The 55,305-nt window shown below is 58.5% G+C and carries 58 protein-coding genes, 1 tRNA gene and 2 pseudogenes (1 of these 61 only partly in view); 31 read left to right on the top strand and 30 right to left on the bottom strand.

Annotated elements, in window-relative coordinates; all coding sequences use genetic code 11:
• Positions 1–190 precede the first annotated feature (190 nt).
• Positions 191–433, top strand: a complete 243-nt coding sequence (locus AAIH70_RS16165; protein ID WP_145641752.1) for a DUF2188 domain-containing protein — start codon at positions 191–193, stop codon at positions 431–433.
• A 314-nt stretch (positions 434–747) separates the two neighbouring features.
• Here the strand turns inward: AAIH70_RS16165 and AAIH70_RS16170 are convergent, their stop codons facing one another.
• The 4 genes from AAIH70_RS16170 to AAIH70_RS16185 all read right to left on the bottom strand — a co-directional run bounded on the left by AAIH70_RS16170 (position 748) and on the right by AAIH70_RS16185 (position 5,339).
• Positions 748–930 (bottom strand): hypothetical protein, encoded by a 183-nt coding sequence (locus tag AAIH70_RS16170; RefSeq protein WP_430034733.1) that lies wholly within the window; start codon positions 928–930, stop codon positions 748–750.
• 47 nt (positions 931–977) lie between these two features.
• Positions 978–1,787, bottom strand: a complete 810-nt coding sequence (locus AAIH70_RS16175) for a hypothetical protein (protein ID WP_430034735.1) — start codon at positions 1,785–1,787, stop codon at positions 978–980.
• Positions 1,788–2,119: 332 nt separating this feature from the next.
• Entirely contained in the window at positions 2,120–2,641 is a 522-nt protein-coding gene (locus tag AAIH70_RS16180) for a GlcG/HbpS family heme-binding protein (RefSeq protein ID WP_430034737.1), read from the bottom strand.
• Between the two features lie 154 nt (positions 2,642–2,795).
• Complete coding sequence (locus AAIH70_RS16185; protein WP_430034739.1) at positions 2,796–5,339, bottom strand: MFS transporter; 2,544 nt, start codon at positions 5,337–5,339, stop codon at positions 2,796–2,798.
• A gap of 206 nt (positions 5,340–5,545) precedes the next feature.
• On the opposite strand from AAIH70_RS16185, the gene AAIH70_RS16190 reads away from it, so the two are divergent.
• Both AAIH70_RS16190 and AAIH70_RS16195 read left to right on the top strand, forming a co-directional pair.
• A complete protein-coding gene (locus AAIH70_RS16190; RefSeq protein ID WP_430034741.1) occupies positions 5,546–6,205 on the top strand; it encodes a response regulator transcription factor in 660 nt (219 codons plus the stop codon).
• A gap of 142 nt (positions 6,206–6,347) precedes the next feature.
• Positions 6,348–6,710 (top strand): response regulator, encoded by a 363-nt coding sequence (locus tag AAIH70_RS16195; RefSeq protein ID WP_430034743.1) that lies wholly within the window; start codon positions 6,348–6,350, stop codon positions 6,708–6,710.
• Between the two features lie 281 nt (positions 6,711–6,991).
• On the opposite strand, the gene AAIH70_RS16200 is transcribed toward AAIH70_RS16195, so the two are convergent.
• Both AAIH70_RS16200 and AAIH70_RS16205 read right to left on the bottom strand, forming a co-directional pair.
• Positions 6,992–7,456: a DUF992 domain-containing protein gene (locus AAIH70_RS16200; protein ID WP_430034745.1), complete on the bottom strand. Its 465-nt coding sequence runs from the start codon at positions 7,454–7,456 to the stop codon at positions 6,992–6,994.
• Between the two features lie 175 nt (positions 7,457–7,631).
• Entirely contained in the window at positions 7,632–8,177 is a 546-nt protein-coding gene (locus AAIH70_RS16205; RefSeq protein WP_430034747.1) for a helix-turn-helix domain-containing protein, read from the bottom strand.
• A 299-nt stretch (positions 8,178–8,476) separates the two neighbouring features.
• On the opposite strand from AAIH70_RS16205, the gene AAIH70_RS16210 reads away from it, so the two are divergent.
• Positions 8,477–9,091: a nucleotidyltransferase family protein gene (locus AAIH70_RS16210; protein ID WP_430034749.1), complete on the top strand. Its 615-nt coding sequence runs from the start codon at positions 8,477–8,479 to the stop codon at positions 9,089–9,091.
• 163 nt (positions 9,092–9,254) lie between these two features.
• Here the strand turns inward: AAIH70_RS16210 and AAIH70_RS16215 are convergent, their stop codons facing one another.
• The 3 genes from AAIH70_RS16215 to AAIH70_RS16225 all read right to left on the bottom strand — a co-directional run bounded on the left by AAIH70_RS16215 (position 9,255) and on the right by AAIH70_RS16225 (position 12,798).
• Positions 9,255–11,159, bottom strand: coding sequence for a cation:proton antiporter (locus AAIH70_RS16215; protein ID WP_430034751.1), 1,905 nt, complete (start codon positions 11,157–11,159; stop codon positions 9,255–9,257).
• A 3-nt stretch (positions 11,160–11,162) separates the two neighbouring features.
• Entirely contained in the window at positions 11,163–11,780 is a 618-nt protein-coding gene (locus AAIH70_RS16220; protein WP_430034753.1) for an NAD(P)H-dependent oxidoreductase, read from the bottom strand.
• A gap of 160 nt (positions 11,781–11,940) precedes the next feature.
• Positions 11,941–12,798: an alpha/beta fold hydrolase gene (locus AAIH70_RS16225; RefSeq protein WP_430034755.1), complete on the bottom strand. Its 858-nt coding sequence runs from the start codon at positions 12,796–12,798 to the stop codon at positions 11,941–11,943.
• A gap of 186 nt (positions 12,799–12,984) precedes the next feature.
• Between AAIH70_RS16225 and AAIH70_RS16230 the strand changes: the two genes are divergently transcribed.
• A complete protein-coding gene (locus AAIH70_RS16230; protein ID WP_430034757.1) occupies positions 12,985–13,632 on the top strand; it encodes an OsmC family protein in 648 nt (215 codons plus the stop codon).
• Positions 13,633–14,631: 999 nt separating this feature from the next.
• Here AAIH70_RS16230 and AAIH70_RS16235 read toward each other — a convergent pair.
• The 3 genes from AAIH70_RS16235 to AAIH70_RS16245 are packed head-to-tail and all read right to left on the bottom strand — an operon-like array spanning position 14,632 to position 19,122.
• Positions 14,632–16,278 (bottom strand): FAD-dependent oxidoreductase, encoded by a 1,647-nt coding sequence (locus AAIH70_RS16235; RefSeq protein WP_430034759.1) that lies wholly within the window; start codon positions 16,276–16,278, stop codon positions 14,632–14,634.
• 10 nt (positions 16,279–16,288) lie between these two features.
• Entirely contained in the window at positions 16,289–17,428 is a 1,140-nt protein-coding gene (locus AAIH70_RS16240) for an HlyD family secretion protein (protein WP_430034761.1), read from the bottom strand.
• Complete coding sequence (locus AAIH70_RS16245; protein WP_430034763.1) at positions 17,425–19,122, bottom strand: MFS transporter; 1,698 nt, start codon at positions 19,120–19,122, stop codon at positions 17,425–17,427. The genes AAIH70_RS16240 and AAIH70_RS16245 overlap by 4 nt, the downstream gene beginning before the upstream one ends.
• A gap of 803 nt (positions 19,123–19,925) precedes the next feature.
• On the opposite strand from AAIH70_RS16245, the gene AAIH70_RS16250 reads away from it, so the two are divergent.
• Positions 19,926–20,768 (top strand): alpha/beta fold hydrolase, encoded by an 843-nt coding sequence (locus AAIH70_RS16250; protein ID WP_430034930.1) that lies wholly within the window; start codon positions 19,926–19,928, stop codon positions 20,766–20,768.
• A 71-nt stretch (positions 20,769–20,839) separates the two neighbouring features.
• Here AAIH70_RS16250 and AAIH70_RS16255 read toward each other — a convergent pair whose 3' ends face one another.
• Entirely contained in the window at positions 20,840–21,373 is a 534-nt protein-coding gene (locus AAIH70_RS16255; protein ID WP_430034765.1) for a hypothetical protein, read from the bottom strand.
• 134 nt (positions 21,374–21,507) lie between these two features.
• Positions 21,508–22,371 (bottom strand): MBL fold metallo-hydrolase, encoded by an 864-nt coding sequence (locus AAIH70_RS16260; RefSeq protein ID WP_430034767.1) that lies wholly within the window; start codon positions 22,369–22,371, stop codon positions 21,508–21,510.
• 172 nt (positions 22,372–22,543) lie between these two features.
• Here AAIH70_RS16260 and AAIH70_RS16265 point away from each other — a divergent pair, with 172 nt between their 5' ends.
• From AAIH70_RS16265 to AAIH70_RS16275, 3 genes are all read left to right on the top strand, one after another.
• The gene (locus AAIH70_RS16265) at positions 22,544–25,300 is read left to right on the top strand and encodes an ATP-binding protein (protein ID WP_430034768.1); all 2,757 of its coding nucleotides are present in this window, start codon (positions 22,544–22,546) and stop codon (positions 25,298–25,300) included.
• 124 nt (positions 25,301–25,424) lie between these two features.
• A complete protein-coding gene (locus AAIH70_RS16270) occupies positions 25,425–26,201 on the top strand; it encodes an alpha/beta fold hydrolase (RefSeq protein WP_430034770.1) in 777 nt (258 codons plus the stop codon).
• 450 nt (positions 26,202–26,651) lie between these two features.
• A complete protein-coding gene (locus AAIH70_RS16275; RefSeq protein WP_430034772.1) occupies positions 26,652–27,665 on the top strand; it encodes a zinc-binding alcohol dehydrogenase family protein in 1,014 nt (337 codons plus the stop codon).
• 135 nt (positions 27,666–27,800) lie between these two features.
• On the opposite strand, the gene AAIH70_RS16280 is transcribed toward AAIH70_RS16275, so the two are convergent.
• The 3 genes from AAIH70_RS16280 to AAIH70_RS16290 all read right to left on the bottom strand — a co-directional run bounded on the left by AAIH70_RS16280 (position 27,801) and on the right by AAIH70_RS16290 (position 30,081).
• On the bottom strand, positions 27,801–28,667 hold the full coding sequence (locus tag AAIH70_RS16280; RefSeq protein WP_430034774.1) for an alpha/beta fold hydrolase: 867 nt from the start codon (positions 28,665–28,667) through the stop codon (positions 27,801–27,803).
• 161 nt (positions 28,668–28,828) lie between these two features.
• Positions 28,829–29,710, bottom strand: coding sequence for an NAD(P)H-binding protein (locus tag AAIH70_RS16285; RefSeq protein ID WP_430034776.1), 882 nt, complete (start codon positions 29,708–29,710; stop codon positions 28,829–28,831).
• A gap of 182 nt (positions 29,711–29,892) precedes the next feature.
• The gene (locus AAIH70_RS16290) at positions 29,893–30,081 is read right to left on the bottom strand and encodes a hypothetical protein (protein WP_430034778.1); all 189 of its coding nucleotides are present in this window, start codon (positions 30,079–30,081) and stop codon (positions 29,893–29,895) included.
• A 198-nt stretch (positions 30,082–30,279) separates the two neighbouring features.
• Between AAIH70_RS16290 and AAIH70_RS16295 the strand changes: the two genes are divergently transcribed.
• The 6 genes from AAIH70_RS16295 (at position 30,280) to AAIH70_RS16320 (ending at position 35,029) form a co-directional block, all read left to right on the top strand.
• A complete protein-coding gene (locus AAIH70_RS16295; RefSeq protein WP_430034780.1) occupies positions 30,280–30,633 on the top strand; it encodes an SH3-like domain-containing protein in 354 nt (117 codons plus the stop codon).
• Entirely contained in the window at positions 30,626–31,300 is a 675-nt protein-coding gene (locus AAIH70_RS16300) for a nitrile hydratase subunit alpha (protein ID WP_430034781.1), read from the top strand. Before AAIH70_RS16295 ends, AAIH70_RS16300 begins: the two co-directional genes overlap by 8 nt.
• On the top strand, positions 31,300–31,644 hold the full coding sequence (locus AAIH70_RS16305; protein WP_430034783.1) for a nitrile hydratase: 345 nt from the start codon (positions 31,300–31,302) through the stop codon (positions 31,642–31,644). Before AAIH70_RS16300 ends, AAIH70_RS16305 begins: the two co-directional genes overlap by 1 nt.
• Positions 31,637–32,365, top strand: coding sequence for an aquaporin (locus AAIH70_RS16310; protein ID WP_430034785.1), 729 nt, complete (start codon positions 31,637–31,639; stop codon positions 32,363–32,365). The genes AAIH70_RS16305 and AAIH70_RS16310 overlap by 8 nt, the downstream gene beginning before the upstream one ends.
• Before the next feature lie 138 nt (positions 32,366–32,503).
• Complete coding sequence (locus AAIH70_RS16315) at positions 32,504–33,181, top strand: energy-coupling factor ABC transporter permease (protein WP_430034787.1); 678 nt, start codon at positions 32,504–32,506, stop codon at positions 33,179–33,181.
• A gap of 456 nt (positions 33,182–33,637) precedes the next feature.
• Positions 33,638–35,029 carry a GntP family permease gene (locus AAIH70_RS16320; RefSeq protein WP_430034789.1) on the top strand — a complete coding sequence of 464 codons (1,392 nt, stop codon included), beginning with the start codon at positions 33,638–33,640 and terminating at the stop codon, positions 35,027–35,029.
• A gap of 920 nt (positions 35,030–35,949) precedes the next feature.
• Here the strand turns inward: AAIH70_RS16320 and AAIH70_RS16325 are convergent.
• Positions 35,950–36,026: transfer RNA gene (locus AAIH70_RS16325), tRNA-Ile, on the bottom strand.
• A gap of 333 nt (positions 36,027–36,359) precedes the next feature.
• Between AAIH70_RS16325 and AAIH70_RS16330 the strand changes: the two genes are divergently transcribed.
• Positions 36,360–36,587 carry a hypothetical protein gene (locus AAIH70_RS16330; protein WP_430034791.1) on the top strand — a complete coding sequence of 76 codons (228 nt, stop codon included), beginning with the start codon at positions 36,360–36,362 and terminating at the stop codon, positions 36,585–36,587.
• 121 nt (positions 36,588–36,708) lie between these two features.
• Here the strand turns inward: AAIH70_RS16330 and AAIH70_RS16335 are convergent, their stop codons facing one another.
• The 3 genes and pseudogenes from AAIH70_RS16335 to AAIH70_RS16345 all read right to left on the bottom strand — a co-directional run bounded on the left by AAIH70_RS16335 (position 36,709) and on the right by AAIH70_RS16345 (position 37,888).
• Positions 36,709–36,918 (bottom strand): hypothetical protein, encoded by a 210-nt coding sequence (locus AAIH70_RS16335; protein ID WP_430034793.1) that lies wholly within the window; start codon positions 36,916–36,918, stop codon positions 36,709–36,711.
• Positions 36,915–37,712 (bottom strand): annotated as a pseudogene (xth, locus tag AAIH70_RS16340) (exodeoxyribonuclease III). The gene AAIH70_RS16335 and the pseudogene xth overlap by 4 nt, the downstream one beginning before the upstream one ends.
• The gene (locus tag AAIH70_RS16345) at positions 37,709–37,888 is read right to left on the bottom strand and encodes a hypothetical protein (RefSeq protein WP_430034795.1); all 180 of its coding nucleotides are present in this window, start codon (positions 37,886–37,888) and stop codon (positions 37,709–37,711) included. The pseudogene xth and the gene AAIH70_RS16345 overlap by 4 nt, the downstream one beginning before the upstream one ends.
• A 203-nt stretch (positions 37,889–38,091) precedes the next feature.
• Between AAIH70_RS16345 and AAIH70_RS16350 the strand changes: the two genes are divergently transcribed.
• From AAIH70_RS16350 to AAIH70_RS16365, 4 genes are read left to right on the top strand one after another with little or no spacing between them, the layout of a single operon-like run.
• On the top strand, positions 38,092–38,997 hold the full coding sequence (locus tag AAIH70_RS16350; RefSeq protein ID WP_430034797.1) for a Ku protein: 906 nt from the start codon (positions 38,092–38,094) through the stop codon (positions 38,995–38,997).
• A gap of 11 nt (positions 38,998–39,008) precedes the next feature.
• Complete coding sequence (locus AAIH70_RS16355; protein ID WP_430034799.1) at positions 39,009–39,818, top strand: Ku protein; 810 nt, start codon at positions 39,009–39,011, stop codon at positions 39,816–39,818.
• Complete coding sequence (locus tag AAIH70_RS16360) at positions 39,815–40,150, top strand: hypothetical protein (RefSeq protein ID WP_430034801.1); 336 nt, start codon at positions 39,815–39,817, stop codon at positions 40,148–40,150. The genes AAIH70_RS16355 and AAIH70_RS16360 overlap by 4 nt, the downstream gene beginning before the upstream one ends.
• The gene (locus AAIH70_RS16365; protein ID WP_430034803.1) at positions 40,131–40,337 is read left to right on the top strand and encodes a hypothetical protein; all 207 of its coding nucleotides are present in this window, start codon (positions 40,131–40,133) and stop codon (positions 40,335–40,337) included. The genes AAIH70_RS16360 and AAIH70_RS16365 overlap by 20 nt, the downstream gene beginning before the upstream one ends.
• A gap of 67 nt (positions 40,338–40,404) precedes the next feature.
• Here AAIH70_RS16365 and AAIH70_RS16370 read toward each other — a convergent pair whose 3' ends face one another.
• Both AAIH70_RS16370 and AAIH70_RS16375 read right to left on the bottom strand, forming a co-directional pair.
• Positions 40,405–41,274, bottom strand: coding sequence for a hypothetical protein (locus AAIH70_RS16370; protein WP_430034932.1), 870 nt, complete (start codon positions 41,272–41,274; stop codon positions 40,405–40,407).
• A gap of 35 nt (positions 41,275–41,309) precedes the next feature.
• Positions 41,310–41,933 carry an alpha/beta hydrolase gene (locus tag AAIH70_RS16375; protein WP_430034805.1) on the bottom strand — a complete coding sequence of 208 codons (624 nt, stop codon included), beginning with the start codon at positions 41,931–41,933 and terminating at the stop codon, positions 41,310–41,312.
• Positions 41,934–42,083: 150 nt separating this feature from the next.
• On the opposite strand from AAIH70_RS16375, the gene AAIH70_RS16380 reads away from it, so the two are divergent.
• From AAIH70_RS16380 to AAIH70_RS16405, 6 genes are all read left to right on the top strand, one after another.
• Complete coding sequence (locus AAIH70_RS16380) at positions 42,084–42,359, top strand: hypothetical protein (protein WP_430034807.1); 276 nt, start codon at positions 42,084–42,086, stop codon at positions 42,357–42,359.
• Between the two features lie 64 nt (positions 42,360–42,423).
• The gene (locus AAIH70_RS16385; protein ID WP_430034809.1) at positions 42,424–42,612 is read left to right on the top strand and encodes a hypothetical protein; all 189 of its coding nucleotides are present in this window, start codon (positions 42,424–42,426) and stop codon (positions 42,610–42,612) included.
• 363 nt (positions 42,613–42,975) lie between these two features.
• Positions 42,976–43,203, top strand: a complete 228-nt coding sequence (locus AAIH70_RS16390; RefSeq protein WP_430034811.1) for a hypothetical protein — start codon at positions 42,976–42,978, stop codon at positions 43,201–43,203.
• Between the two features lie 2 nt (positions 43,204–43,205).
• Positions 43,206–43,877 carry an SOS response-associated peptidase gene (locus tag AAIH70_RS16395; protein WP_430034813.1) on the top strand — a complete coding sequence of 224 codons (672 nt, stop codon included), beginning with the start codon at positions 43,206–43,208 and terminating at the stop codon, positions 43,875–43,877.
• A gap of 16 nt (positions 43,878–43,893) precedes the next feature.
• On the top strand, positions 43,894–44,241 hold the full coding sequence (locus AAIH70_RS16400) for a hypothetical protein (protein WP_430034815.1): 348 nt from the start codon (positions 43,894–43,896) through the stop codon (positions 44,239–44,241).
• Positions 44,242–44,275: 34 nt separating this feature from the next.
• Positions 44,276–44,701: a DUF6508 domain-containing protein gene (locus tag AAIH70_RS16405; protein WP_430034817.1), complete on the top strand. Its 426-nt coding sequence runs from the start codon at positions 44,276–44,278 to the stop codon at positions 44,699–44,701.
• Between the two features lie 24 nt (positions 44,702–44,725).
• Here AAIH70_RS16405 and AAIH70_RS16410 read toward each other — a convergent pair whose 3' ends face one another.
• Both AAIH70_RS16410 and AAIH70_RS16415 read right to left on the bottom strand, forming a co-directional pair.
• Positions 44,726–45,580: an alpha/beta fold hydrolase gene (locus AAIH70_RS16410; RefSeq protein ID WP_430034819.1), complete on the bottom strand. Its 855-nt coding sequence runs from the start codon at positions 45,578–45,580 to the stop codon at positions 44,726–44,728.
• 139 nt (positions 45,581–45,719) lie between these two features.
• Positions 45,720–46,514, bottom strand: coding sequence for a DUF429 domain-containing protein (locus AAIH70_RS16415; RefSeq protein WP_430034934.1), 795 nt, complete (start codon positions 46,512–46,514; stop codon positions 45,720–45,722).
• A gap of 168 nt (positions 46,515–46,682) precedes the next feature.
• On the opposite strand from AAIH70_RS16415, the gene AAIH70_RS16420 reads away from it, so the two are divergent.
• A complete protein-coding gene (locus tag AAIH70_RS16420) occupies positions 46,683–46,886 on the top strand; it encodes a hypothetical protein (protein ID WP_430034821.1) in 204 nt (67 codons plus the stop codon).
• A 268-nt stretch (positions 46,887–47,154) separates the two neighbouring features.
• Here the strand turns inward: AAIH70_RS16420 and AAIH70_RS16425 are convergent, their stop codons facing one another.
• A complete protein-coding gene (locus AAIH70_RS16425) occupies positions 47,155–48,435 on the bottom strand; it encodes a diguanylate cyclase domain-containing protein (RefSeq protein ID WP_430034823.1) in 1,281 nt (426 codons plus the stop codon).
• 345 nt (positions 48,436–48,780) lie between these two features.
• Positions 48,781–48,924 (bottom strand): hypothetical protein, encoded by a 144-nt coding sequence (locus AAIH70_RS16430; RefSeq protein ID WP_430034825.1) that lies wholly within the window; start codon positions 48,922–48,924, stop codon positions 48,781–48,783.
• A 120-nt stretch (positions 48,925–49,044) separates the two neighbouring features.
• Here AAIH70_RS16430 and AAIH70_RS16435 point away from each other — a divergent pair, with 120 nt between their 5' ends.
• The 4 genes and pseudogenes from AAIH70_RS16435 to AAIH70_RS16450 form a co-directional block, all read left to right on the top strand.
• Positions 49,045–49,470 carry a VOC family protein gene (locus AAIH70_RS16435; RefSeq protein WP_430034827.1) on the top strand — a complete coding sequence of 142 codons (426 nt, stop codon included), beginning with the start codon at positions 49,045–49,047 and terminating at the stop codon, positions 49,468–49,470.
• Positions 49,471–49,517: 47 nt separating this feature from the next.
• Positions 49,518–49,985 carry a pyridoxamine 5'-phosphate oxidase family protein gene (locus AAIH70_RS16440; protein ID WP_430034829.1) on the top strand — a complete coding sequence of 156 codons (468 nt, stop codon included), beginning with the start codon at positions 49,518–49,520 and terminating at the stop codon, positions 49,983–49,985.
• The gene (locus AAIH70_RS16445; RefSeq protein WP_430034831.1) at positions 49,982–50,323 is read left to right on the top strand and encodes a DUF3140 domain-containing protein; all 342 of its coding nucleotides are present in this window, start codon (positions 49,982–49,984) and stop codon (positions 50,321–50,323) included. Before AAIH70_RS16440 ends, AAIH70_RS16445 begins: the two co-directional genes overlap by 4 nt.
• Positions 50,324–50,510: 187 nt before the next feature.
• Positions 50,511–50,794, top strand: a pseudogene (locus AAIH70_RS16450) (SDR family oxidoreductase); the annotation flags it as partial.
• 129 nt (positions 50,795–50,923) lie between these two features.
• Here AAIH70_RS16450 and AAIH70_RS16455 read toward each other — a convergent pair.
• The 3 genes from AAIH70_RS16455 to AAIH70_RS16465 form a co-directional block, all read right to left on the bottom strand.
• On the bottom strand, positions 50,924–51,568 hold the full coding sequence (locus AAIH70_RS16455; RefSeq protein WP_430034833.1) for a DUF2461 family protein: 645 nt from the start codon (positions 51,566–51,568) through the stop codon (positions 50,924–50,926).
• A 103-nt stretch (positions 51,569–51,671) separates the two neighbouring features.
• Positions 51,672–54,932, bottom strand: a complete 3,261-nt coding sequence (locus tag AAIH70_RS16460) for an error-prone DNA polymerase (protein WP_430034835.1) — start codon at positions 54,930–54,932, stop codon at positions 51,672–51,674.
• Positions 54,929–55,305, bottom strand: partial view of a Y-family DNA polymerase gene (locus AAIH70_RS16465; RefSeq protein WP_430034837.1) — the 3' end only. Its footprint extends 1,135 nt past the window's final position; the window shows 377 of its 1,512 coding nt (coding positions 1,136–1,512); its start codon lies beyond the right edge, outside the window; the stop codon is at positions 54,929–54,931. Before AAIH70_RS16465 ends, AAIH70_RS16460 begins: the two co-directional genes overlap by 4 nt.

The raw sequence follows: 55,305 nt of genomic DNA on the forward strand, positions 1-55,305 counted from the left end.
GCTACTTTGGCGTCCGGTGCATTCGGACGCGTTGGAGTTCGACGTTCGGTGAGCTTGGCGCGGACGTATTGGACAATCCGACAGCGTCGCCGTCGCTTAGATGAGGCTCTACCGGGCGGCGCGCATATGCGGTGCTCATGGTCACAAGCTTAGCCGCGCCACGTCACGCGCATTTCCTGGAGAAATATCATTGAAGATCACCTATCATGTCGGACAACACGACGGCGGTTACGCCTATCGCCTCGACAACGTCTGGTCCGAGCCATTCGCGACCCATCAACAGGCGCTCAAGGCGGCCAAGGCTGCGGCTCAGCGCCAGCATATCGAGGGGCGAGACGCCGAGATCACTTACCAGATCGCGGACGGCACCTGGCGGAGCGAACACGCTCTGGGTGGCGACAGGCCGGAGACCGCAGTCGTGGACGATGGATGAGAGGTCAGCTGTCCTGTCATTGCTCGATGACCAAGGAAGGCAGTTCTTTCCAGAGATTGGAATGGCATCGAAGGCAAGGATGCACCAGAAGCGGCCATCAAGTTTCAGGCTCGAAAGGCCCTCTGACCGCTATCTGACCTTCCACCTATGAAAATTTGTGCACGCTGCAGCCCAGCATAAGCCGCAGCCAAACTCACGCACGTGGTTCAAGCGCAAGCTAGCAACCATCTCGGAGACGACACGGTAGGGATCATGAACGAAACGCCCCACGATGTTCTGCCGAAGGCATTCCACAACATCACGTCTGACAGCTTCTAACCTATTTCGGACTGGGGCTTCAGCTCGAGGACCAGAAGGGTTTCGCCCGTTTCGTCATTTCGGACAGCCTTAACCGTATATCCCGACTCACTGCCAGCGGCGGAAGCGTTGTACACCTCAACGATCGCTATCCACTTCTGCATTTCGTCGGCGTCTTTATTGCTGACCAGTAGTGCCATCCGCAAAACCCTTCGCTTGAGAATATCACACGAAGTAGCAGGCCAATTCACATGCGACCAGGGTGACGTTGGATTTCAGTTCCGGCGGTATCCTTTAGAACGATGTCGTCATAGTCGAGGTGTATGCTCACACCCACCGCGCTCTGCTCATCCAATTGTCTATCGATCTCTTCTAGGCGTTTAGCAATTCGGATGGCTTCAAACGTGTCAGAAGTTTTGGTGCCGCCTAACGTTACACCACCGCCCGGAGGTAAATTAGCTCCACCGCCAGCAGCAGCAGCCTTCGCTTCCAATGCGTCCCACATCATCTTGCTGATTGTGCCATCGTCAAAGCTCGCGTGGTCACCGAGCGCCAGAAAGAATGCTTGATCCGGCGCTATGCCGACGAAAAGCAGGGGCCCACTCCGGGCGACACTGCCATCAGGTTGACGAGCGCCGAGGTGAAGATGATGCACGTCGTAAAGCACACGGACCTTATCCTTGCCACGCCACGCCTTCTTGACCCAATCCTCATTTGTCATGTCAGCGGTTTTAGTGGGAAGGTCACCTGCATATACGTTACGACGCACAAGAGATGAGAGTGCGGCATTCATATCGATTCCGGCTTCGAACTCGGCCTTGAGCCTTTCCACGTCTGCTTTATGAACGGCATAATGAGGTGACGCTGCGACCTCCGGCCAAATGACAACCGTTCTAGGCCGCGCTCGCACCATTCGAGCTTTGTACGTGAGATATTGGATCAAGACCGTCGTAATGTATTCCCCGGCGAGCTTGGTTCTATCTGCAGCCTTTTGGATCGGCATATTTCTCACGAGCTCATCGCGTAGATTCTGAATTCGAGCGGTCATCGGCGGCATGCAAACCCCTATAAGCTGTAAATCTGCCGAGCTGCACGTTGGTCAAGCTCAGGCACATGTCAAGAGAGCAGCCACAGATTGCCGCCCGGTCCTGTCATGCACGACGGACGCGGCGTTTCAAGAAAGTCCGTAAAGTCTGCCACCCCGACATTCCGTTTCTGGCGACCGATTGCTTTTGTAGAGCTTTGCGATGCCAAAAGTCCGCGATTGACCGACCGCAGACTTCACGGAATTGGTCGACTTCCGAGAAAGCCTATCAACATTATGTCGATAGGAAATTCCCGGTGCTTGCGTCTAATTTCAGACCGCCAAAAACGCCTGAGCGATTGCGCCTACTTTGCGAAAGCCGCAGCTCCGGCCTTGGCTACCGCCTCGTCCTGGTCCTTGTTTCCACCGCTCACACCGACAGCGCCGACGACCTTACCGTCGATCTTTAGCGGAATACCGCCCTGCATAACCACGTAACCCGACGACAGCAGAGCCGCCCGGCCACCGTTTGCCGCGTTTTCCAGGTTGCCCGTGCTCTGCCAGAAGGCGGCAGCCGTCTCGGCCTTGCCCTGCGCGATCCTGGCGCTAGCCGGGAAAGCTCCGTCCATGCGTTCGGCGGCGACGACCGCGCCGGAGTTGTCGACGACAAACACGCTCGACGGCGGTCCCTTCTGAGCTTCCGCGAGCGCGGCCGTTATGATCTTTTGCGCGGTGGCGACATCGAGATCGGTCGTCGGCTTTGCCGATTGGGCGTCAGCCTGAGAGACGCAGGCCAAGGCAAGGCTCAGCGATCCCGCGAGAACGGCTGCAAGCCGGCGCGGCTTTGCCAACGCTGTGGAGTCGAGGTTGCCCAGGTATTTTTTCATCGGAATCTCCATGTGGAACGCGGGGCGTCGAGCGCCCCGAAAGCGCCCCACCCTAGTTCTCCGGGTCGGGGCATTCTTGTAACTTCGGGTCACGACTTGATGAGACACCGCGGCAGCGAGGTCCGGTAGTGCGGCGACGCTTTCGAAGCGACTGTTACGCGCCCACCGCCGCACGAGGAGAGGTTACTTCCTCTTCCGCCGTCAACGGCAGAACGATCTCGAAAATCGCGCCACCGTCGTCGTGGTTGCGGGCCGTCAGCGATCCGCCATGCGCCTCAACGATCGTCTTGCAGATCGCCAGGCCTATACCCATGCCTTCATTCTTGGTCGTGAAAAACGGGCTAAAGAGTTTTGCGAGGTTCTCCGGAGCGATGCCCGTACCGCGATCACGGACCTGCAGCCGAACCATATCCAGTTCGGCAGCGGTCAGCGAGATACTCAGGTCACGCTGCTCGGCAGGGACGCTGCCCATCGCGTGCAGGCCATTCGTGATCAGGTTCGCGATCACCTGCTGCATCTCGACTCGATCTGCCAACACCACCGGATCATCGATCGAGAAATCGGTCGTCACCTTTGTGGAGGCCGACATCAGTTCGCGGTCAAGCAGACCGAGGACGTCCGTGACGATGTTCCTCAGATCGACGCTTTCGAGCCGTCTCCTGCTGCCCCGCACCTGCTCGCGGGTGCGCTGGATGATTTCACTCGCCCGCATGCTGTGCTTGATCGCGCGCTCCGCCGCCGTCGAGGCTGCCTTGATGTCCGGCGGGTTCGCCTGAAGCCACCGCATGCAGGCCTGCGCGCTCATGACCACAGCACCGATCGGCTGGTTCACTTCGTGCGCGATCGACGCGGAAATCGCGCCGACGGTCGCGACACGGCCAACCCTCGCGAGTTCGTTTTGCGCCGCCATCAACGCCTCTTTGGCCTGCTCGCGCTGAGTGACGTCGATCATCGCGCACGCGACACGGTCGAAGGCGTCCGTGTCCTGCGGAAAGGCGATGACAAAGATCGCGATGATTTCGTTGCCGGGGCTCCTGAGAAGCCGCGCTTCCATCTCCACCCGGTCGTCACCCGAGCACATACCGAAAATTATGGCCTCCACCAGTTCGCTTCGAGGCGGAAGGAAGCGGTCTATCGAGCCGAGGACCTCCCGCTCGTCCTTGCGGCCAAGGAGCAGCACGGTGGCGTCGTTGACGTCCACGAACCTCACGAGCTTCGAGCATTGGTCGACGAAGTCCGGCGTCGAGTCGAGATATGCTCGCAGCTTGGCCGGAGGATAGGCGCGCACTGCCTCCAGCCGCTTCCACAGGAGGGACAGATCCACCTCGCACAGCGAGACATGGTTCTGGGCGAAAATGGAGCGGTATCTCGTCTCGCTTTGCGCGAGCGCGCCGAGTGCCTTGCGTCTGGCGCTCGCGTCGAACGCGATAAGGCTTAGGCCGCCCGTGATCGCGAGGTAGAAGCCGACAGCCACCAATCCGCTGTACTGGGCAAGGGCCTGGGACACGACTGGGGTCAACGCTCCCCCGATGATGCCGCCTATGTTGAAGGCGACGGACGTGCCGGAATAACGGACCCGGGTCGGGAACAGGCCCGGCAACCACGCTCCGAGTGGCCCGTTCACGAAACCCATCACCCAGAGCGAGAATGCCAGGTAAATAAAAATGACGAGCAGTGACCCGCTTCCCAGCATGGGCGCGAGCACGACGCCCGAGATGATGGTGCCGATGCACCCAAAGATTAGGATGCGCTCGGGATCGATCCTGTCGGAAAGCCAGCTCGCCACCACGATGCCAGCGGCCATAAAGAGGATCGCGCCGAGCTCGACCATCAGAAACGACGACCGCGTGTAGCCGAGCTCGGACGTGCCATATCCAAGGGCGAACGCCGTGACCACGTAATAGAGCGAGAAGCAGGCGACCACGCCGAACGCGCCGGAGATCACCTGGTCCATGTGCAGCCGGAAGATGTCGAGGAGCGGTACGCGGGAAGGTTTCGACTTGGCTATGGCTGCGTGGAAGTCCCGTGTTTCGACGAGGTTGAAGCGGATCCAGATGCCCATCCAGACCAAGGGTGCGCTCAGGAGAAATGGCACCCGCCATCCCCAGTCGGCGAATTGCTCGGGCGACAGCGTTAGCGTCAGCCCCAGAAACAGGCTGTTGGCCAACAGGAAGCCGATCGGCGCGCCAAGAGGCGCGAACATCGCGTAGCGAGCGCGCCAACCCTTCGGGGCGTTTTCGAGAGCGAGAAGCGCCGCGCCCGTCCATTCGCCGCCGAGCGCCAAGCCCTGGCCAAATCTGAGCAGGCACAGAAGAGCCGGAGCGAGCCAACCCGCCACCGCGTAAGTGGGCAGCAGTCCTATTGCCGCGGTGGATGCCCCCATCAACAGCAACGACGCGACCAAGGTCGCCTTCCTCCCTACCCTGTCGCCGAAGTGGCCGAAAACCGCCCCGCCGAGCGGCCGGGCTATGAACGCGATACCGAAGCTGGCGTAAGCCCCAATCAACTCCATCGAGGAAACGGCGGACGGAAAAAAGAGGGGCCCGAATACCAAGCTCGCAGCGGTGGCGTAAATGTAGAAATCGTAGAATTCGACGGATGTTCCAACCAGGCTAGACATCAGGATTCGGAACGTCATTCCGCTCGGCATCGGTTCGTCTCCGACATGAGCGGTATTGTTTTCGGCTCTGGTGTCCATGATTGTCTTCCCCGGGAATACTTAAATTTCGGCCCCTCCCGAACCGAACGAACCCTACAATAATGGCCTGCTGCCAGAACCTATCCTTATGGCTAGGTCGAGATTTGCGCGTGCTCGTTGTAGGTATTCGCATGTAGAAGCGCGCGCATCTATTTTGGTGCGAATGTCGTGCTGCAATTCCAACACTTATTTCGAGGTCTCCGCAGATGTCGGCTGCACTTGGTAATCGCACCCACGACGCCTTGGTAGTCAAAGCGGACGCACCTCTGGTCGTCGTCGTGGACGACGACGACGGAATGCGCGACGGCGTGAGGGACGTTTTAAGCTCGGTCGGCATCGATTCAGTGGGGTTTTCTTCGACGGCGGAACTCCTCGCAGAGCCGTTGCCTGACCGTCCCGGTTGCCTGATCCTCGACGTTCGTCTACCGGGACTGAGCGGCCTCGACCTTCAAGCCAAACTGAACGGCATGGGCAACAAGCTACCGATCGTCTTCATGACCGGGTACGCGGATGTCCCCATGAGCGTGCGCGCGATGAAGGCGGGAGCGACAGATTTTCTGTCCAAGCCTTTCAGGGACCAAGAGATGCTCGACGCGGTCTCGGTCGCGATCGAGCGGGACAGGGCTCGTCGCCTTGAACTAAGCGCCGCCAAAGAGGCGCTCAAAGCCGCCGCCTCCCTTACTCCGCGCGAGCAAGAAGTGATGGAGGCCGTTGTCAAAGGCCTGATGAACAAGCAGGTCGCCCATCTCCTCGACATTTCAGAGGTGACCGTGAAAATTCATCGCGGCAACGTCATGCGGAAAATGAACGTGACGTCGCTCGCCGATCTCGTTCGCAAAGTCGGAATTTTAGATTCTCTGGCCTGAGGTTGTCACCGGGCATCGCCGCGGCAACCGAATGCTTGAGCGACGAATGTCGAGGCTACCCATACAATCGTATTATTACAAATCATCGGCAGTCCGTCTAACTAGATGTCAAAGCCCGTAAGTCGGGCAAAAGGAACATCAAGTGTCTGGCGACAAAAAATCAGTAGCCATCGTCGACGACGACGAAGCGCTCCTCGAGGCGACATCGGCATTTCTCGAGTCTATGGGGTACGACACCCTGCCCTTCAGCTCCGGGCGCGAGTTTCTGGCCTACGACAACCTTGACTTCGTATCGTTGCTGTTGACCGACATCAACATGCCGGAGATGACAGGACTTGAGCTGCTGGAAGTCGTAAGGAAGCGCTGGCCGGACATGCCGATCATCATGATGACGGCCCTTAAGGACGAAGTCATCAGAAGACGGGCAATCGCGGGAGGAGCCCGCGAGCTTCTCCAAAAGCCGATACTCGCAGACGATCTGATCCGGTGCATCGAACAAGCCTGAGCCGAGGCTCCGCTTTACAGAGGTCTAGTGCTCCGCAGATCCCCTTGGCCTCGATGGCGTCCGAACAGATCACGCCACGACTCCCGGCGCACGCGGGGCAAGTCAGTGGTCTCGAGCGGAGCTATCTAGGACCCGGTTACAAAGCAGCAGCTGCCTCTACATATTTCAAAATATACCCTTGAATGAGCAGTTCTTGTAAAAAACGGTTTCATTAACGAATACCAAGACGCCGACAGGTATGCCTGTCGGCGTCTTGGTAAGCCGGGTGGGTGAGTTCGGTGCTACAACGCCTTGAGGCTGAGCCGAGTGACGCCCAACGAGATTTCGAGGCCTTGCTTCCCAATCACGGCGACGGGCTGAAGGGAGAGCGTTCCGTGTGTGCCGCCTGTCAGAAGGACTGCGCCTCCCCCGATGCCCACCGCTGCCGCGGCTTCCAGGCCGCGATAAGTGCCCTCGAGGTCGTAGGAAGCTTGCCTGCTTACAGCATCCACTTCCCAAATCAGCGTAGCCTTCTCCACTTCTCCGATATCGACGCCGAAGTTGTCGATCGAACCGGAGTATCCTACCGGTGGGGCCGACTGGGAAGGATGGAACACACAATCGACGTCCTGTCTGGAACCGAGTATCGCGCCTTTTGAGGGCGACAGATCGCATTCAAGACTACCGGCGACGAAGTGTTCGGATGCTGCAAGAGCAGGCTGAATGACGATCGCGGATAGCGAAAGGGCGATGGTAAATAGGCGCATGAAATTTCCTTTTGGTTCTGTCTTGTTGAATTGGATCGATTGGCCCGAACGTTCTGGGGGATGCTCACGCGCGTACGGGGAAATACACTGGATAGCGGGAGGTCAGGCGAGGACGCTAAGATGATATTCCTAGACCCCACCGGCTTATGTATTTCGGTTCAACTCGCTTCCAAGTTCAGTTGAAGCGCGCTGTGTTGACTTCCTTGCGTGCTGTAGAAGGGAACCGCGCCCCGGATTTGCGCTGGAGGGCCTGGGAGGACCGACGCCATTGATTTGGTGTAGAGCCGAAGACATTCCGAAAGGTCTTGCAGAGGTGGGCCTGGTCGGCCATTCCGCAATCGAGCGCTATTTCGCTCAGTGGAGCATCTGTTTCGGCAATGAGGTCCTTTGCGAGTTGCATGCGCCGGCGTAGGACATAGTTATACGGGCTTTCCTTGAACGCCGACTTGAAAACCCTCGAAAAATAAGTCTTGCTGAGCTTCGTCAGGACCGCAAGCTCCTCGACCTTGATCGTCTCCGTAAGGTGTTCCTCGATGAACTGCATGATCTTTCGGCGCTGCCACGGCAGGAGCAGGTCACGCTGAACAGCCTCTGAAAGGTCAGGAAGCGAGATAGGAGCTTGGTTTGACGCGGGAACAGCGGCGGACAGGTCAACGTCCGAGACGATTACCAGCGATGCTACTTCGATGATCTTGAATTCCTTGGGACGATAGGTGTTCATCGGTGCTCTCCGTGATTTGAATTTCGATGAGCTGATGTTGCCTCTCTCGCACTTCGAAATCTGTTCGGACCACCGTGTGCCAAGATCATACCTTCTGGTTAGATGTGGCAGGCCAAAGCGTGATCTCGATCTAGAATGAGCTGGTTATGGGGCCCTGCAGACCTTCAGGGACTGTTAGTTCGCCGCAGGCGAAGAAACGAAATATCGAGCCGCTGAACGAAGTCTTAGAGGGAATCGGGCTATATGGTTCAAGCGTGGTCATCTTGCTGGGATTTAGGCGGTCTGAACGAATGTGTACGATGGGCGCAAGAGTTGCGATCGCGGTACTAGCAGCGGGACGTTCCGCTCGCATGGGGGACTTCAACAAACTGCTAGCGGTATTCGGGGGAACGCCTTTGGTGCGTTTGTCGGTGCAGAGGGCGGCAGCTTCCGGCGCCTACAAAGTGATCGTGGTGACGGGCCATATGGAATTTGAAATTCAAGAGGCCCTCTCCGGCCTTTCGTTCACGGCGGTACATAACGACGCATTCGCCTTGGGACTCTCATCCTCTATTCGAGCGGCTTTACAGGCGGTTCCAGAAGACTGCGTAGGAGTGCTAATTCACTTGGCAGACATGCCTCTCCTCAATGAACGCCACATGTCCTCGATGATCGACATCTTCAAACGCGCGCAAGGAACGTCCGTCGTACGTGCTACGGCCTTTGGCGAGCCCGGCAATCCGGTCATTCTCCCGAGAACGCTTTTCCGCGCTCTCGGCGAGCTGACGGGTGACAAAGGAGCGCGCCAAGTTATCGCCGCCAGTGGGCTACCCGTTATTGACGTAGAGCTCGGCCTCCCGGCAAGGTGCGACGTCGATAACGTAGAAGCGCTTGAGGCAGCCGGGGGCCTTCCACCGATCGTCGATCCCCGGTGAATTTGATCCGGTGCTAACCAGCGTAAGCTAACTAGACCTGCGGCGCGTCGGCATCTCTTCAAAGAAACGATTTACAGGCTCTCTGGAAAATTGCTCGCAAGTCTTCATAAGTGTTATCGGCGCTCGGGCATTTTCAACAATCGAGGATCCGCGATTACTTCACTCACGAACGATCACCTTTGCCGCCACTTTTCGGCACGTGAATGGACCCTGCATCAGGCGCGTTCCAACCTCGGGCAACCATCTCATCATAGCCGGAACGATAGCCCATCATCGCGTTTTCGATCACTTTTCCGATGTCGTTGAAACCCGCGACGAACTCCGGATTGCTCGCGGCAGGCATTTCTGCGTCGACTAATTTCGCCATCCGGGCTAAGCCCGCCGTATCCTGTTCGACAAATACGGCTTTCCGCTTTTCGACCTCATAAGGGTGCATTCCGAGAGATTCCAGCGCCATGCCTGCAGCCTGGACCGAACCGTCGAACATCTCGCGGACGATAAAATCCGCTCCTGCATCCAACAGCTTGTAATGATGCAAACGATCGTAAGCGCGTGCGATGATCCGTATGCCGGGACTACGTCTACGGGCGTAGGAAACGATCTCGGTCGCTCTGTCGGGGTCGTCTATGGCCACGATAAGCAACGCTGCCCGCGCGAGGCCCGCCGATTCCAGCAAGTCCGGCCGGCCGGCATCCCCAAAAAACGACTTCACGCCGAATTTCCGGACGTTGTCCACCACATCCGCCCTGTAATCCATGACTACCGGCTTGTGTCCGTTCGCCAGAAGCATCCGGTTCACGATCTGTCCAAATCGGCCGACCCCGGCAAGGATAATAGTTCCCTGATCCGGTTGGTCGGCGCTCCGATGATGCCGCCCACGGGTCTCGAGCATCACAACGATCCTGTTGGAGATCGAGAAAAGAAGGGGGGTAAGAACCATGCTGAAAGTGATGATCAGCACCGATACCGACACGGTCGGAGGCGAAAACAGCCCGCGATCACCACCGATCGTCAACAGTACGAAACCGAATTCACCCGCCTGAGCAAGGCCGAGGGTGAAAAGCCACCCTGCCGGCCCTCGGACGCGGAAAAACCATGCCAGGGGTAGAAGCACAAGAGCTTTGATCGCGATCAAAGCGAACGTGGCGACCGCTACCATCAGCCAGTTCGCCGACAGGATTGCGGGGTCAATTTTCGCGCCGATCGTCATGAAAAACAGCCCGAGCAGTAGTCCCTTGAAGGGCTCGATATCGTTCTGCAGCTCATGCTTGAACTCGCTGTTCGCGAGCACCACACCTCCGAGGAAGGCGCCGAGCGCGGGCGAAAGGCCGACAGCCGACATCAGGACGGTTATCCCGACCACCACCAGAAGCCCGGCAGCGGTGAATACTTCCCGAAGTCCAAGAAGAGCTATGGTTCTGAATACCGGGCGCGACAAAAAGTGTGCCGCGGCAACGACCACGCCGACGGCTCCCAGAGTAAGGACAGCAGATACCCATCCGGGAAGGTCGGCGAGCAACTGAGCTCCGCCATGCCCGGAAGGAGATCCGTGCCCACTGCCAGCGATAAGGGGGATACAGGCGAGCATCGGAATGACCGCCAAATCTTGAAACAGGAGCACCGCGAAGCTTGCCTGCCCTCCATCGGACCTTAGAAGGCCCTTCTCTTCTAGGGTCTGGAGAACGATCGCGGTGGATGACAGCGCTGCTACGAAACCGAACAGGAGGCTCTGCTGCCAGCTAAATCCCAATCCGACAGCAGCCGCGGTGACTGCGGCGATCGTGGCAACAACCTGAAGCCCTCCAAGGCCGAGTAGTTTGTCCCTGAGCCGCCAGACCATCCGGGGATCTATCTCCAGACCGATCAGGAACAGCATCATAACAATGCCGAATTCGGAAAACTGTTCGAGGTAACCCGATCCTGCCACTGAGATCTGGAATACGGGCCCGATTAGCACACCTGCCGCGATGTAGCCGACGACCGAACCCAGCCCGATCCGCTGTGAAACTATAACGGCGAGAACCGCCGCAGCAAGATAGCACAGTGCGTAGAATGCCAAACCTTCCAACGGTCAGTCCCTCACTAGATCAGGTAAATTTAAGCTCCCGAAACTCGGCAGCAGGTGCGCGGAGGCGACATCGAATTTATCGTCGCGCAGCGCAGTCAGGAGCCGGGGGTAGGATCGGATATGGAGCTGGGCGTTCTCGTCCGTGAGATGATTGGCAGAGTACAGCACGAACGGAGGAAGATACTTCATGCCGCAGAGCGTCGCAGTCTGTTCGAGAGGATACAGAAACTGGTCGAAGACCCTCCGGTTGCCGCCGTCCTTTGTGTAGTCCGATATGCCCCCGCCTGTAGTGACGCACGCCATCGCATACTTTCCCGCCAGCTTTTTTCCCTCTGGTCCGTAGGCGAAGCCGTACTCGAGAACCAGATCCTGCCACTGCTTGAGAAGAGCCGGGGTCGAATACCAGAACACGGGAAATTGGAAGACGACGACCTCGTGCTCCATGAGCCGACGCTGTTCGCGGTCCACGTCGATGGCAAACCTGGGATACTCGGCGTAGAGATCAACGAAGGTCACGCCTTCCAGCTCTCGGGCGCTTGCCGCCATCGCCGTGTTGATACTCGACTTCCGTTGCGCCGGGTGCGCAAACAGAACCAAAACTCGCATCTGCTTTCTATCCATTTTTCGAGCAGCAACGCTTGTCGCCTAACTGCTTGGCGTGAGTGCGTTGAACGTATCCTCGGTGCGAGGAGCTATTCTTGAAGGATCGTGTCCTAGCGTCACGCGAAAAGAAATCGGCGGGATTTTTAGTATCCCGCGAGTGACGCGGACCTTTACGCCGTTAGACCGGGCTCGGGGTGGAACCGAGCTTCTCGTACTCCCCGCCTATCCAGTTTGCTACTCCAGCACCGTATTCACCCGCGGCGTCTTCCCATATCAGGTGGCCGCCATCCAGAAGGACCTGTCGGCAGCGTCCAATACCCTCCACCAAAAGCTGCCCGTTCGCGGGTGGAACGATCGCGTCCTGACGCCCTGCCAGCACGAGTACAGGGGCTTCGATCCGACTTAAAATTTCATCGAGAAGAGGGAGTTCGTCTGAATAGGACCGGACGAAATTGGTTGCCTGCTCGAACCTTTCTGCCGATGACGAGTGCCAGTAATCCTCCATCACGGATGGCGGTGGAGTATTCGCGGAAGCGGCGGTGACAAAGCCGACAGCGAGATCGCCGCCCTGCTGCCCGGCGAACGCTCCTTTGGGAGACGCGATGAGGTCGACAAGACCGCCGGCCGCCAGCTCGACCTTGGTGGCTCCGCTGCCGACCACGAGGCTTTCGAAGAGATCGGGGCGATCGGCTGCGGCGAAGAGCATCGCGAGAGCGCCGACATCGGGCCCGACTCCATGCATCCTGGTAATTCCGAGTTTCCGGGCGGCTCGCGTAAGAAAACGGGCCATCCCCGTCGGCGACATCAGGTCCGACCGCCCCTGCGACATCCCGAAGCCCGGCAAGTCGATTGCAACGTACGGAGCAACACTGCCGATTGCCGCCAGAATTCCCCTGAAAGCGTAGATGCTTTCAGGCCAGGGACTGGTGATGACCACCGGAATTCCATCGGATCGCCCGCCAGTAGCGATTCGAATGTTCACGTCGTCTATTTCAACGTGGGAAACCTTGCCGATATCTGGGAGTACGCTGTTCATCTCAATACCTCCATCCGCCCGGCAGCAACTTCGAAGGATACATCGCCGGATCTACGCAGTGAGGATTGATCAGAGCACTCTATCTGGATTGTCGGATCGTGCGGTCGCACCGCCGGGACGTGGGGGTGCTATCCTACAATACGCGGGGCCGGGCGGCGCTCATAATCACGCCATACCGGACAGAGAATGTCCATTTCGATCACCGACCGAACTCCGCCAACGATTATCCCAGACGGTTCGGTCCGACAACTGACCCGCATGGCTCGAGCATACACGGAGAAGACGATGCCACAGGATACGCTGCCCACGACTATCACTGCTTACCTTCGCCCGATTGACCGCGACGGTCTTCTTGCCTTCGCCAAGCGAGGGCGCGAAAACCCCGAGCGACAGGGTACTAACGTCGTACAAACCATCTGCGAAGGCCAGTATCGCACACTCAGCTATGTCGGCGATCACGACCCGGTCATCGTTGACGAGCCCCTGCATCTGTTCGGCCAGGATACCGCGCCCGCGCCGGGAGAGATAGCGCTTTCCGGCTTGGGGGGATGCCTTGCTGTGGGAATCACCGCGGTTGCGACCTTCAGGAACGTCAGGCTCTCTCGTCTCGAGCTCCGAATTGAAGGCGATGTCGGCAACTCGGCAGCCTGGGGTGCTGGCGGCGCCCCACGCGAACCCTTCCAGATTGGTTTCCAGGCCATCAGGGTGTCGGTTAATGTCGAAGGCGACGCTACTCGAGAGGAATTGGAGGAGATCGTCAGGCAGGCTAACTACTTCTCGCCGGTGGCCAACTCGATGCGGAATCCGATCCCGATGGACGTCTCGCTTGCCTAACCTCGAGTATGGCGAGAAGACAAAGCCGAACGCCTGCGGAAGCAGCCTTCGGCTTTTCTCATTATAAGCCAGCGCCCGGTGTGGCTTCCGACGTCAGCTCACCTTAAACCTCCGATATCCGAAATAACTTGGCGCGCCCCAACATCGAATTACAAGGCTGTATCATTATGGTCTCGACACGACATGATGAACCACCGAGCGGGGAAACTCTGTGGCAGTCGTCGGAGACTATCTTCGATATGCTCACTCGCTGCGGTGTCGTAATGTTCAACACAGGGATAGCTCTGTTCCCGCCCCGCCGGCCAAATATCAATCTGGATACGCCTGAGAGACCGATCGTACTATAGACCCGCAAAAGGTCGCGGTACTCGTTGCCAAAGAGGGACGATCAACTCGAACCTATAGGTAATAACATGGCTCTCAAACCTTCGGAAACGTGTACTTTCAGGCAGTCCCCGCTCGGACTAATGAAGTCTTGCACCACGGCACGTCGCATGCGGGCCGCAAACGACAACGTTTTCCGGAACCACGCCGTCGAAGGAACCTCCGCTGGCGACACCCCGTCGCTGGCCGATATGGGACCGATCCTCGCTCTCGTAGCGATCTCCTATGTGACCTACCACTTGATCTGCACCGTGCTTTCCAGCTTGATTAAATCGTTCCCGTCTTTCTATCCGTGAGCGATTTAAACCGCGAGGCAACGTGGATCCGGCATCCGGCAAGGTTCAAAAGGACGGTTAACGCCATGTGTCCGCATAGCCGATCGATGAGGGACGAGGGTCGTTTACTTCGACCGATCTCCCGGCAGGCATGCAAATGGACATTTTCACGAAACCGGGCACGCGGCGTTGAAGGCTACAATCCGCTGGAGTCTCGAGGACGGTGCCATGTAGTCGAGGAGCTTGTGGAGCTCCTCGACTAGACTCCGCGGATCTGCATGGTACCCCGATCTATGTAGACGAGCATTTCATTGACTTCCGCATAATCCCGCCGCTTCTATCATGCAGTTGCAAGAAACTGATGTATCGCTGCGACGACCACCGACCCTTCCCCCACGGCTGATGCAACCCTCTTGATAGATCCCGAGCGGACGTCCCCTACGGCAAAGACCCCGGGCTTGCTCGTTCGGTAAGGCGTAGCCAGCTCTCCGCCGTCCGAAAATCCGGTTTCCACGAAACCGCTTCGATCGAGCTTCACGCATTCCGCGAGCCACTCGGTGTTCGGCGACGCGCCAATCATGACGAACAGGTTGGTCGCCGGGCGATTGAAGGACTGTCCGGTTTTCCGGTTATTCCAGCTCACGCCCTGGAGACCGTTTTCACCGTGAAGTCCGGTGATATCGGAAGTCTCGTGCAGAGTGATGTGTGGTGAATTCCTAATCCTCTGGACGAGATAGTCCGACATCGTGGAGGAAATGCCGCTGCGCATTACCATGTTTACGTGCTTGGCAGTGCGCGACAGGAACACCGCCGCTTGACCGGCCGAGTTTCCACCGCCGACGATGACGACTTCCTGCGCCGAGCACAGGTTGCCCTCCATTGCGGTCGCGGCATAGTGGATTCCCTGCCCCTCGAATCGTTTGTAATTTGGTAAATTTAGCGTCCGATAACGAGCACCCGTCGCCACGACCACCGCTTTTGCCCGTACAGCGCGACCATCGGACAAGCCGATCTCGAACTGCTTCTTCGAGCAGTCCAGCGACACAGTGCTTCGCGACACGCAGATGCGTGCACCGAACTTCTGGGCCTGGATGTGTGCCCGCCCGGCCAGAGCTTCCCCCGATATCCCGGTAGGGAACCCGAGATAGTTCTCTATTTTCGATGATGTTCCCGCCTGCCCGCCCGGCGCGAGCGTTTCCACGACGATCGTCCTCAGTCCTTCCGAGGCGGCGTAGACGGCGGAGGCGAGACCCGATGGCCCAGCCCCGAGAACCGCGACGTCGTAGACGACACCCTCCTCCGGCGGCTCCAAGAGCCCAAGCTCGTCGGCGAGCCTCTCGTCGGATGGTTTCGACAACACCTGCCGATCCGGCTTGATCAACGCGGGGAGCGCCGAAAGCGGGATGGCGAGTTCCTGCATCGCATGCGCCGCCTCCGGGTCAGCCGCGACGTCCAGCACTTCGACAGGATAGAGGTTTCGGGTAAGGAAACGCTGTATCCGGAGCAGTTCCGAGCTGTCACGGTGTCCGACAAGCACGCCGCCGCCCTTGAGATGGCGGACAAGGCCTGATCTGCGCAGAATGTAGGCTCGGATGATCATTTCGCCGATGTCGGGTTCGCCCGTTATCAGAGCGCGAAATTTGTCGTGGGGAACTCGGATGAACTGCGTTCCTGCCATCAGTCGGCCGGACAGGAGAGTGTTGCGATCATTGAACATGTTATGCTCGCCGCTAAACTGACCGCCGCGGTAGCTGTAGAGATATTGCCGTCCCTCGATTGGATGCTCGGCGTGCACTTCCAGCTCGCCTTCCAGGATCAGGTATAGGTCCAGCGCACGATCGCCTCGCGTGAAGGCGACGCTGTCCTCGTACACGATCTGATGCTCGCCATAGGGCCGGATCCGGTCAATCATTTCCTGAGAGAGGACCGGATATGTCTGCGCTTCGCGTTGCCATGGGTCCGACGGATCGTTGAGCATAACGTTCATACTGGTCTCCTTAATGGGTCGTAAGGTTGGTAGCTGAAGAAGCTGTATCGACGTGTGCTTCGACGGACATTCCCGGTCCCAGCCTCTCGATCTCGGATTGCTCCGGATCGATCTCGATGCGGACCGCGATACGTTGCGGGATCTTGGTGAAGTTGCCGATGGCGTTGTCCGTACGCAGGACGGAAAACTCGGACCCGGCCGCCGGAGATATGTCTTCAACGGTGCCCTCGAAGCGATAACCGGCCAGCGCGTCGACAAAGAACCACGCCCGCTGTCCGGGACGGATCGCACCCGACTGGGTTTCTTTGAAGTTGGCGACTACCCACCGGGCTTTGGGAACGAGGAACGTTAGCTGGCTGCCGTTGGTGACAAATTGCCCCAATCGGGCAGTCACTTCGCTTAGCTTTCCCGTTTCAGGTGCCGTGACGGTCGTGTAGCCAAGGTTAATTTCTGCTAGCTGGAGCCTGGCCCTCGCGCTTTCTACGTCGGCCTCGAGCGCCGCTTTGTTTACCCCGGCGGCCTTCAGTGCTTGATCCGCGCTGCCCCTTCCCGCGTTCGCCTCCTGAAGAGAGGCCGTAGCAACACCGAGTGCCGCCCGGGCGGCGTCTTCGGCACTGATGGAGCCAGAACCTTTGTCCGCGAGCTGGGACGCACGTTTGAAGTCCGCGTCCGCCTTGACGAGTTGCGCGTCGGCGCTCGAGATCTTTGCTTGAGCTGTCGCGATGTCGAGCCGCCTCTGGGCAATCGCTTGCTGGTTGTTTGCGAGATTGGAGGCAGCAATATCGAGGTCTGCGCGAGCGGCCGCGACTTGAGCCCTGTAAATCCTGTCATCTATCCGGAGCACGACGTCGCCCCGGTTGATCGCCGAGTAGTCGCGTACGGCGATCTCGGAAATGTATCCCGTCACCTGCGGGCTGATTATAGTGGTCCGCGCACGAACGTAGGCATTGTCGGTCTTGACTACGGACGTGGAAAACGGGGGCAACTGCCACGCCACGAGTATTGCGGCCATGCCGGCGGCTACAAGCAATAACGCAAAAGCCTTTGTCAGGAGGCTGCTGATCTTGGGCTGCCATTGCCGCGGCAGCGCGGTCGGCGCATCAGCCGCTTCGTCAGCCTGCGCGGCGGTGATCGGCGAAACCGCGTTCATGATAGCTTACTCCGGTATTGCTTGAAGAGGCTGACCGCGATGAACGCGAGCAACGCGAGCGCGCCCGCCGATGCCGCCAGCGATATGGCCGTGAAGACGTCGACGTATGCGGCTACCCGCGCGTCTTGCGTGACTTGTTGCGAAAGGGCCGCGACGCCTTCGGCAGACCGCATCGTTGGGTCCGCGATAACCGGAGCGTATCGGGCGGCAAGGGTGGATAGAAGTGCCGCCACATCGGGATCGGACCGTGCCGCCTGGGCGGCGTATGCCCCAAGGTGATACTGCTGTGCGTGGAAGAGATATGTCTGGGTGAACGCGTTACCCGTCAGTGTCCCTACCGACTGCGTGACGTTGAAAAGCGCGATGAAGCTCGTCATCCGCACCCCGCCATCGGCAAGGACCCGTCCGAGCCCGAATATAAAGACGGGACCAATAAAAAGGGTGCCTGCGAACGCGATAAGGGGCTGGCTGACCAGCAGTTGGGGAACCCGGGTCGAAATGCTCGATCCGGTGTCGAGGTATGTCGCCAAGGCGACAAGCACCAGCGCGCCGAGAACCATGAATGGTAGACGCGACGGCGCGACGACCAGCGCCGCGACGACTAGGCCCAACACGGCACCAACGAGGATCGCTCCGGTAAGGGGTCTGATATCGTCGTTCGTGAGACCGAAATCGCGCAGCATCGTCAAAATTCCGATCGTCTGTTCGGACTGGACCGACCTGCATAGGACGGCAATCAGCGCCCATCGGACAAACGTACCAGCCGAAAGCCATTTCACGTCGATCAGCGGCTTCTTTCTCCGGGACTCGATGAAGAAAAACAGCGCAAAACAAGGGAGACAGGCCGCGAAGAACCAGCCGATCCAGGCGACGTTCGTCCACCAGAGGTAGCTGCCGAGCCCCATCGCCGAGCCGAACATGATGAAGCCGACCGCGTATAGGGCGAAACTTAGAGCATCCAGCGGTTCGAACGCCTTCGACCGCACACCGGGAGGGAGACGAACGATCGAGACGATACCAAGGGCAGCGAGCGAGAGGCCGAGTTCGAAGAGGTAGAGCCCATTCCAGTTACCCAATGCCAGAAAGTCCTTCGGAACGAGCCAGGCAAGAGGAAGCGAAAGCTGCGGCGTGCCGACGCCGAGGCAAACGGCCCGAAGTCTGTGAGCGGCGGGGAAGGCCTGCATCATGTAGAAGACGCCGAGCGTCGTCAGCGCCGAAGCCGATATCCCGCTCGCCGCTCGCACGAGTATCGCCCCCGCCAGCCCACTGACGATCAGATGCGCCGTGATGAGAACGGCTTGCAGGGTCAGGAACACCATGCAAAACGAGCGCACCCCGAACTCCTGGCGATATTTAACGAGGACACAGCCCGTGATCGCGTTTGTCACGAGATAGGCCGCGGGGAGCCAGGCCACCTCGCTGAGATCAAGCCCCAGCGATCCCTGGATGTAAGGGAGGTTCGCGGCTACGATCGCGTTTCCCAAAGCTCCGGTTACCCCGATGATGACGGCCGTGAAACCGTACATGGCGCGGCGTCCTACCGGATGGTCGGGAAATCCCGGAGATCCCGGCAATGCGGGCTTTTGTCCGTCCGGATAATCGAAGCTTTCGTCATCGTGATAGAAATGTTGACGGGCGGCCCGTACTCCAGACCACTCCTTGTCTTTCGACAGCTCGGAAGGGGGAAATCCCACGACAACGCGCCTTTTCTGTTTGTCGGTCCACCCGTCTCGTCCCGCGTGAGCTGAAAAATCTTTCGGCCATACGGACGACTGACATTCCCGCGAACAAGCTAGCGGCTTCCGGCACATCCATATTGAATAATCCTGCCTTGGGGACGTAGGCGATCGGGCGACGGAGGACCGGTTCGGCACGACGGAGTGATCTCGTTTTCCCCGCGGAACCGACATCCGATTCCGGAGTTCGTTGGTCGACCCGCAAACGTGCTTCCGCGCCTACATGTTACAAGATCACGGCGGCTTGCTGTCTTATTCCAATCTCGATTTTAAGGAGATCGGACAATGGACTTGGACACTTGCAAACGCGCCTCTTATCCCCCGGCTTGGCCGATCATATCGGTTTATGGCGCGGTCGTGGTGGGTGTCACGGTTTTCAGCTACGTCAATCACGAAGAGAGCGATCGCACTTCGATTTCCTCGGCATCGGTAGCGTCTGCGGACGTCGGGGCGCTCTCTCGTTCATATCTCCCGCGGACCAAACGCCCGGTTGAGCCCATCAAATAGCGCCCGAGCGCCGGCTGCCATGTCGGCTGTCTACCGAAATCGTTTGTACCCAAATCTACAATAATCCGTCCGGGCCGTTCCTTAAGTTCCGTACATGCCGAGACCCGGCCCGAACGATGGAGCGACTTGTGACCTACGACCTTTCCCGCCGACAGACACTCATTGCAGGGGCAGCCGTCTCTTTTTCTATGTTTGTCCCGGTAGCCGAAGCAGCCGAACAGAAACGCAAAGAAGATATCAAAGGAGAATTCGAAATGACCGAAGCATTCGTGAAAACCAAGGAAGGCGTCGAACTGTACTACAAGGACTGGGGTCCCAAGGATGCTCAGCCGATCGTCTTTCACCATGGCTGGCCGCTGTCTTCCGATGACTGGGACACCCAGATGCTGTTCTTCGTGCAGCACGGTTACCGCGTCGTAGCCCATGACCGCCGCGGTCATGGCCGTTCTTCGCAGGTCGCCGATGGCCACACCATTGAGCAGTATGCGGCAGACGCCAATGCAGTGTACGAGCACCTGAACCTCAAAAACGCGGTTCATATCGGTCACTCGACAGGCGGCGGCGAAGTCGCACGTTATGTCGCGAAATACGGCGAACCCCAGAAACGTGTCGCCAAGGCCGTGCTCGTCAGCGCTATCCCTCCGCTGATGGTCAAGACCGAGTCGAATCCCGGCGGCCTCCCGATCGAAGTCTTCGACGGCCTTCGCAACGGCCTGGCCGCCAACCGCGCCCAGTTCTATCTCGACGTTGCCTCGGGTCCGTTCTATGGCTTCAACCGCGAAGGCGCGAAGGTCTATCCGGGCGTGATCCAGAATTGGTGGCGTCAGGGAATGATCGGCGGTGCGAAGGCCCACTATGACGGAATTAAAGCCTTCTCCGAGACCGATCAGACCGAAGACCTCAAGAAAATCACGGTGCCGACCCTGGTCATGCACGGCGACGACGACCAGATCGTTCCGATTGACGACGCGGCGCGACTGTCCGTGAAGCTACTCAAGAACGGCACTCTCAAAGTCTATCCGGGCTACCCCCACGGAATGTTGACTATCCATGCCGACGTCATCAACCCCGACCTCCTCGCATTCGTAAAGAGCTGACGACGGCACGATTGCGATCGCGGACACGCCGTGCTCGGCGCGGTGTGTCCGCAAAGTCGTTCGCTTTTAAGCTATTGAAGTCTCCGCTGCTCAAACCCGGCGATCTGGTGGCCTAGTTCGATCAGCGCCATGGAGATCAGATACTGGACCATCGTGGAATTGGTTCTTCGCGCGTACTCGTACGCTGCGATACAATGGTCTGTCAGTTCTGTTTCTGCAAATCCCACATCCCGAGCGATACGAAAGACCAGTCCCGTACTCACACCCGGCGTGCCTCCTGAGCCGGAGAACGAGTATCCTACCGCTTGCAGTTTTTCGTCATATGCATCCGAGACCCGGGCACGGAAACTGTGCCTGAAAGGCGACCCGGCGCGCGCAGATGAAGTAATCGCGGACGAAAATTTCACGCCATCCGCCCGGTGGATCAGTTCCACTACCTGGCGGAGGGAGATGCCGTCAGCGCCGACCGCGTTGGGCATTCCAAGGAAACGGCACAATGTCGGGTCCATCCTGAATGCGTCGGAGTTTGCATCCCACGTGTAGGCGCCGCAGTCCATCGAATCCCCGATCGTGACCCCGAACCGCCTCATATCGTTCTTTCGCATGAAATCCTTTCGTCGCGCAGATCATCATGATCAATCATCTCGACGCAATGAGGGTAAGCCTCCAAAGAGGGGGATACGGAAGTTTCGGTACGAGAGATCGCACTTTTGCCCGCGTTTCATTTCCGTGTTCGGCTTCATTCCATGACGCAAACGAAGCCCTGATCTTGGGCCTTTCCAACCCTGCAGCAAAACGGTTTCGCGAAATGGACGGGCATGAGCCAGGTGCCCGTCTCGCTCAGTTTCTCTAGCAGCCTGATCCGAGTCGGGACGGCCGCTTCCGTTTCCGAGCACGCTGATGAATTCCAGCTCGGGATGTGAACCTGGATCGGGTGATGGACGATGTCACCAGAGAATACCGCTCTCTCGTCACCCGCTGAAAGAATGAGATGGCAGTGTCCGTGTGTATGACCGGGGCTGGCCTCTATGAGCAGTTCGTCACAAAGCTGAAACGGGGCGTCTATCGGCAGCCACTGTCCGCTGTCGTTGATCGGCTGGATGGTGTCCGCGATCAAATTCAGATCGTCGCCCGACGGGGTTTCCTGCCCGGCCAGGCGCTCGAGCTCGGTTCGGGATACAAGGTACTTCGCGTTACGGAACGTCGGCACCCATTTTCCGTCGAGGAGACGCGTGTTCCAGCCCGCGTGGTCGATGTGGAGATGCGTGCAGAAAACATAATCTACGTCGTCCGGGTCAATTCTGGCAGCGGCCAGGTTTTCGAGATACCTCGAATTCATCATGGAGAAGAACGGGCTGTCGGGGCGATGCTTGTGGTTTCCGCTACATGTATCGACGAGAACGGTCAAATTCGGCAGTCTGATCAGCCAGCTGTGTATGGACCCTATAAGTCTGCCTTCGTCCGGAGCGAAATGGTCTGGCACCATCCAGTGCAGGTGCTTTTCGACCAATCGTTCATCCCAATCCGGCAGGAACGCCTTGGGAGGAAAACCGAGGCCATGATACTCCTCGATCCGCAAAACCTCCGCGCTTCCGATCCGCATTTACCACCCCCGTTTTCGTCGGTTCAGTTATTCCGTAGCGAGACGCCTCTTCAACCTGACTCTATGGCTAGGTATGTCCGAGGAACTTCAGGCCGTAAGGTGACGTTGCCGAATTGCGGCAGATTGCTTGCCCATCATTTGCGGGTTGTTCGAGGGGTTCCGAGCCATCCTGATGTCTACTTTCCTGTTTCTTGATTTTGAACTGGACGTCTCTCGTAGGTCGCTGGCGCATCGTGGCCAGCCTGTGAAGATCGGGTCACGCGCTCTGGACATCCTCGCCGTGTTGGCATCGCGCCAGGGTAAGCTCGTGTCGTCGAGCGAGATACTCGAGGCGGTATGGCCCAATAGCCTTTCCGCGGAGAATTCCCTCAGGGTCACTCTCGGTGCGGTCAGAAAGGCGCTGGCGGTCGCCGACGCGGGCACGCTTATCCAAACCGTCGCCGGCCGCGGGTACATTCTGTCGGCGACCGTTCGAAAAAAGGAACCGGCCGTCCATCCGGTCCAATTGCAGACCCTGAACAGTGGCAACTTGCCTGGAAAGGCTAGAGACGTCATCGGGAGGGAGAGCTTCGTAGCCCGAAGTCTGGAGCTTCGTCAGTCGCATGTGATGACGATCGTGGGCACAGGGGGCATCGGGAAAACCACCGTCGCTTTGGAAATTGCACACCTGCTTAAGGATGAACACGAAGCCGTATATTTTCTCGATCTGGCCGCACTCGGTTCAGCGGCCGCGATCGCCCCAAGCCTTGCGTCTCTGTTGGGGCTTTCGGTCTACGGCGACGATCCGCTGCCTGGGATAGTCGCGGCTTTGACGCAACGAAAAGTCTTGCTGGTATTCGACAACTGCGAACACGTGATCGCGGAGGCGGCCAGGATCATCGAGGGCATCGCTCGAACGTGCCCGGATGTTATGGTTCTCTCCACAAGTCGAGAACCGCTCTCCATTCATGGCGAAACCATAAGACGGCTTGGGTCACTCGACGTGCCGGACGAAGACGAGGTTTCGGCGCAGGCTATGCAGCGCTCGGCAGTGGCTCTCTTCATAGCCCGGATGGAGCAATCGTTCGAGATGGGCGCTCCGATCCGACGCGAGCAGATGGATATCGTAACGGCCATCGTGAGGAAACTCGAAGGTATTCCCCTCGCCATCGAGTTCGCTGCAAGCCGTGTCGTCGATCTAGGGCTGGAGCAGCTGTTGGCATCCCTGGACCAACCTTTGACCGTCCTAAGAAGGGGTCGCCGCACGGCCCCTCGCCGCCAGCAAACCCTACAGGCGACACTCGACTGGAGCTATGGCTTCCTTACAGAGAACGAGAGATCGGTTCTCCAGTCCCTGTCGGTTTTCGCTTACTCGTTTTCACGAGAAGGCGCGCTTGCCGTTTGTACAACGGCTGTCGGCCAAGAAGAAGCGGAGGACGCGATTTGGGGGCTACAGTCCAAATCACTTCTTTCGCGGTCGGAATCTGGGCGAGCTTTGCGCCTGCTCGATACCACGAGGGAGTATGCAGCGATCAAACTAGCGGCGACCGGACGGCGGGGCAACGTGCGTCTGGCTCATGCGTCGCTTCTCCTCGTCCGGATGCGCGAAGCCGAGCTCCAGTGGGACAAGCTTCAAACGGTAGAGTGGCTGAATGGCTACGGCATACTGATCCACGACCTCCGCCTCGCCCTGACTTTCTGCGAGGAGACCGGCCATACGCGCCTTTTCCACGAGCTTCTGGCCAACTCGGGCACGCTTTGGACCCAACTGGGGTTGATGAACGAACAATTTCGACACATCGAGAAGGCCGTGCGCGTGTTCGACCACGAACCGTCCACCGACGCTTTGCTGGAAACTCAGTTACGGTCAGCATACGGCTCGATAGCTTACAACGTGCAAAGCGTAGATGGCGACACGGAAGCCCGCCGACAATTCGAACTCGCAGCACGGTCCGCGCGATCGCTGAATGACCCCACGAGGCTCCTGAGAGCGGGTAGCGGCGTCTGCGCGCTCCTGACCACCCAAGGCCGCTATCACGCCGCGAACGCGGTCGCCTTGGAGCTACAACGGGACCTGGGTGAAGCCGCCGAGCCTGCGGTGAACCGGATCCTCGCCCACAACAGCCATTATCTGGGAGCGCACGATGATGCGTATAAGTATGCCATGCGTGCGCTGCGGGCTAATGGCCTCGCGGTCCGCGGCACGCTGACCAGCGGCGCGAATTTCGGTCAGAAAACCCTTTCGTTGATGGTCATGGCCAAAACCGCCTATATCCGGGGCCAAATAGACACGTCGCTCGAACACCTGGATGAACTGACGTCGGACATACTCCTCGTCGACCACCCTATATCGACTTGTCTCGGCCTCGCGGTCGGGGCCTGCCCTATCTATTTCGGGCTAGGTGAAATGGAACTTGGACACCGCTTTCTGAATACTCTCAGGGATATTTCGACTAGGCACTCCCTCTTCCGTTGGCGTGAATGGGTAGAAGGATACGAATATGCCGTTGGAGCCGGAGATGACGATAATGAGTCCGCGGTCGCGTGCCTCCGGCATGGAGGAAACGGACCGCGTCTCGAAAACGTCGTGGCGCTCGCTGGAAAGAAGGCCGGACCGGAACTGATTGATCTTGCTCTTTCCGGCGAAGCGGGTTGGTGCCACGCGGAGTTGGTCAGATTGAAGGGGGAGATCATGCTCGATGGCGGCGATAGCGGCGGGAGGGGTCTGCTTCTCGATGCGTACAGGATCGCCGTCGATCAGTCGGCTCTTACGTGGCAGCTCAAATGCGCCAGCAGCCTTGCGAGATACGGCAGCCACCATACTCGCAACGCCGACCGCGAAAGGGTCGAACGGACTCTGGATGGCTTTTCCGGCCCGCCGTCCAAAGTAGACGTGAAGGCAGCGGAAGCCACGCTAAAGCTTCTCTCCGCCGAGCAACAAGAAGCCTGAAACCCAAGCTACCTAAAATCTGGTCGCCACTCTGTCTGAACGCGATTTTTAGACCGAATGTACAATAACCGGGCTTGATCTCGGTGCTTTCTCGAACGGTTGAAAATCGAACGAGGATACCCCCATGTTCAAGAAACTGTTCGCATCCGCATTGTTTGCCACTTCACTGGCGAGTGTTCCCGCTTTTGCGGCCGATACGAAGCCTACCATCGTCCTTGTCCATGGCGCCTTCGCCGACGCCTCCAGCTGGACAGGCGTCATCGGAAAACTCGAGGCCGACGGTTATCGGGTAGTTGCCGTGGCCAACCCGCTACGCAGCGTCAAGGGCGACAGCGCCTATCTCAAGCGCATCGTCGCAAGCCTCGACACGCCCGTTGTTCTGGTCGGTCACTCATACGGCGGCGCGGTCATCTCCGAAGCCGCGACCACGGGCGAGAAGATCAAGTCCCTGGTTTACGTCTCCGCATTCGCACCAGAGGTCGGCGAGTCCGCCCTCGATCTCAGCGGCAAATTTCCCGGCAGCACGCTCTCCCCAACTCTCGACAAGCCTGTCGAATTGGAGAACGGCGCGAAGGACCTCTACATCCAGCAGGACAAGTTCCACAAGCAGTTCGCCGCGGATGTTTCCGAGAAGGCCGCTGCAGCCATGGCCGCCTCTCAGCGCCCCGTGACCGATGTCGCGCTAGGCGAGGCCGCCACCAACGCCGGATGGAAGGAAATTCCCTCGTGGTCCATTTTCGGCTCGGCTGACAAGAACATCCCGCCGGAAGCCATGAAGTGGATGGCCAAGCGGGCGAACGCGAAAGACACCGTGGAGGTCGAAGGCGCGTCTCACGTCGTGATGGTGTCGCATCCGGACCGAGTGGCTAAGGTTATCGAGGAAGCCGCCACGGCGCGTTGACAGTGAGTGCCGGGCCTCTGCAGTTCGAGGCAGGGGTCTGGTACGAAACCAGGGAGAATAGACAATGGTCTCTGTCGAAAATTAATCCTCCGCTGAGCGAAAAAATGCCGATCCCTCGCCATCGCGCTTGAGGTCGGCGCCCTTTCATAAAACCCCTTGAGAGCAGCGCCTCCGGCGGCATTGTCGAAGTCTTTTATAAAGGACGAGGCCGACAACACGACAGACCTCACGCGCGCTGTATTTACGGCAGTCGTAAAAACCCTCGGCTCAGCACAGCTATCAACGGATTCTCATCGTCTTACGCGGTTTACGGGTCGTCCCATCCATTGAAGATGCGGATATTCCTCCGGGCCTTCGGAGACCTTTTTGTACAATACGCTCCCTACGTCGACATCTACCGATGGCACCGCAGTCTGAACTGCATTTTTGTCGAGCGAAAAGAGAGATCTCATGAAAGCCATCGGATACAAAGAGGCAGGTGCACTGGATCGTACCGAATCCCTGGTCGACATCGACCTGGATCGACCCGTCCCGACCGGACGAGACCTCCTAGTCAAGGTCGCGGCGGTTTCAGTAAACCCCGTGGATACCAAGATCCGAAAAAGCATGTCGCCTCCGGACGGATCCTGGAAGGTACTCGGCTGGGACGCCGCCGGTACTGTCGAGGCGGTCGGCGACGATGTCGAAGACTTCAAGGTCGGGGAGCGCGTCTTCTATGCCGGATCACTTGTCAGGCAGGGGGCGAACGCCGAATTCCACTTGGTCGACGAGCGCATCGTAGGAAGAAAGCCGACAACGGTGTCGGACGTGGGCGCGGCGGCGTTGCCGCTCACGGCCATCACGGCCTGGGAGATGATGTTCGACCGTCTCGATGTCCGCACAGCAGTGCCTGGCGCCGCCGACGCTCTTCTCGTTATAGGCGGCGCTGGCGGTGTCGGCTCAATCACAATTCAAATTGCGCGCGCTCTGACGAATTTGACCGTGATTGCGACCGCCTCGCGACCAGAAACAATCGAATGGGTCAAGGACCTCGGCGCTCATCACGTGATCGACCACAGGAAACCGTTGGCCGAACAGGTGAAAGCTTTGGGGATCGGAGCGCCGGCGTTCGTTTTTTCCACGAACGAAACCAAGTCTCAACTTTCTGAAATCGTAGAACTGATTGCCCCGCAGGGTAGGTTCGGCCTCATAGATGATCCGGACAGTCTGGACGTGATGCCATTCAAACGAAAGTCGGTATCGGTCCACCAGGAATTTATGTTCACGCGTTCGATGTACAACACCGCGGATGTCGGCGAGCAGGGAAAGCTGCTGAACGAAATCTCCGCATTGATCGACGCCGGAAAGATCAGGACCACCGTCACCGAAGTCTTGCGGCCTATCAACGCCGCGAACATGAAGCTGGCGCATGCGAAGCTCGAGAGCGGGACAGCAAAAGGCAAGATCGTCCTGGAAGACTTCTGAATTTAGTCGTGAGCCAGGAGTTGGGTGGACTTCCCCGCTAGGTCACCGTGACCGAACGACGTCGGAGCCTGCCACTTTGAAAATCGAGCGCCACCTGTGTGGTGGCGCTCGAAATCGGTCCCATCCGGCGATAAATCAAAGCGCCTTCACCGTGTGGCTCTTGATGAACGCCCTTATTGTTTTCGCGCAAAACACGGGTTCCTGATGATGGGGGCCGTGCCCGGCTTGCGGGATAGTGAGAAGATGGAGCGACCTCCATTTCGTGGTCAACGAGAGCCAGTTCTCGACGGGGCACGCGATGTCGTGGTCACCGCTGATAACAAAAATTGGGCGAATACCGGATTCGAGCAGCTTCGCTTCCGCGCCATCGGGGTCGGGATAAATCGTCGTCCGGTCCTTTGCTTCGCTGAGAAGCTTCATGAATACCGATTCCGGAATTTGGGGCGATCGGTCTGCTTGGCGGCTCTCTATGCGATCGAGCGAACGCTTGGCTGCCTCCCGGCTCCGGTCCGAAGTCGGCTCGAAAAAGAGGATGGTCTGGTCCTCCAAGCCGTTGTTGGGATGCATCGCGGTTTCCATGAATAGGCGCTCGCCACTCTTTTCGGGCGTACCGGGAGGTGCGGTCCCAATCAGAACCGTGTGGGACACGAGATCCGGATGGGTCGCGGTGAATTTCTGGGCGACGACACCTCCGAGCGACCAGCCGCCGATCACGGCAGTCTCGAAACCAAGGAAATCGATAAGGTCCTTGGCATCTTTAACGAGAGATGCCCGATCATATGACGCGTTCCCGGTCGAAGCACCGAGACCGGAGTAGTCGTAGACGATCACCTCGAAGTCTTTCGATAGCTCATCAAGAAACAACGGATCCCAGGAGTCCATCGTGCCGCGGAATCTGACGTTCAAGACGATGGGAGTGCCACTTCCGAACTTGCGATACGCAATCTTGCGGTCGTGAAGGTCTGCGAATTGTGTCGGTGCCGTTGAGGCTGTGTCGGTCATGTCGGTTCTCCTTTGTCAGGTGTAAGGCTGCTTTTCTCAACGCTGGCCGTGCGAGCCTCGGACTACGCTTCCGAGGATCTCGCCGCCGTGGCCATCTTGTCGAAGCAGTCGGTGGGATCCGGTGATCAGATCGGTGATGTCCGAGCATTCTGAGACGAGCGCTACACCCGCTTGAATGCAGAAAGGTTTTCCTTCAGCCACTCGATGGCCGACCGTGGTGGATGACCAGTGAGTTCGAAGACCGTGGAAGTTGTCTCCGCCTGGATGGAAAGCCTAAAAAGACGGTCGAGCCCGAGTTGCAAATCCGCAATCATTTCGCTCACTCCCGTATTCAAGAGAACCTGTCGTTGTTCGCCGGGTGTGCGATGGTGATAAGTGATCTCCTCGTCGAGCAAGCGCGAGAGTTCGGCCGCGATATCGACCATACTCAGAGCTCCGGGTCCCGTTAGATGATAAGCGCGCTGCGCACCGGGGTCCGTGCGATCGAGCAGCACTGCGCGAGCCACATCTGCGACGTCGCGGGTATCGATAAGATTTACCCGTCCATCTCCCGCAGCGCCTCCCCATGTCCCTTGGGAGACGAACGCAGCCCTGCTCTTCAAGATATCGACGAAGGTAGAGGGCCGGAGCAGCGTGTAACCGACGTCGCGCCTCGACAGATGCGCCTCGATCTCTGTATGCCAATCGAAAGGATGAAGCGCCAGAGGTGGTCCCATAACCGACACCTTGACGATATGCGAGACCCCTGCATCGACGGCAGCGTCGATAAGTGCGATCTCGTTCTGCACCTGTCGTCCGTAGGTGCCGTGCACGAGGAACAGTTTGTCGGTTCCTTCGACTGCCTTCCTGAGAGTTGATGCCTGTTCGAAATCGACCACAGTAGGCGTGATCCCGCGAGGCAGACGTTCCGCGGACTGATCGCGTGAAAGAGCGACGATTTCGACATCGTCGCCCGCGAGTGCCGATAGAAGCGCGGACCCTATTCGGCCGGTCGCTCCTGCGACCGAGATACGTAAAGTGCGTTCACCTGTTGTGTCGGACATAATCTACCTAATCGATGATTTGGGGCGACGGGTTTTGCACGTCGCCATAAGGGAAATGGGCTCCGTCCGGGATGCCCGGTGGTTTTGCGAAGAAGTAACGAGCTCCGCCCATGTGTCTCGGCCGCTTCATCGCGGCGATCCTGCCGGATCGCCCGATCTCAGGGCAATTACCGACCCTGGGCCTATTCGAAGCGCCCGGAAGCTGGCGGGTCGCTCGCCGGGAACGATTCCATCAGGGCTTCGTCGAGCATTTCATCTAAACGCGATCTGGGAAATGTCTGCATTTCGAGGTTCAGGTCCTCGAACTCCGGTAGCGTTGCCGCACTGTCACGCAGGACTTCAAACGTGCTTTCAGTTGCCTTGGTCATCATCGGCTCTCCTTTTGACGAAGATCTGACCACGCACCACTTCAAGGATATTGGACGATTCGACCTTCCGATGTCTGGCCGGCACGTCGAGGAAAAGTAGATGGAAAGCGTCGGAGAGATTGACCGACCGGGTATCGGCTCGGACACCGAATTTTACAATAATAGCCTGCCTCCCAAGCATACATGTCTTCGAAAGATCCGATGGAGGTTTCGTTGTCATTACCGCTCGAAAAAATAGCTGTCGTTCCCGCGGCCGGGGAGACGCCCATCTACTCCGAAGGAGACGCCGTCGTTATCGCGACCCGTTCGCCTATCGGGCATTACCGGATGCCGACATATCTCCGCGGCAAAAGCGGAAAAATCGAAGCCATCATTCCGGAACGGGCCGTGGACAACGAGGAAGAGGGATACGGGCGCAACGCGGGCTCCAAGGGCTATTACTATCGCGTGGCCATCCCGATGACCGAAATCTGGCCGGACTACGTCGGTTCGCCGAATGACGGTCTAAGAATTGAGATCTTCGAAAACTGGCTGGAGAACGCTTCCGATGTCTGACGATCACGATCACGATCACGACCGCGGTCATGACCATAACCACGGTCATGACCACGACCACACACCTATTACCGCCGACGAAACGCCGAGCTACTTCGATCTCATGGAAACGGCGGTCCGAGAACTTCTTGTAGAACGGAAGTATTTCGGCGCGGAGGAAATACGTAGGCAGATCGAAGTACTCGACTCGCGCACTCCGGCTCTAGGAGCGAAGGTCGTAGCACGGGCGTGGACCGATCCCGGGTTCAAATCGCGTCTTCTGGCAAACGGCCGCACCGGGTGCGAGGAGCTGGGGATCACTTTCTACGACGACACCCAGCTGATCGTTTTGGAGAATACGCCCTCGGTCCATAACCTGATCGTCTGCACATTATGCTCCTGCTATCCGCGTCCAGTCCTCGGCCTTCCTCCTGACTGGTACAAACTGAAACCTTACCGCGCTCGGGCCGTCTACGAGCCGCGGGCCGTCCTGGAGGAATTCGGGACCTCCATTCCCGACGATGTCGAAATACGGGTGAGCGACTCCACGGCGATCATACGGTACCTCGTGCTACCGATGAGGCCTGAAGGAACCGAGCATCTCAACGAAGCGCAACTGGCCGACCTCGTCACTAGAGACGCGATGATCGGCGTTATCCAGGTCGTATACGACAAGGAGGCCGCATAATGGGTACCGAAGCTCTCGTACGAAAACTACCGAACGATATCGGTGGGGACGAAGCAGGCAAAATCGAGCGGGTCGAGCACGAGTTGCTTCCTTGGGAAAAGCGATGCCACGCGTTGGCGGATGTCCTCGATTTCCATAAGATCATCAACACAGAGGAAAAGCGACGCGGCGTCGAGTCCCTCGGCTCGGAGATGATCGGCAAGCTCTCGTATTACGAGCGGTGGATCGTCGCGTTCGCCAACATTCTCTTCCAGAAGGGCATTTTAACGCCGGGAGACTTGGCGGCTAAGATGTCGGAGGTCGAAGAGCGGTTCTCGGTTGTTCCGGCTGCACACCATGAATAGACCAACCAGCGTGCCCCACGGACGGAGTTTCTTCGAGCACGACCCCCGACTGCCCGTCTTTCGTAGGGCTTTTGTCGAGATGGTGGGCACGGCCTTTCTTGTCGTGGCCGTGGTCGGATCGGGAATAGCGGCGTCGAAGCACTTCGAGCCGCAACAACTGGCGGCATCTCTGATGGTCGCCGTCTCGATCGCGGGTTCGCTCGTAGGGTTGATAGTCGCGTTGGGAAAGGTATCCGGGGGGCATTTCAACCCACTGATCTCTTTCGCCCAATGGCTGAACAAGGAACGCGGGACCATCTGCACGGTGGCGTACATCGGCGGACAGGTGGTCGGCGGGGCCATCGGGGCGATCCTTGCGGCTACGATGTTCGGCTCCGCCATGCGCACGGAACTGGTCGCTCTCCCTTCTGTCGGCGGCTTCCTGAGTGAACTTGTCGCGGCTGCGGGCCTAATGACTGTCGTTCTAGGCTGCGCGCGCAGTACCAAATGGGAAACAGGCCCTTTTGCGGTCGGAGCTTGGCTGGTAGCGGCGATACTGGCCACACCTTCTACCTCCTATGCAAACCCGGCTGTAACCTTCGCCGTGATTTTCGCGCCCGGGCTCGTCGGCTTATCGCCACTTACATCGGCTGCGTTCGTTCTGGCCCAGGTAGCAGGAATGTTCGTCGCCATGGGCATCGCCAGCTTGGCTTTCGCCGAAGAAACGCCCGTTACCGACTGAGTGACGGGAAAGAAAAGCATTCCGAACCGATTGCGCACGACTAAGCCACCGGATGCCGCGAGACGGCATACTTCCGGCTGGTTCAGCGACGCCTAATCAATCTTCCACAACACATGATATCTGCTTTGGAGAGAACACATGCATATCGAACCAGGAATTGTAGATGGCTCGAAGATCGTGTTGAGCTATGCGACGGCGGGCTTCTCGGGCCTCTACGCGATCAATCTTGCCTTCGGCGAGATCAAAAAACGGGGCCTGCTGTCGCTTACAGCGCGAAGCGTAATCACGACGGCTTTGGTCTTCTGCTTTTTCGAAGTCTTGCCTCACTATCCCGTCGGCGTGTCCGAAGTGCATCTCATTCTCGGCTCGACGCTCTTCCTGTTATTCGGTATGGCGCCTGCTTCGATCGGGTTGGCGGTAGGCTTGCTGGCCCAAGGCATGTTTTTCGCGCCTTACGATCTTCCCCAGTACGGTATGAACGTCACGACGCTCTTGGTGCCTCTTTTCGCGCTTCAACTGGTCGCGACACGGACTGTCGCACCGGGTATGCGGTATGTCGACCTAAAGTATCGCCAGGCGCTCGCGCTCTCAGTCACTTACCAGGCAGGCATCGTAGCCTGGGTCGCTTTTTGGGCATTGTATGGACACGGCATCGCCGCAGACAATCTCGCCTCCATCGGGACATTCGGGGCTGCCTATATGCTTGTGATCGTGATCGAACCGCTTGCCGACATCTTGGTGCTCGCGATCGCCAAATCCAGCGCGACCATGTTCCGCAACGGGCTTTTCGAACCTCGCTTGCTCGGAGCCGCATGAGCGGGCATGCAGCCGAACGCAACGCTGGAGCGTCCGATCGGCTTCCTATATTCTTTAGAATTACAGTTCGTATCGGGGTGGCGCTGCCATTCCGATACGAGCGCGGCTGTCTTGTAAAGTAGAGCCGGGAAAACTAAGGCGAAGCAACTCGGCTCCTCTCGCCTCCCCCCTCGTTTCAGTTCATGCTCCATTTGCATCATCAAGCATGGCAGACGTTGCTGCGGCCCACCGAGGACCGGTGCGACCAAGGCAGACCGGGTGCCAGCCTGCCCGGATCCAGCAATTGATGCGTTGCAGTTGCGGCTAGATAAATCACCCACCACGTTACGCCCGAAGACATCTTGGGTTCGGATCCGACCCTCGGCTGTGCGGAAACGTACAAGAAATGCGATACCGATACCATACCATCGCGGCTTGCTAGCGAAAATCGCCCCGCGTGAAGCCTTGGAAAACCGAATGAACAACGATGACATTCAACTCCTTGCAATCGCCGCAGGAGGGGTCGGTCTCCTCGTGACATTGATCGTCTCCCGTACAAGACTGCATCCGCTGCTCGCTCTGATCCCGACGTCCATTTTAGTCGGTTTGCTTGCCGGAATGCCCATGGACAAGGTTACTAAGTCGATACAAGCGGGTGCGGGAGGGACGCTTGGAGCCGTTGGCTTGGTCGTGGCGCTCGGCGCGATGCTCGGCAAGATCCTTGCAGACAGCGGTGTAACGAATGGCATAGCAGAGGCGATCGTCCGGAGAACTCCTATCCGCATTCTGCCCTGGGCGATGTCCGGTGTTGCTTTCATAATCGGCATACCGATGTTTTTCGAGGTCGGCTTGGTCGTCCTTTTGCCGCTTGTCTTCAGCGTCGCTCGTAAGGTCGACGAGAGCGCAAGCGTCAAGGGATCTGCCTATGTCTACGTAGGCATTCCGGTAATAGCCGCACTGGCCGCGATGCACGGCATGGTTCCCCCTCATCCCGGCCCGCTAACCGCAATTGCCTCTTTAAAGACGAGCGTCGGCGCAACGATGCTTTACGGGTTTATAGCTGCGGTACCGGCGATCGTCGTTGGCGGGCCGCTTTATGGGGCATTCATCGTCCCTCGCCTCACCGTTAAGCCGGATGCGTCGCTCGTAAAACAGTTCTCAGAGGCGGAGACGACTGGACCGGGTCCGATGGAAGATCCACCCGGAGTGGCGATCAGCGTTACCGTCGCTCTGCTGCCCGCCATGCTGATGCTACTCAACGCGATATTAGAATTGATCATTCCGAAAGACGCTATGCTCGCACGGGTCTCCGCCTTCGTCGGGGATCCGGTGATTGCGATGCTCGTCGGCGTTTTTTTTGCCGCCACTGTCCTCGTCTACCGCAGATCGGGCGACGCTGAGAAATTACGGAACGCTTTGTCTTCCAGCGTTAAGCCGATCGCGAACGTCTTGCTGATCATCGCAGGTGGTGGAGCATTTCAGCGCGTATTGACCGATGCCAAAGTGGGAGATGCGATTATTCACCTTAGCCAGCATCTTCCGCTCTCCCCTCTGATCCTCGGATGGATGATATCGATGCTCCTGTCGGTTTCTACGGGATCAGCAACGGTCGGCATCGTGGGAGCGGCAGGGCTATTGGCACCGCTCGCCGTGGACGAGGCAGTGAATGCACCCCTCCTCGCGCTGTCCATCGGATGTGGCTCGCTATTCTTCAACTACGCCAATCATGCGGGATTTTGGCTTGTGAAAGAATCTTTCGGAATGACGATGGGCGAAGCTACGAAGACGATATCGGTAGTTCAGTCGATTGTGTCGCTGGTCGGCCTGGCGATGGTGCTGCTACTGAATATGTTCCCGCCATTGGCGTAGATCCGGGATGTAGCACACGGCTTTCATCTGAAGCAGAAAGGGCTCTCCCCATTACTGCACAATGGAGAGAGCCGCTCCAGCCAACTTGCCGAAGCGGCTGCCCGTCCATCTCGATTAGTCTCCTAATACCAAGGGGTTATCCGAGGCAAACCTGTATAGAATACCCCTTACTCAGTCGGTCTTTTATTATTTCCTTATGACGAGCGATCCCTTTCGTCACAACAGAGAGGAAATGCGAATGTCCCCGAAAATCAAGCCGAACAAATGGTACATGGTCGTAGCCGCAGCCACAGCGTTGCTCGCAGCAACCCCGCTGACTTCCAACGCCGCTACCACCTGGATCCCGGATCTCATATTTCCGCAGACCGGACCCACACTCACTTCGAGACCCGACCGCGTAGTCACCGGATCTATCCACCGCGGCGATAAGACCACCACCACGATCCGGAGCGGACATGGTGCGGCTACCGACCGGAACGATAAGAAGACGACGCGCGACTCCCATTCCAAATCAAGGGCGCGTCAACGATGAACGTACCTCAGTCATTCCGTCGACATGGCGGCACGATAGCCTGTGTGGCTGGGAAGGCGGTACCGAACTTGCACGCGGCGATCGGACTATATTTCCTGAGCATCGGGGCGGTTGCGCTCGCTTTCGCGCTTAACCGGGTGTGATTAGGGCCAAGAAACGCCGCGGTGCCACGTGCTCCAAAGTAACGCCGCGGCTGCCTGCCCTCCACCCGCCAGAAAAGATGCACAGCTTTCGATTTCGCGATGCGGAAGCGAGCGAGATAGGCGGCTTTGCGTGATAGTAGACCCTTAGGCGAACTTTCGAAATGGGTGGCGGCAGATTTGAATAGGTGACCCGCGTCTGCCCAGCTCGACAAGCTTCTAACCGATGGGTGGAGGTCTGAGTGTAGTGGTGGGCCCGGCAGGACTCGAACCTGCAACCAATCGGTTATGAGCCGACGGCTCTAACCAGTTGAGCCACAGGCCCGGCGCCTCTTCAATAGGTGGCATCCACGGCAAGCGCAACCCTCTTTCCGGCTACAGGTCAGGTTGACGCTACCCCGGAAGGACTAACCGGATGTCGCCGAATTCGATTCCGTTTCCCGTATCAAACCGAGCGATCGTACAATACTCGAACGGACCGCCACACGACTGTAAGCCCTGACCATGCAACTGGAGCAGGTCGGGCCGATCCCGTCATGATTGGCAACTGGGTTGCAGGCCCTTCGTCATAAGCCAGGGCCTAAGATGTAGAATTTGTATAGTAACGTAAGAGACGCGAACTGCGACACGCGTAGCTACTTCACGAAACGGTGTAATCATGGACTGGGTTCCGATCGCCTTCCTCACGTTCAAGTTTCTAGCATTAGGCGCGGCAATGTTCTTCGCCATCAAATGGCATTACGATCAGGGAGAGAAGCAGGATTGGCGGGCGTTGTTACTCGTAAGCGCAAAGATGGCAGCGATCTTCATGTTTGCGCTGCTCGTCGTTGGGCTTTTGGCGTTCGCGGTAAGCGGAGTGCTTGGCTTGGACCTTGGGCTCCCGTGATTCTATTGTACCCCAGGACTAGCCGTCTCGCTGGCCGACACGTCCCGCGCAAGAAACACCGCAGTGGAGCGCTAAGCTCGAAACCTCCGGATGAAGGCGGTCCCCTCGCGGGCGGTCATCATTAAGTTGCTGCTGGCCAGTCGTTAGCAGGTCCGTCGATCACAGAGCCATCATCGGCTGGGTCGGGATCCTGCTCGTACGCGATTATGAGTTTATCTGCCTCCAGACGTAGCGTCCGTAGCACCTCCTCGTGCGGAGCACCATCGACTACGAATTTGTCGACGAGATCCTCAAGCTTGAGCCGGAGACCGGCTTGCCATTCTACACTCATTTCCTTTTCCTTTTAATTGGGTTTTCGGAAAGTTCGATCCATGCAGGGGCGTGATCGCTCGTGTGCTCCCAGCCCCGGACATGCCTATCGACTTCTGCCTTCGCAAGCCGTTTGGCGAGATCATGACTGAGCAGAAAGTGATCCAGTCGGAGCCCGGCATCGCGCCCGTAGGCATTCCTGAAATAGTCCCAGAACGTATAAATGCGCTCGCCTGGATGAAACTCTCGAATGGCGTCGGTCCACCCCTGCCCAACTAGCGCGCGGTATGCATCTCGCACCTCGACGCGGAAAAGTGCGTCGTCCTTCCACCGCTCCGGTTTGTAGACATCAAGTTCCGTCGGCATGACATTGTAGTCGCCAGCGAGTATGACGGGTACATCGAGTTCGAGCAGTTCAGCGGCATAATCATGCAGACGCTGTAACCACCGAAGCTTGTATTCGAACTTTGGGCCGGGATATGGATTTCCGTTCGGAAGATAGAGGCCTCAGACCACGATACCGTCCACGATCGCCTCGATGTAGCGGCTCTGCTCGTCCTCCGGCTCGCCGGGGAGACCTTTCCGCGTCAGAAGCGGCTCCTGTTCACGAGCGAGTATTGCCACCCCGTTCCAGGATTTCTGGCCGTGCCAGACGGCACCGTATCCGGCGTTCTCGATTTCATTGACTGGAAAGCTGGCATCGGGAGCCTTCAGTTCCTGAAGCACGACGATATCCGGGCACGCCTCGTCCAGCCACCTGAGTAGCACTTCCAGACGACCGTTCACGCCGTTGACGTTATAGGTAACGACCTTCACTTGCGCTTATGGTCGCCCTTGTCACCCTCGCCCGACTTCGCTTCGTGCTTGGCCTCGTGACGCTTGTCGGCAGACAACGATCGGCCGACATCGACGGACTCCTTGAACTGGCCCTGCTCGTCGCGGCGGACGTAGCGCTTGTCAGTTCCGGTATCGATCAGTTCACGCTTGCTCATAGTGCTCTCCTTCGGTTGTATCAAAGGAACAACTCACGAGCCGGCGAAAAGATGCATCGATTCCAGCCGCTTGATCTCCGTCCTCCGGTTGCAGTGAGAGGCTGACCCAAGCCACTGAAAAAGAGTCGCTTTTCGTTCTGGAACGATTCGCCAAGTGATTCGGTTGAATCGCCTAAGTTGCGTCAGTTGCGTGGGAGAGTTCGATGGCAGGCCAGCGTGCACAATGGAAAGGGTTCATCAAGTTCGGCGAAGTGACTGCGGGCGTTGCGCTCTACACTGCGGCATCGACCTCCGATCGCATCGCGTTCAATACGATCAACAAAGCTACGGGAAACCGGGTCAATCGCGTGTTCATCGACAGCGAGACTGAGGAGCTTGTCGAAAAAGAGCAGCAGACTAAGGGCTTCGAGATCGACAACGGTCAATACATCATCATTGACCCTGATGAGGTGGCGGCAGCGATCCCAGAAAGCAACAAGACCCTCGAAGTCGAGGCGTTTATTCCCTGCTCGGACGTGGACGACGTCTATTTCGACAAACCCTATTATCTGACCCCGGACAAGATGGGCTCGGATGCCTTTGCCGCTCTGCGTGACGGGATGCGCAAATCCAAGGTTGCCGCCATCGCCCGCACGGTCCTGTTCCGCCGCATGCGAACCGTGCTCATACGCCCTCACGGCAAAGGCCTGATCGCGACCACCCTGAACTATGACTATGAGGTCCGTTCATCGAAGAAGGCTTTCGAGGAGATGCCGAAGATCAAGATCGAGGGCGAGATGCTCGATCTGGCGAAACACATCATCAGCACCAAGAAGGGCGACTTCGACCCGGCAACCTTCGACGACCGATACGAAGCAGCGCTCGAGGAACTCGTGAAGGCGAAGATCGAAGGCAAGTCAGTCCCGAAGCGGAACAAGGTCGAGGTATCGAAGCCCGACGATCTGCTTGCGGCTCTAAGGGAGAGCGCTGGTCTCGGCAAGAATACTGACGACAAACCGAAACGCGCTGCCGCCAATGCCAATGCTGGCAAAGGCAGACAGCGCGCCGCGCGCGGGGCGGCATCGAAGTCAGCCGCTTCGAACGCTGCCCCGCAGCGCAAGTCAGCTTGAGGAGAGGAATGATGGCGCTTCGCCCATATTGGAAGGGATACCTCAAGCTGTCGCTGGTCACCTGCCCGGTCAACATGACCCCGGCGACCTCGGAATCTGAGAAGGTTCGCTTCCACACCCTCAACAAGGAGACGGGCAACCGGGTCGTATCCCAGTACGTCGACTCCGTCACACGAAAACCAGTTCGTGATGAGAACGAGGCCAAGGGATATGCCCGCGGCGAAAACGACTACGTCATCCTGACCGACGACGATCTCGACAATGTGGCGCTCGACACGGTCAGGACGATCGATATCGAGAAGTTCGCTCCGGCGGACAGCATCGAGTGGGTCTATCTGGAGAAACCCCACTACCTGATGCCGGACGACGCCGTCGGCAACGAAGCGTTTGCCGTCATCCGAGATGCGATGAAGGCGGACAAGGTGGTGGGGATATCAAAGCTCGTCATCGGCCGCCGCGAGAAGGCCGTAGTACTCGAGCCTCGCGACGACGGCATCGTCCTATGGTCGCTCCGCTTCGGCGACGAAGTCCGGCCAGAGGAAAACTACTTCGAGGATATCGATGACGAGGCAGATCCTGATCTGATCCCGCTCGTCCAGAAGCTGATCAAGCAGAAAACCAAACGCTGGACCCCGGACATGGTCAGCGATCCGATTCAGGAGAGCCTGCTGGCACTGATCGCCGAGAAGAAGAAAGCGCTCAAGCCGCGGAAGAAGACCGGGAAGTCTAAGGAGGCCGCTCCAGCATCCAACGTTGTGAACATCATGGACGCTCTCCGCAAGTCGGTTGCCGATGAGCTCAAGGCGAGGAAAGCCGGATGACCAAGGGCGAGACCGAAATCGAGCTGTGTGAACCAGTACCGTTTCTCTATTACGAAAACGGGCAGATCGCAGTTACGGATGGCACCTCCGTCTGGCTGGTGATCGTCACATGCGACGCGATGATGGCGACGGCACAGCCGCCGGAGAAGTCGTTACGCCGCCTTGTTCGTTATGCTGGATACTACCGCGATCTGGCAGCGGCAGCGATCGACAGAGGCGACGGGATCGACGGCAAGGTATGGGTCACGGAAGCGAATGTGCTTTCCGCTCCCCCCGCCCGACCATCAGTTACGGCTGGCTCGGAGGTAACCCATGCCAAGCTCGGTCCATGAATATCGCGGCTACCGGATCGCCATCTACAGCCCTAGCTGGCACTTTGCGGTCGTGACGCCACCGGGAAGCAACCGGGTGATCGTATTCGGCAATGAAAAGCCGACTGCGTCGGTCGTGGAAGGATCGGAAGCATGCCTGACCCGAGCCGAGGCAGTCGTCGACGGGATGATTGAGAGAAAACAGTAGCCCGAAGTGGGTAAGCTCGTCTCCCGATCTTGAAGCGCTCAATCCCGTCAACATTGGAGACTGATGGTCACTGTACACGGATCTCGCCACGCCGACGGGCTTTCGCTTTCCGTCGAGCCTCCCGAAGCTCATCCAGCGTCGGCTGCCACCAGCCACGGGCCAATTCGTCATCGCCCGGCTCCGCCCGGGCTGGCCACGTGTGGACAAGCTCGTCTGCGGTCGGCGAGCGCCACATGGCCCAGACATGTTCTTCGTCAGCATGCGGGTACAGCTCGGCGACCTCTTCCGAATCCACCAGCTCGCCCGTCACTTCGGTGAAGACGACGATCCCGTATCTGATGGTCGCCACCGGACGATCAGGCGGCGGCAGGTCGTCGCTCGGCACCGGGAGTCGTTTCCTGCGGCGCTCCACGGATCGGCGCTTTGCCTGCGCTTCCTCCTCGGTCCCCTTCCGGGCCTCGGCGCGCTTGCGCCGCTCTTCCGGCTCGTTTCGTTTCGCAGCCGCCTCTATCGTTTCCCATCGGTGCTGCAGGTCGTCGTAGGAAGCATACGGGACCTCCCAGACCTTCTCGTCGCCATTCCATCGCGCGAACGGGATCTGCCTCAACTCTTCCACGACGGTCCGCGAATAGGGCGTCCTGATCCGGAAGCCGCGGTCATAGACCGACAGATATGGACTTAGGATGGGTTCGAACTCGTAGGCATCGCGACCGCGTTCCTGCTCGAATGGATTCCTTCGAGCAGCTTCGGCGACCAGCCATCGGTCGATGCGGCGGCGGGCGGTTGTTCCGGGCACCGTCCACGCCTGAAGTGCGTCGCTCCAGCGGGCACGCGGGAAGGTCTCGCGGAAACGGGCGACGGTCATCCGGTCGAACGCGAAAGACACCGTCTCTTGCTCCTTATCGGGATCATCGTTTTTGTCAGCTTCGCTTTCCATTACGAGGAAACGTCTGGCTGCCACGGCGGTTTCCATCATAAGAGTGTCTTCCGTAGAAATTGAAGAGCTCTCTCCGCACCGCCCGGCGAGATCGTGTGCCCGACTGCTGGGAGGATATCGATTTCGACATTGAAGCCTGCGGCTCCAAGCTGGCTCGCTGCCATCGTCGATGCCAAGGAAGGTATCGTCCTATCGTCCTTTCCGTGCACCAGAAGGACAGGCGTCTCGCTGCTCTGCGATGAAACCTGCATCGGCGCGAGGAGACCAGCGAACGAGACGAGCGCGCCCACCTGCCATCGGCCGGAAGCGACGCCATCAAGCGCGACGATGGCACCCTGTGACACCCCGACAAAAGCCACACGGTCAAGCGTCGCCTCGAACCCTTCTCGACGAATGATCTCGGACACGGTTCGGTCGAATCCCTCCCGGGCTGATTTGATGTTTTCGGGAGCCAGGGGATTGCCGTCGATACGGAACCACTGATGTCCCCGCCAATGCGTGAACGGAGCATCCGGAGCGGCGAAGCGACTATTCGGAAGGGCTGCACGCCAGGAAGTAGCGAGCGGCATCAACTGCGCACCAGAAGCACCGATGCCGTGGAAGAAGATGATAAGACTATCCTGAGCTGGCATGCCGATCCTGCGGTTGATGGAAGACAAGCCAAGGGCGCTCGACCATTGCCGGGAGCGCCCTCAAACCCCGCGCAAGAACATCGACGCGCGACGGAGAGGTCGCTACGGAGGCTGCGCTGATTGCGGGGCGGCATTGATTAGGTGGTGCTTGCAGACCCTACGCGCAAGAGCGTAGCCATGCGCTGGCAGGATGTCTGCCATCGCATGGCTACGCCGTTGAAAGCAACCGCTTCGCCAACTACTTATGGGGAAACCCTCAACAGCAACGACGATGGCCTCATGGTAAGCAGGATCCGCAGGACTCTGACCGTGGAAGAACGCGCGGCAGCATTCGAGCATACGAACAAGGTGGCACAGGAAGCGGCCGAAGAGGAGCGCCGCCACCGCGAAGAGAAAAGTGCCAAGCTTCGGGCGCTCCGGCTTGCAGCCGGCAACGGAGCCTCACCTAAATAGTCCTCCGTCCTACGGAACCAGGCTAGCCTCCCCGAGTTCACGACCACCCAACAAGGATTCCGATATGGATCACGTTTCCAATCCCCAGCATGCAGACGCTCATGACAGCATCACCTCCCGCCGCCTCGCCAAGGGCTACAGCCTCGACGATCTCGCCATCGCGACGGGTCTAACCGTGGAAGAGATCACTGCGACTGAGGAAGGCCGTGGCTCGGCAAATCACGTCGAGCGCATCGAGGGCGTCCTGAAATAGCCCGGCTGGTCAGCCCGAGCTGGTGCCTCGGCCATGACGCGCTATCCTTGTCAATCGGTGTGTGGCACCCGTCCAAGGGGTGATCCCGATCTAAGGGGCGAGGCACTCGTCACAGATCCCGCAGCCGTCCTCATCCATGGCGGTCGAATTACATGGTCGACAGCAACAGAGGCATGCGCGCAGATCCGAGCCATCGGCATGCGGCTCCGGCGGCAGAATTTCAATCAACTCGTTTTCATAAATCGTGTCGGTTACGTCGTCCATCTCGGGCTCCAATCGAGGATTCCCTTCAGATGGTGAGCGTCGGCCTAAGCGCAAGATCGGCGCCTTGACGAGACGCGCGCACACTACATGTCATTCACCATGAAAAGCATCGTGCCCCCATCGACGACCCGACATCCTGATCGCTTCCTTGCCCTTCAGGAGGCGATGGCCGATGACGTGTCAGACCTGGCCATTTCTGCGGTCGAGGCAGGTTGGCGACCCGAGGAAGTCGCTGCGGCTCTGGTCGAGCTTGCAGACCACCTCATGCTTGGGGTTATAGCCAATCGGGATCTCGACCGGGACCTCGCCTTTCTGCGGAGAAGTTGATCATGTGCGGACGGTTCACCTTCGACCACGAATGGCCCGCTTTCTCAAAGCTGTTTGATCTCGACTGGGATCAGGAGCGGGGTCGAAACACCCAAGCCCGGTACAACATCGCGCCGACGCAGGATGTCCTGATTGTCCACAACGACACTGCCGGGACGCAGAAGGCGGAAACCGCTCGCTGGTGGCTCGTCCCTCATTGGGCCAAGGAGATGCCCAGGGCCGCGATGTTTAATGCGCGCATCGAGACGATCGGCACCTCCCCCGCGTTCCGGGATGCTTTCAAGTCGCGGCGCTGTCTGATCCCCGCCTCCGGCTTCTATGAATGGACTGTGAGCGAGGAAGACGGGAAGAAGGATCCATGGCTGATCTACCAGCCGGGACGGTCACCGTTCTCTTTTGCGGGCCTGTGGGCGCACAACGAGCGGCTCGGTGTCACGAGCTGCACCATCGTAACGATGCCCGCCGACGCGCCGATGACCCGACTGCACGACAGACAGCCCGCTATTCTTGAACCCGCCCTCTACAAGGAGTGGCTTGACCCTGCCACTTCGGGAGCCAGGGCGAAGGAACTCCTCGAGCAAGGCAACATCGACGACAGGCTGGAATTCCATCGCGTCAGCCGCGAGGTAAACTCCTCGAAGTTCGCTGGTAAGCCCGAGGTGAACCCACTTTGAGCATCATGGTGAACTGATGACGACACCAGCCCGAGAGAACCCACACACACTGCGCGCATATGCCAGAGGAATCGACACGATCCCCTACGTCGCCGTACTTGCGGTGCCGTTCGCATGGGCAATCTGGGCAATGGGAGTTGCTGGCAATGCCCCTCCAGAGGAAATCGAACAATCGTGGATGTTCAAGGGCTATCTTGCCACCCTTTTCTACGCGCCCTCGATGGCCGTCTGTGGTGTGGTGGAGTGGTGGAGCCGGAGACGGGACAGGCCAAGACTGCGGATCGCAGTGCGTTTATTCCGGTGGGCGCATTTCCTAGTGGCGATGGGTCCGATCATCGTTCTTTTCGCATCCGTATTTCTCTAGGATGGCAGCCATGAGTGTCGGAGACTGCCCATCGATGAAACCTGCTGAATTGTCACCCGCTCCTGATCTGGCTTCACTCGCTCCTTGGGCCACCATTTTCGCCGATCCCGACTTCGTATTCGGAAGATGGGCAGGAGGCAAACAAAGGGACGGGTCAACGCAGTTCGCGTACTTCGCGTTTTCCGATACAGCGCAGGAATTCCTCAATGCCGTGTCTGCCGGACATTGGGTCCGGGCCGAGATAAACTGGTCGGGAAAAACCGAGCGCGCGCAATTCCATCGCTTACGGGACGATCCGGATGCGATCGCACGTGCTTCGGTCGAGGAAATCGCCCACCTTCTCACGACGCTTATGAGAGGCGATCGTTTCAATGAGGGCATGCTTGCAAGTGCTTTCCAGGACGGTGTTATCCGCCGTAGTCTCGATCGAGTGAAAGCGCTCGCAGGGGACAGTATTTGATCCGGAGTTACCGGAACGGCTTCATTAATCAGCAACCGCTCCCTCAACAGGGACACTTTTCGAATCCCTGACGAAATCGATGAACCGTAAAAGAACGGCGTTGAATTCGTCGGGTCGTTCCCGATGCAGTGCGTGCCCGGCGCCCTCCACCCGTTTTGGCGCGCCCTCCCAGATATTCGCGTAATTCAGGCTATCGATGTAGTCCAAGTTGATGACCGGATCGTTCTGACCGTTCACGATGGCAAGCGGTACGAGCGAGGTTTCGGCCAGGCGTCTCTGATCACTGCCATGTCCGGCGATAGCGGCCTCGATCATGTACTGACGGGCGACACCGTGGGTTCTGCGCACGGCGTTGATGAAAAATGCGTCGTCTCGGGCTCCCGCACCAAGAGCCAGTTCGACGATCATCGGCACCTGCTCATCTAGTAGCTCGGCATTTCCTGTGTAGGCCATCTCGGGTGTCGGTTTGAATCCAGCCTGGAGACCCTCCGGATTGTTCGCCACAGGCGGCGTGCCGAATATGAGCGCACCATCGACCTGCGCTCCTGCCGCGATCATCTCGAGGGCGACATGGCCACCGAGCGAATGACCTACAACCACGAATCGCTGCACGCCCATTTTCCCGAGCGCTTCGAGCAAGGCGTCCGCATAGCCGGACATGCTGTAGGTACGGCGGGGGTCGGAGGCATCGTCCGAAGCGCCGTGCCCGGGAAGATCGAAAGCGACGACGCGCCGCCCGCGCGACAGTTCGGCGATCTGCGTTTCGAAAGATTCCTTGCATACCGAGTTCGCATGGATCAGGACAACCGGGACGTCGGATCGACCGAGATCGGTGAAGGCAAGGCGGCCGTGGGTCGTATCGATGTAATGCTCGGACATGGGATGATCGGTCTCCGTCTGATTTTGTCCGGCAGGACACCAGCCTTGGCAGGCACCGTCAAGTGTTAGGGGACGATCTTCCTAGCGAGGCAATCGATTATGACATCGGGTGTTAGAGTTCACGCGATCGAATCCGCTGTCATCTTTGGGTCGGCACCCATATCGCCGATGCGCTGTTCCCGAACGGCGTCGCCCGCCCGTCCATGGCGCATGCGCCAACCCACGCGCAGACGACGGCGTCGAGCTTATCTTCGAACGCCTTCATCTGGTGACCCCGCGCGTCTGCGGCAGGCAACCGAAGAGCCGCCTTCGTTCCCTGTACCCGGTCATCGAGCAGGTCTACGATACGGGTCCACACCTCGAGCAGCATCTGCCTACGCACAACAGGGATTTCCTGTCGCCAGTATTTTGCGATCTTCGAGTGCTTGTAGGGTAGCCGTCGCTCGGCTGCAGCAAGTTCGATGAGCGCCGGATGCGGATAGACTTCGATGAGGTCCCGGCCTGTCAGGGTCATTACCGACAGGGGATACCCAGCGGCATCGAATTCGGCGCGTATGTTGTCACTGATTTTGCCAGGGCGAAGTGCGCTGGGACTATGCGTTCCGCCGCCTCGAGCGCCGTAGAGCGATGAGATCAGGTTATCCGAAACTCTGCGACCGACGATCGGCATACTGGAAAGCGGCATGTCGATGGCGACAAGGTCAGGTACTGATCCCGCTTTCAGCTCAACCGCACTTATGATCCGCCTCACGTCCGGAATGGAACCTCGATGACGGATGATGGAGTCACCGCCCGAGGGCATGAGGAAGCCGTCGTAGGATGCAGCGGCATCCAAAAGTCTCCATCCCGTTCCATCGTCGGCAACCATTGCGATGCCACTCGGTTCGCGCTCGGTCCAGGCTGCGTCGATACCGAGCACTATCCTTCGTTTCATGGCCGACACCCTACACTTCCTTCGATCAACTCGGTTCGCGTGTACGCCACTCGTTGCCCAAGCGACACTGCTGCCGACCGAGTATCACCTTTCCAGTCCAAATCCCGAAGTCGATCCTGTTCCCTCGTCCGCCAACATGTATTTTGCTGACGATTCCGGGAGAGGGAAATGGACAGCGAGAAGAGACTAGCTATCTTTGAAAGGGCTCGAAGCCGAGCCGAGGCGGCCGGAACGCCGATCGAATCCGATCCGCAGTTTACAGCGTGGGTAGGTCAATGGATCCAGGGCGAAATCGACCTCAACGAACTCAAACATCGATATGGCGAGTTGCTCAAGGATAGGGCAGTGCTCAAGCGGGACGCCATTCCGTAGCGGACGGACCCGTTTAGGGCCTTCACGAGCGCGAACGATCCCTGTTTTGCCTCTAGCGGATGAGATAACCGAACCCGGGCCCGATCAACATCCCGCCTATTACCTAATGAATGAGAGTCAGCGGCTTCTCGTCGGGATCATGTCCAGTCAGAAACAGGAGCAAGAAGAATGCCGCTACGCCTGCGACAAGCAAGGTCAGGGGGAAGAGGATGCTTTTTCGATAACTTTGCATTGGTTTCCTCCGAATCTCGACGGGCTGCCCCAAAACCTACCATTGTCTAGCCGGGCAATCGAATTTCACGACGTCCTTGCCCGCCGCTTTCGCATCATAGAGCAATTTATCGGCTTCGCTCATGAGATCTGCAATATTGCGTCTCGCACCCGTCCAGACCCCGCCAACGCTTGTGCGGACGCTGGCGGCAGTACCTGAGGCCTCGATCGGCCGTCTAACAGCGGCAAGGATGCGTTCCGCTGCGGCCTTTCCCGTTGTGGCACCTCCGGCAACCACCACTACGAACTCGTCACCTCCCACTCGCGCTACAAGATCCTCGTCTCGGACCGACGAACGAATTCTATTCGCCGTTTCGCAGAGCACGACGTCGCCCATGGGATGACCATAGCTGTCATTGACCTCCTTAAAGCCGTCAAGATCGAGAGCAAGGACCGAGTATCCGTCAGCCGACCGCAGCGACGCATATTCTTCGCCAAGCCCCCTCCGATTCAGGACTCCTGTAAGAACGTCTGTCCGTGCGTTTTCCTCCAAGGCCTTCATACGGATACGCTCGTCCGTGAAATCGATTGCCATCCCGACTATTTTGATCGGGTGGCCCTCACCGTCACGCAAAAGGCGACGGTCGCATCTCATCCACCGTTCTCCCTGGACCGTATCGAGGCGGTATTCCGCAACGCTTTGATCGAGTTGCCCCGCAATCAGCGGCGTAAGGTCAGCCTGTGCCCCGTCATCTACATTGATCTTTCTCAGGTAGCGCTCGAGATCGAGACGAGCCGCAGCGGGTCCGCCTATGAACTGCGCCAGACGGTCGGAGGTCTCGAAACTTCCGCTCGCGATGTTCATGTGCCAGAAGCCGCCGCGGATGGCCTCCAGTGCTAGCTCGACTTGGGCCGTACGCTCTGCAAGTTCTCGCTCATGCTCTTTGTGCTTGGTAATGTCCTCTATCTGAGAGATGAAACGGACAATCCTCCCTTCCGGATCTCGCATGGCCGCGACATGTATGAGGACATGGACGATTTCTCCCATCGGCCGAACATACCGCTTTTCGATCGTGTACCCCTCGCGCCTTCCCGCGAGGACCTGCCGGAAAAGAATAAGATCGGCTTCAAGGTCGTCGGGATGAGTGAAATCCCTGAAATGCGTACCGATGACGGTCTGCATTTGTTGGCCGACGAGTTTCGCGAAGGCGGCGTTACCCCGAAGGATTCGACCTTCGAGATCGACCAGAGCGATACCGATGGGGGCATGTTCGAAAGCAAAGTCAAACAGTGCCAATCGCGTCGCAGGATCATCGTTTGTGTAGGGCTCTGCTGACATCTCTCCTCCAGGACGGGAGCTTTAGCCAGTTAAGGTGTATTTTAGAGCTTTATAATCAAGAGCCGATTGGAAGCGATCTGGATTCAACGGACGCGTAGGTCCACACAATAGAAATCAACTCATCGCCCAATTCGGAAGAGATCGCAGCGGACAGGTAAAGGTGCTCGCCTGGCATTTCGTTGCCCGCAGCGAGAAATCGGGAAAACCGCTGCGTTCACCATCTCCGTCATGCCCGATTGGCACGCCGCGACCTGTTGTACCAACCAAAAGTGCGGACGAATGTTCCGTAAAGACAGTAAGGCTGATTGATCCGGGAACGTGCTAAAAAGCGGGTCACCATGCAGATCAGCGAAACCACTTCTCCGCAGCGCGAAGCAGTTCTCCCTCCTCATCGACGCCATCTTGAAAGAGGCGCACAAGAAGCATTGCAAGCTCGTCGGGGTGAGTGTCGTGCTCCGGGATCACCTGTGCGAACACTCTTTCGAGCATTGCCAGATCCTGAGGGCGAAGTGCCACGTTTGCAGGTAATCTTCCTCGCACGTGTGCACGATAAGGTCGACAGCGGAAACATGCAATCCTTACGCGTTTGGCAAAGGAGGGAACGGGTTGGTGTCGTTCATAGAAGTTCAGGCGATAGACCACATCGTCGTCAATGTCAGTGATGTCGAGCGAGCGGCGATCTGGTATCAGAGAGTGCTCGGCATGACCCGGTTCGATTACGGCGAGGACCTCTCCCATCCGCGTACAGCCATGATGTTCGGCAAACAGCGGCTCAATCTCCGCCCGGTTGCGATCGAGAAAACCGAGTGGTTCACAGCAAATCACGAGGCTGCCGGCAGCAGCGATCTTTGCTTCCTGGTAGCCGCAACACCCGATGAAGTCGTCACCCACCTCGAACACTGCGGCGTCGAAGTCATCATCGGCCCTATCGCCAGAGACGGTGCACGGGGAGAGCTTATATCGGTCTACTGCCGCGATCCGGACGGTAGCCTCATTGAGATCGGCTCCTACGAACATGCTGGGACCGGAACATAGGCCGGACCTCGCTGTTCAAGCATGGTGACCTATTCAGGAGGAACCGGATGACCACGATGACGATGGAAGAGCTTTCGAAGAAGCTGAGCAAGATCGACTTCTGCATGTTCAACACAAACGGCGGCTCCGGCAGGATCAATAGCCGCCCCATGAGCAACAACGGAGATGTCGAATACGACGGCGACTCCTGGTTCTTCTCCTACGAGGAGACGGAAAAGGTCGGCGAGATCGGCCGCGACACCGGAGTCAGCCTGACATTCACCGCACCGCCGAGCATACTTGGAAAGCCTGGCATTTTCATCGCCGTCGAGGGCAAAGCCAGTCTGATCCGAGATAAGGCGTTGTTTGAAGAGCACTGGGTTAAGGACCTGGATCGGTGGTTTCCCGATGGGGTCGACACGCCCGGCATCCTCCTGATCAAGGTCACCGCTCAGGTTATCGAATATTGGGACGGCGAGGAGAATGGCCGCATCGAGCTACCCGCCGTCGACGCCGTCGCGGGTGGTGCCGTATGAGCGAGCTTGACCGCGAAAAGGTATGGGAGGAGTTCCGCGAGGCCGTAAACATGACACCGTCGTCACTGGCAAAGTGGCTCGAGACCGACGAAAGCAAGTCGGCGGGCTGGACCGACGGTAGTGGCGGCGAAACCGTGGGCCATCATTCGGGTCGTAGGATCGTCGAGATCAAGAAAAAGTCGAAGACCGATCTGACCGACGACGACTTTGCTCACATGCGTAAGGTGGTGGGCTACGTGCACCGTCATCTTGCGCAGGGAGGCCCTAAAAAGGACGTTGAGGGTTCCACATGGCGGCAGTCGCTCATGAACTGGGGCCACGATCCGCTCAAGGATTGACGCAGCCAAGCCCTATTCAAGACTCGAATCCTCACCCGACGAGACCGCCTTCGGTAGCGGATGGCCGCTGCGGTCTTCCAAAGTGAACCGTCGCATACAGAACGAAACCGTGTCTGCGGAGTTCTTGTACAGACACCACGGAGGCCATCATGATATCTTCATTCACAGCGGCAAAGCAGAGAGAGATCACAACTCGATGACGAAGGGCGGCATTCATGCGTTCACCAAATCGCTGGCTTCGCAGCTCATACCGAAAGGCATCCGGGTAAACTGCGTGGCACCTGGGCCCGTCTGGAGCCCTCTTAATCCGAGCGACAAGGAACCGGACAAAGTTTCCCAGTTCGGATCGGGTGTACCTATGAAACGCCCGGCGCAGCCGGAGGAGATCGCTCCCGCCACGTATTCCTCGCCTCCCCGCACTGCTCGAGCTTCATAACAGGCGAAATCCTGCCGATAGTCGGCGGCTATTGAGGAGACATCGAAATGACGACCAGACTGGGAAGCTGTAGATGAGGTATCTAACCCAACCACCTGACTGTTGTTCCCGATCAGCTACGTATTCGATGTTTCCCAGACGTTAGTTGTGAGAACGTCCGCTGGTCACCTCGTCGTCGCCCGATTGATGAAATCGATCAACGGTCGAGCAGCTGCAAACGCCCTCACGATTTCGCTGACGGCGTTGGTAGATTGTAGAAGCTGATCGGGAAGCGGCCGGCACGCCCCGAACGCTCGCAGATTAAGCGAATCCATAGCATCGTGATTCTTCCCGAAGCCGGACGTGGCGAGCGAAGTCCCATCAGAGAGACCGTGATGGAAGAATGTCCGGAAGACGGTACCTTCGACCAATTCACGCCACCGCCCGGTATCGGTCATCATCTGCTGGCGCAGCAGTCGCGAAAACTTTGTGGCCGGCGACCGCGCGCCGCCGCCGCTGTAGCTAGCGCCCGGTTCGATGTGGACGAAATAAGTCGCCGCCGCTCGAGAATCTGGCGATGTCCGGATAGTCAAAGAGATTACGCCTCTGGCCAGCTGCGCGCCCAAGACGCGGGCGAAACGATTGGTCAAGTCCGGGTTGGCGCTCGATACTCGGCCATCGATCGAGGCGACACAGTGTATCAAACGCGAGGCGAACTGTTTGAGGTCCGCCTTAGCGTCCTCCAAATCCCTCTTGTGGGCGGCAAGCCACTCCCTTGTCGGGTCACGTCCACTGTCCGCTAGAAAGCCCATCGTTTTTGCGTCTATCATTATCGCTTCAAAGCTTTCCGAATTCGAGTCTTGCTCAGTTCCAGGGCGCACAAAGCAGGCCCGCTATGACAGGTGAATATCAGTGTCCCCGGTGCCGGGCTCGTCATTGGAAATTCCTCGCTTTGACCTTCAAAGTTTCAATGTGAAGATCCGGCACGAACATGTCGCGCACCTTGTTCGGCGGCGGCCGATCCCGCGCATCGCCGCCTCCCGCCGACCCGTGCGCGAACTCGTCCCCACGCCCGGACGGGTTTCTGAATTCGGTGTCGCGATCGGCCAACGCCGACAGATCGCCGGAAAGGTCGTAGAGTTGCCGGGCGATCAGATGGACGACATCTCCCTCGCGCTGAATCTTGCCATGTATCGCCATCATGCTCGCCTCAAGGACGACGCGGCGGCGCTTCTCGAACAACGACGGCCACACCACGATGTTGACGATGCCCGTTTCATCCTCCACTGTAATGAACATCACGCCCTTGGCGCTCCCCGGCTTCTGCCTCACCAGGACAAGTCCGGCCACGCATAGCCACCTCTTGTCCCGAGCGTTCATGGCCTTGGCACAGGTGACGATGCGACGCGCGCTCAGATCCCGCCGAAGGAACGAGATCGGGTGCTCCCGGAGTGTCAGGCCGACGTGTGCGTAGTCCTCGACCACGTTATGCCCCTCGGTCATCTGCCTGAGCGTCACCTCCGGCTCCTGCTGTTCTGCAACCACCCTTTCCTCGCGCGCGGCCGCCGCGACGAACAGAGGCAGCGGCTCGTCGCGCAAAGCCTTGATCGCCCACAAGGCGTCGCGGCGCTCGAGATCGAAGGCAGGTCTGAACGCGTCAGCCTCTGCAAGTTGGACGAGGGCTTCCGACGGAACCTCGGATCTCCGCCAGACATCGTCCACGGATTCGAACGGGCGCTCGATGCGGGCAACGACAATCCTCGCCGCATCGGCGGCGGCTAGCCCGGCCACCTGCCGCATGCCCAACCGGACGGCGTGTCGGTCGGAGCCGGGGATTTCCTCGAGCGTACAGTCCCACCGCGAGTGGGCGACGGAAACCGGACGGACTTCGACACCGTGCTTCTGTGCATCGCCGATGATCTGGGCGGGCGCGTAGAAACCCATGGGCAGCGAGTTCATGAGGGCCGCGGCGAATGCGTCAGGGAAATGGCACTTGATGAAGCAGGACGCATACGCGATCAGCGCGAACGACGCCGCGTGGCTTTCGGGGAAGCCGTAGCTACCGAAGCCCTCGAGCTGCTTGAAGGTCTTCTCGGCAAACTCACGCGTGTAGCCGTTATTGACCATGCCGTCGATAAGTTTGGTCTGGAATTTGGAGACCCCGCCCGTGAACTTGAAGGTCGCCATTGACTTGCGCAACTGGTCCGCTTCCCCTGCGGTAAAACCCGCGCAGACCATAGCGACCTTCATCGCCGACTCCTGAAAGAGCGGCACCCCCAGGGTCTTCCCGAGCACGGCCTCCAGTTCGGGGGTCGGGTACTCGACAGGCTCCTTGCCCTCGCGGCGGCGCAAGTACGGATGCACCATATCGCCTTGTATCGGACCCGGCCGAACGATCGCGACCTGGACGACCAGGTCGTAAAACGTCCGCGGCTTCAGACGCGGCAGCATGGCCATCTGCGCCCTGCTCTCCACCTGAAAAGTCCCGAGCGTGTCTGCCCGACGGATCATCGCATAGGTCGGCCCGTCCTCCTGGCGGACCTTCGCAAGATCGAGGTCTTCGTGTTTGTGTTCGCGGATAAGATCGAACGCCTTCTGGATGCAGGTCAGCATGCCGAGAGCCAGCACGTCGACCTTCATCATCCTCAAGGCCTCGACGTCGTCCTTGTCCCACTCGATCACCTGCCGATCCTGCATGGCGGCGGGCTCGATAGGCACGAGGTCGTCTAGGCGTGATCTCGTCAGCACGAAACCGCCCACATGCTGACCGAGGTGCCGAGGTGTTCCCATCAGTTCGCGCGCGAGCCGCAGTGTCATGACAAGGCGATAGTCATCTGGGTTCAGGTTTAGTTCGCGCACGTTGCGCTCGGTGATCTCCTCTGACCAGGACCAGAGACCGGAGGACAGAGCCTTGGTCACATCCTCCGGTAGACCCATGGCCTTGCCGACGTCTTTGATCGCACCTTTGGCCCGGTAGCGTGTAACGGTGCAGACAAGCGCTGCGCGGTCACGGCCGTAGGTTTTGTAAATCCATTGGATCACTTCCTCGCGCCGCTGATGTTCGAAATCCACATCTATATCCGGCGGCTCGTTTCGCTCCTTGGAGACAAAACGTTCGAACAGAAGATCGTTCACTTCGGGGTCGATCGAGGTGATACCAAGGATATAGCAAATCGCCGAATTGGCAGCTGACCCCCTACCCTGGCAGAGAATTCCCTGCGACCTCGCGAAGCGAACGATGCTGTAGACGGTTAGGAAGTACGGAGCGTAGTCCATTTCCTTGATGAGATCGAGTTCGTGGCGCACCGACTGCAACACCTTCTGGGGCAGCCCCTCCGGATAGCGATCGGGAATGCACTCTCGCACGCAATGCTCGAGCGATTGCTGGGCATCCATGCCGTCGACGAGGGCTTCCTCCGGATACTCGTAGGTCAGCTCTTCAAGCGAAAACTTGCATTGCTCGACGATTTCCATCGTCCGCGTCAGGGCTTCCGGATGCCGAGGAAACAATCGCTCCATTTCTTCCGGCGGCTTGAGGTAGCGATCGGCATGACGCTCGCGGTCGAACCCGACATCGTCGATGGTCGTGTTGCTACGAATGCAGGTGACGATGTCCTGAAGCTGCCGACGCGACGGCTCGTGAAAAAGCACGTCGTTGGTGACGACCGTCTTCACCTTAAACCGCGTTGCCATGTTCGACAGTTCGTGGATGCGCATCTGGTCGTTCGGTCGCCTTCGGAGGCAGAGCGACACGTAGGCCCGCCTTCCGAAAATTTCGGACATCTTCCTCATTTGCACCGCACACGTGTCGTCCGGCAGATCGGGGACCAGAATGCCTATTATCCCCTCGGAATAGAGCGGCAGGTCTTCGACATGAAGGATGCAGTTATCCTTGCCGCCCCGGCTCTTGCCGAGAGTGATGAGCCGGGTGAGCCGGGAATATGCCGCCTTATCGGTGGGGTAGACCAGGACCGACATCCCGTCCTGGAGATCGAGGCGGCATCCCACTATAAGGCGCAGACCCGTATCCCGAGAGGCCTCGAGCGCACGAACGATGCCTGCAAGAGAATTGCGGTCGACAACACCAACGGCGTCGATTCCGAGATCCTTCGCCGTAGTGAACAGGTCGTGAGCGGACGATGCCCCCCGTAGAAAGCTGAAATGCGTCGTCACCTGGAGTTCGGCGTATCTCATGCAAAGATTCCATGCATGAACCACTTGTGCGATCCCGTCTCGGGATCAACGCCGTCGCCGGCACGAAATATCCAGAACCTCTCGCCATCGTCGTTTTCGATGACGAAGTAGTCGCGCACGGCCTCCAACTCGCTGGGTGTCCGCCACCACTCCCCGAACACGCGCTCGGGGCCGTCTGCTCTTCGGACGCGGTGACGCTTGCCCCGCCACGTAATGGTCGCCGGCGGGTAGTCGGGCATCATCGCGATCGCCTGTATCTGCTCCGGTCTGTCGAATAGCCGGATCGGCCTGCGCCAATGGCCGTTCCAGGATACGTCGGCCACTTCGGAGACCGCCGAAACACGCTGGACGCTTCGCTCGGGCACGTCCGAAG

The organism is Neorhizobium sp. BT27B (assembly GCF_050455485.1).
Classification (GTDB): Bacteria; Pseudomonadota; Alphaproteobacteria; order Rhizobiales; family Rhizobiaceae; genus Neorhizobium.

Bases quoted from the DNA above. Each gene is read 5' to 3' on its own strand.
- AAIH70_RS16250 (WP_430034930.1), top strand. From the start codon at position 19,926: ATGACCGAAGCATTCGTGAAAACCAAGGAAGGCGTCGAACTGTACTAC.
- AAIH70_RS16400 (WP_430034815.1), top strand. From the start codon at position 43,894: ATGACGACACCAGCCCGAGAGAACCCACACACACTGCGCGCATATGCC.
- AAIH70_RS16320 (WP_430034789.1), top strand. From the start codon at position 33,638: ATGAACAACGATGACATTCAACTCCTTGCAATCGCCGCAGGAGGGGTC.
- AAIH70_RS16390 (WP_430034811.1), top strand. From the start codon at position 42,976: ATGAAAAGCATCGTGCCCCCATCGACGACCCGACATCCTGATCGCTTC.
- AAIH70_RS16185 (WP_430034739.1), bottom strand. From the start codon at position 5,339: ATGGACACCAGAGCCGAAAACAATACCGCTCATGTCGGAGACGAACCG.
- AAIH70_RS16330 (WP_430034791.1), top strand. From the start codon at position 36,360: ATGGACTGGGTTCCGATCGCCTTCCTCACGTTCAAGTTTCTAGCATTA.
- AAIH70_RS16280 (WP_430034774.1), bottom strand. From the start codon at position 28,667: ATGACCGACACAGCCTCAACGGCACCGACACAATTCGCAGACCTTCAC.
- AAIH70_RS16270 (WP_430034770.1), top strand. From the start codon at position 25,425: ATGTTCAAGAAACTGTTCGCATCCGCATTGTTTGCCACTTCACTGGCG.
- AAIH70_RS16180 (WP_430034737.1), bottom strand. From the start codon at position 2,641: ATGAAAAAATACCTGGGCAACCTCGACTCCACAGCGTTGGCAAAGCCG.
- AAIH70_RS16275 (WP_430034772.1), top strand. From the start codon at position 26,652: ATGAAAGCCATCGGATACAAAGAGGCAGGTGCACTGGATCGTACCGAA.
- AAIH70_RS16335 (WP_430034793.1), bottom strand. From the start codon at position 36,918: ATGAGTGTAGAATGGCAAGCCGGTCTCCGGCTCAAGCTTGAGGATCTC.
- AAIH70_RS16305 (WP_430034783.1), top strand. From the start codon at position 31,300: ATGGGTACCGAAGCTCTCGTACGAAAACTACCGAACGATATCGGTGGG.
- AAIH70_RS16360 (WP_430034801.1), top strand. From the start codon at position 39,815: ATGACCAAGGGCGAGACCGAAATCGAGCTGTGTGAACCAGTACCGTTT.
- AAIH70_RS16295 (WP_430034780.1), top strand. From the start codon at position 30,280: ATGGAGGTTTCGTTGTCATTACCGCTCGAAAAAATAGCTGTCGTTCCC.
- AAIH70_RS16235 (WP_430034759.1), bottom strand. From the start codon at position 16,278: ATGAACGTTATGCTCAACGATCCGTCGGACCCATGGCAACGCGAAGCG.
- AAIH70_RS16430 (WP_430034825.1), bottom strand. From the start codon at position 48,924: ATGCTCGAAAGAGTGTTCGCACAGGTGATCCCGGAGCACGACACTCAC.
- AAIH70_RS16175 (WP_430034735.1), bottom strand. From the start codon at position 1,787: ATGCCGCCGATGACCGCTCGAATTCAGAATCTACGCGATGAGCTCGTG.
- AAIH70_RS16460 (WP_430034835.1), bottom strand. From the start codon at position 54,932: ATGAGATACGCCGAACTCCAGGTGACGACGCATTTCAGCTTTCTACGG.
- AAIH70_RS16290 (WP_430034778.1), bottom strand. From the start codon at position 30,081: ATGATGACCAAGGCAACTGAAAGCACGTTTGAAGTCCTGCGTGACAGT.
- AAIH70_RS16455 (WP_430034833.1), bottom strand. From the start codon at position 51,568: ATGATAGACGCAAAAACGATGGGCTTTCTAGCGGACAGTGGACGTGAC.
- AAIH70_RS16225 (WP_430034755.1), bottom strand. From the start codon at position 12,798: ATGAACAGCGTACTCCCAGATATCGGCAAGGTTTCCCACGTTGAAATA.
- AAIH70_RS16350 (WP_430034797.1), top strand. From the start codon at position 38,092: ATGGCAGGCCAGCGTGCACAATGGAAAGGGTTCATCAAGTTCGGCGAA.
- AAIH70_RS16395 (WP_430034813.1), top strand. From the start codon at position 43,206: ATGTGCGGACGGTTCACCTTCGACCACGAATGGCCCGCTTTCTCAAAG.
- AAIH70_RS16440 (WP_430034829.1), top strand. From the start codon at position 49,518: ATGACCACGATGACGATGGAAGAGCTTTCGAAGAAGCTGAGCAAGATC.
- AAIH70_RS16300 (WP_430034781.1), top strand. From the start codon at position 30,626: ATGTCTGACGATCACGATCACGATCACGACCGCGGTCATGACCATAAC.
- AAIH70_RS16200 (WP_430034745.1), bottom strand. From the start codon at position 7,456: ATGCGCCTATTTACCATCGCCCTTTCGCTATCCGCGATCGTCATTCAG.
- AAIH70_RS16405 (WP_430034817.1), top strand. From the start codon at position 44,276: ATGAAACCTGCTGAATTGTCACCCGCTCCTGATCTGGCTTCACTCGCT.
- AAIH70_RS16210 (WP_430034749.1), top strand. From the start codon at position 8,477: ATGGGCGCAAGAGTTGCGATCGCGGTACTAGCAGCGGGACGTTCCGCT.
- AAIH70_RS16345 (WP_430034795.1), bottom strand. From the start codon at position 37,888: ATGAGCAAGCGTGAACTGATCGATACCGGAACTGACAAGCGCTACGTC.
- AAIH70_RS16220 (WP_430034753.1), bottom strand. From the start codon at position 11,780: ATGGATAGAAAGCAGATGCGAGTTTTGGTTCTGTTTGCGCACCCGGCG.
- AAIH70_RS16365 (WP_430034803.1), top strand. From the start codon at position 40,131: ATGCCAAGCTCGGTCCATGAATATCGCGGCTACCGGATCGCCATCTAC.
- AAIH70_RS16255 (WP_430034765.1), bottom strand. From the start codon at position 21,373: ATGCGAAAGAACGATATGAGGCGGTTCGGGGTCACGATCGGGGATTCG.
- AAIH70_RS16385 (WP_430034809.1), top strand. From the start codon at position 42,424: ATGGATCACGTTTCCAATCCCCAGCATGCAGACGCTCATGACAGCATC.
- AAIH70_RS16415 (WP_430034934.1), bottom strand. From the start codon at position 46,514: ATGAAACGAAGGATAGTGCTCGGTATCGACGCAGCCTGGACCGAGCGC.
- AAIH70_RS16425 (WP_430034823.1), bottom strand. From the start codon at position 48,435: ATGTCAGCAGAGCCCTACACAAACGATGATCCTGCGACGCGATTGGCA.
- AAIH70_RS16410 (WP_430034819.1), bottom strand. From the start codon at position 45,580: ATGTCCGAGCATTACATCGATACGACCCACGGCCGCCTTGCCTTCACC.
- AAIH70_RS16370 (WP_430034932.1), bottom strand. From the start codon at position 41,274: ATGGAAAGCGAAGCTGACAAAAACGATGATCCCGATAAGGAGCAAGAG.
- AAIH70_RS16265 (WP_430034768.1), top strand. From the start codon at position 22,544: ATGTCTACTTTCCTGTTTCTTGATTTTGAACTGGACGTCTCTCGTAGG.
- AAIH70_RS16315 (WP_430034787.1), top strand. From the start codon at position 32,504: ATGCATATCGAACCAGGAATTGTAGATGGCTCGAAGATCGTGTTGAGC.
- AAIH70_RS16420 (WP_430034821.1), top strand. From the start codon at position 46,683: ATGGACAGCGAGAAGAGACTAGCTATCTTTGAAAGGGCTCGAAGCCGA.
- AAIH70_RS16260 (WP_430034767.1), bottom strand. From the start codon at position 22,371: ATGCGGATCGGAAGCGCGGAGGTTTTGCGGATCGAGGAGTATCATGGC.
- AAIH70_RS16170 (WP_430034733.1), bottom strand. From the start codon at position 930: ATGGCACTACTGGTCAGCAATAAAGACGCCGACGAAATGCAGAAGTGG.
- AAIH70_RS16190 (WP_430034741.1), top strand. From the start codon at position 5,546: ATGTCGGCTGCACTTGGTAATCGCACCCACGACGCCTTGGTAGTCAAA.
- AAIH70_RS16205 (WP_430034747.1), bottom strand. From the start codon at position 8,177: ATGAACACCTATCGTCCCAAGGAATTCAAGATCATCGAAGTAGCATCG.
- AAIH70_RS16285 (WP_430034776.1), bottom strand. From the start codon at position 29,710: ATGTCCGACACAACAGGTGAACGCACTTTACGTATCTCGGTCGCAGGA.
- AAIH70_RS16230 (WP_430034757.1), top strand. From the start codon at position 12,985: ATGTCCATTTCGATCACCGACCGAACTCCGCCAACGATTATCCCAGAC.
- AAIH70_RS16445 (WP_430034831.1), top strand. From the start codon at position 49,982: ATGAGCGAGCTTGACCGCGAAAAGGTATGGGAGGAGTTCCGCGAGGCC.
- AAIH70_RS16355 (WP_430034799.1), top strand. From the start codon at position 39,009: ATGGCGCTTCGCCCATATTGGAAGGGATACCTCAAGCTGTCGCTGGTC.
- AAIH70_RS16310 (WP_430034785.1), top strand. From the start codon at position 31,637: ATGAATAGACCAACCAGCGTGCCCCACGGACGGAGTTTCTTCGAGCAC.
- AAIH70_RS16380 (WP_430034807.1), top strand. From the start codon at position 42,084: ATGCGCTGGCAGGATGTCTGCCATCGCATGGCTACGCCGTTGAAAGCA.
- AAIH70_RS16240 (WP_430034761.1), bottom strand. From the start codon at position 17,428: ATGAACGCGGTTTCGCCGATCACCGCCGCGCAGGCTGACGAAGCGGCT.